This is a genomic window from Bacillus sp. FSL K6-1012 (genome assembly GCF_037964915.1).
Classification (GTDB): domain Bacteria; phylum Bacillota; class Bacilli; order Bacillales; family Bacillaceae; genus Bacillus; species Bacillus halotolerans.
In genome coordinates this window covers 150,344-207,157 of sequence record NZ_CP150175.1, presented here as the reverse complement: position 1 = coordinate 207,157, position 56,814 = coordinate 150,344, and the positions used below count along the sequence as shown (strand labels likewise).

The following is a 56,814-nucleotide window of genomic DNA, read 5'->3' as shown; positions in this document are numbered from 1 at the left end:
TAAGAATGGATCCATCGTCTTTTGTAATTTTGGATAGCTGCGCCCCATTCCATTTACTGCGCTCTTCATTCGTAATATGCCGTTCCTGATCTTGATTGTGTAGATCAAAATCTTTTTTCGCTGCCTGCTGCACGTTATCAACATTACCCAGATCCAGCTGTTCCTTTGTCACCTTGTGAGGGTTGTTCATGTCATATTTATGTGCTGCTAAATCTTTATGCGCGTCTTGAATGCCTTTCTCCCAACGGTTCACATCATCCTCATTGATCGGATCATCCGGAAGCCAGTCTGTTTTTGATTCATATGCCATTTGTTACACCACCTCAAAAGTAAATCTGAAATCCAACGTTCTGTTATTACTGACGTCTAAATCTGTTGTTCTTTCCGTAATCACGTTGTTTTGTTCATCAAGAATCTGCACACTCTCAATGTGTTTGATATCTTCTTCCCGGTGAGTAAGTACCGTGACAACCGCCCCCTGAATGGTGAGTTCCACAATTTCTGTTTCATTCCCATTCAGCAGCACTTTTGATATTCTACTTTTTAGATCTGCAGCTGTACGCTCTCTATAGACTTGTGAAATCATGTTAAAACCACCTCGTTATTATTGAGCGTGACGGAGTAACCCACCTTTAACTCACTTACCTTTCGATATCTTCTGTTATTCAGAATGACAGTATCTTTTATCTGCAGCGGCTCATTCAAAGCAGCTCGCAGAGTATATGCTAAGTGGGCCGGCTTCATATTCTCCAAAGTTTCTATGAGCTCGCTCATGTGCTGCATATCATCTATATCAATATCCACGTTAAAACGGTACTCTCCGGGAAGCAGCCGGACCTGAGCGGACGGATTCTTTAAGAACCGGTTCAATGCCTGTTCAATGGCTTTATATGTTGCCGGCGGTATATTGGACATTTTAGAGATTAGTCGCAGCCTTCGGATTTCATACGTATCACCGGACTCTCGAGGCACGTTCAATATCTTTTCCCATCGTTCAAGCCCCCAGGTTGCTGTTGTAACAAACAGCTGATCTGTTAGATCAAAGATGCTGTTATTTTGCTTCTCAAATTCCGGAGCTTCAGCGTGAAGGAGTTCGGCCATTTCCTTCAACTTGGTAAGGAACGGCGGCAAGTAAGCGGTCATTTCATCGAGTTTGCTCAATGATTGTCACCTTCCCAAGCTTAGGAATTTCTACGTCACTAAGAATCAAATTTTCGGCCACGCCGTTGATTTTAATATCTGCATAATCACTTACTGAGGGTGAATTATAGACAATATTATTGATCTGCGATAAGCGGATGACATTGTCTTCGAACGCCATCTTTTTAAAGAGATTTAGAACTCCTGATTCGATTTCTTTCTTCACCTGATCAATAGAACTGTTGACCTCGGGAAGCACCTCAGCTGATATCTCAATCTCTTTCCAAACCGCACTCTCCACTGTGACAAAGGCGCCAATCGGCGCCTGTCCCTCGCCTTGTCCTGGTTCAGGATCAATATAGTTTTTAACCTTAGAAATCAATATATCGGAAGCAGGTTCCAAGTTAGCATTGGTCACAACAATTTTGACTGTGCCGTCCCCGTTCCAAAGCGGAAAGATTTTTGCCTTTCCGACTCCGTCAACTTCTTCCGCCCATTGTTTATAATGCTCTTTATTTGCACTGACAGCTTCTCGGCGAACGCGGGTAAAATATCTAGCCCTTAAACTGTCATCACCCTCTTTATCACGTCCAGGAATTAGGATTTCTTTCACAATAGCCTTTTGAAGTCCAGGTATAGTGTCTAGTGACAATAGATTCTGGCCGGATATGTTTGCGTTCCCTGCGTCTCCGGCTGTTTCGCATTCCAACGTCCCGTCTGCTGTGTATTGAAAGTAGAGGTTTTCGACAAAAAAGCGGGCACCCACTGGAATGGTTACACCTTCAGTAAACTCCGCCGCCCTGACTGCTTTTGTGGCAGCCGTTCGCTCGATGCCGGCTTCTGTAGCCCGACGATCTAAGAATTCACCTTGTGCTGTGTCCGAGAAGACAAGTTCCAGCACAGTATCGAGCCAAATATAAGACTTGGCCAATTCTGCAGCTGCAGGAGCTAAGGCGTTATAGATAACGCTGCCTTCCCTTGTATCGATGTCCGCGGAAATGCTGTTCAGCATACGGTCCAAAATTTCTTCAAAGGTTTGATCTTCAAACATCCTCACCAAGCACCTCCTCGATCTCCAGTGTTCCCTCGTCAGTTTCGACTGCAAAGGAAACATGGAACGAATCGCCTTGTTTTTCTATTTCAAAATCTGACACAGAGGAAACACGATCGTCATAGATCAGTGCTTCCTCTATCAGCCGCGGAATCTCCATTTTCTTATATGCGTCTGTTGTTTCATTATCTGCCAGGACGTCTTGAAGCTCATTTCCAATGTCATGACTGAAAACAGAATAGGCGTATCGCTCAGTATGAAGGGATAAATATACAAACTGCTTGATCGCTTCAAGGCCTGTGATGATTTCATTTGTGATACGGCCATTTTCAAAATCTATTTTGTACGTTTGCGAGGTCTCTATGACTTCGCTGTCATCTTCAATATCTTCAAATTCAATTTCTGGGGAAAGGGTCATGAAAAAAACACTCCTATAACGTTCTTCCATTTATTGATTGAATGAACCATAATAAAAACCGCTCCTAAAGAGCGGTTTTAAAATATAAGAAGTAATCATTCTAAGAAGAAATCGAAAGGGATTTATTTACTGCTTTTTGAGCATGGATTAAAGTTGTATCAAATAATGGCACTTCTGAATCCTCTACCTTTACTAATAGTCCAATTTCAGTGCATCCAAGAATGATTCCTTCTGCTCCTCTATCCACCAAATTATTTATGATCTTCTTATAAATATTTTTGGAAGACTGTTTAATTTCACCTAGACATAGTTCTTGATAAATAATATTATTTATTAATTCCCTTTCATCATCATTAGGAACAATGACATTAATATCATGAGACGCAATACGTGATTTATAAAAATCTTGTTCCATCGTATATTTAGTACCAAGCAATCCTACTGAGCGAATGTCTTGTCTAATAATTTGTTCTGCAGTTGCATCAGCAATATGCAAAATAGGTATAGTGATCATTTCTTGGATATATCCAAGAACTTTATGCATAGTATTTGTACATATTACAATAAAATCTGCACCTGCTTTTTCTAATGATTTTGCAACTTCCCCTAAAGCTTCACCTGCTTTATCCCAAGCCCCTAAGGATTGATAATGTTCAATTTCCTTAAAATCAACACTGTATAAAAGGCATTTTGCCGAGTGAAGCCCTCCTAACTTCTTTTTTATTTCTTCATTGATAATTCGATAATACTCAGCTGAAGATTCCCAACTCATTCCACCAATTAGACCAATAGTTTTCATAACCCACCTCGGATAAAATTTTCAAAATATTATAGTTATTCTAAAGCATAGATTAGGTCTATACAATTATTTATTTTTTCAGGATTACTATCATTAAATTTTATCGAGAATAAAAAATGATTGACCGCCTTTTAAGGAGACAACCATCACATTCTCGCCCATCTTTAGTTCTTCATCTCCTCCAGCGCGCAGCCGCTTAGGAATAATAATCAAATCAGACGGAATAATTAGCTTTTCATTTTCATTAAGTTTAATTTCAACAGGAGAAACGGAAACCACTTCAGCCGGCAGAATATCCACCGGCGACTCTGAACCAACGGCACCGACAGCCAAATGCTTGATCGCTTCACTTAGTCTCATGAGGAAACACCATCAGGAATAGAGTTTTTCTCCACAACATCAATGGTCATCGTGTGCGTGGATCCTTTAAATTCGTGTTTGTCTGTATCGATCCAGTATGTCTTCTTAACCCCGACTTCCGGAATTAAGATATAGACGGGCAATCCGCTCTGAAGATCCGAAATACCAATCGCTTGAATACTTTTGAGTTCTTTTTTTACACCCTTTTTCTGTGCCTGTTTGACTTTCGCACGCTCCTGAAGCTGCGCCTGGTTAATGTTATCAGAAACCGTTTCGACATACTGAAGCACACCATATTTACTGATGCCTGAGCTGTCGCTTGCGGTGGCTGTGTATGTTTTATTGTCTTTTTGACGCCGCAGCTTTACTTTTGTGGCCGTGTCATTAATTGAAGTGCTGTATTGATATCCGGTGATGTTCACACCCGTCTCCAGCACCCATACTTCTGACGGATCAGGCCAAGCGCGAAGGCCAAGCTTCCCCTTCGCAGAATATAATTGATAATTCCTTCCGGTTTGGCTTTTCGTTTGTTTCAAGGCTTTCAGAATCATGTCATAAAGGCTCGTATCGTCTTTGAACACAAGTGATTTAATTGTATGACCTGTGTTTGCAATGGACGTCGTGGGAATCTGAAAGTCTCTTGCCAGGCGTTTTATGATCTCATCTGCACGCTTATTAGAGAACACATAAACATCCTTGTTTTTGACCAGATATTGCAGCATATCATAAGCCGTAAAGGTCAGCCCGTGTTCTTCCGGATTGCGAGAAAACACAATGCCCCGGAACAGTTCTTTGCCCTTCCACTTAAACAGAACCGTATCCCCTTCAGATACACTGTAATATGAATGGGTTCCTTGTTTCGTTACGATCTTTGCTGTGATCGATCGCGGCGCCTGATACCGTTGTCCCTCGAGTGAAACACTTTCAGTTACCAGCTCAAGCCATTCCGTTTCTTTAATGACGAAAAGTTCTATCATGTCATCACCTGCTTATTGCGGTATCTTTAATTTTTGACCAGGAAAGATCCAGTGTCCTGGCTGTCTAATATTCCGTCTGCTACGCTTAATCATAGCCTTTTTATTTACGTTCCAGATCTTGCGCCATTTTGTACTGTCTCCATAAAACTTGCCGGCAAGGTCCCACAGTGTATCGCCTTTCTTAACGGTGTATGTTTTAGGAGCTGATTTAGATGGCCGTTTCATCTTCGTCTTTTTCTTCTGCTTGATCTTCCGCGGCGAAGCGGTTTTGTATTCCTTCAGCTTTATTTCAAAGTCACGATCACCTATGTCTTTTTGTCCCTCACTATAAGAAAAACCCTCAATGCTGCAGGTGAAATTTATTTTCGTGCCAGTAATCAAAAATTGAACTGGCTTTTTTGCTTTCGCCCATTTCTCAATCTTAGCGATAGCATTTTCAGGAGAAGGAAATCCCTTATACTCAGCAAGCGGGCTGTGTTTCTTCGGAAAAAAAGAAGAGAACGAAATCTCTTTCGCTCCCGGTTTATCTATAAAAGTGATCTCCCCAAAACTGGCCACTTTTACTGATTCATTTTGAATTGTGTTGGATATATCAATTTGTTCAGGAAGGACAGGAAGCCGCAGCTTGTCCTTCCCTTGTGAAATCCAAAATTCATAAACGGATCTAGTCAAACGCAACGACTCCCTTCGTTCCAATGTTGATATCTTGTTCAAGTTCATCGATAAGGGCCTGCTTAATTTTAGAGACAAAGCTGTTCACGTCTTGATCATTATAAAAATGCTGATCACCATTAAACTGAATGACAACCTCTTTACCGCCTGCAGCTGTCACAGTTGTTTGATTGCTTCCTGCGGTAGCAGCTGTGACTTGGCCTGATGGTAGTTCAGTTTGACCGGTTTGAGCCGGGTCTGTGACTTCCATGCCGAGCGCCTTAGCTGCTTGAGCTAACAAATAGCGCCCGCGGATCCCCCGTTCTTCCGGAATGATCCATTCACGTTTATTTCCTTCCCCGACACGAGCAATTTGTTCTTTTGTGATCAGGCCGCCGTTAGCATAACCAACATACGGACCGCCATGTCTCAAGCTTTTAATGCCAGGCACATTGTCAATTGAGCTGTATCTGCTTTTAATGTAGCCGATCGCGGCAGCAGCGTTGTGAATTGGATTTCTGATGTTACCCATGCCCGGCGCTTTATGTGCATTAAAGGTGGTCGGTATTGTCTGCATGAGCCCTTGGGATGGATTGCCTGCCTTCGCGTTACTATCCCACAGGTTAATAGAGTTTGGATTTCCACCAGATTCATACTTTGCAATTGTCATTAACCCTGGAAGCCAGTTTAACGGTGTCTTTGTGGCCATCATCGCAGCCACGAGCCACTGTTTCACATTTCCGCCCATTGCACCCATTCCGGAATAAGCAGCTGCCAGTGAACCGGCTTGCTTCTCAGCGTATTTTTTCACATCGACAGAATCCAGACCTTTTACAACACCAACAGATGCGAAACGCCCCAAGCTCATCATGACACGAGAAGGAGAATGAATGTCTAACTCTTCACGGAATGCCTTCTCAACTTTTTTCGCCAGCTCCTTGGCGGCTTCATGGACTTCACTTGCCTTTGAAGTCATACCTGAAACAAAATTCCCGATCATGCCGCTACCCCAGCCGTTTGATGATTCTTTAGATCGCAAAAACGGCTTATTAACATGAGTATTAACGTACTGATCAGTGCCAGTTTGTGAACTATTTTGACCGGAAGCAAACCCTTTGATTGTACCGGTTCCCCATGAAGAGGATTTATTCACAGTGTTCTGGAATGGTGTTTTGACTTTCGTCTGCAGGAAGCCATCTGTTCCGGTTGCTGTGCCATTCTGACCATTGGCATAACCATTGATCACCTGTTTTCCGTAATTCGGAGAGTAGGTGATCAAATTTTTCATAGGCTGGCCAACGTTTTTCTGTTTCCAAGCCTCCATTGAAACGACATTATCGCCAATACCTTGATCAAAGCCCTGCGTGAACTGTTGACCGAAAGAAGCAGCCTGTTCATTAAGGCTCGATGTGTCAACGGTAGGAGATACTGTAGCGGAAACTGTTGATCCACCGGCTAATGGAGATACAGCAGCTTCTCCACCTGCAGATGAAGCAGAAGCCATGTCGTCAACAACACTCATTCCTAGTTTAGAAGCAGCCTGAGAAAGAAGCATTTTACCGCGGCCCTTGTTGTTATCAACAGGGATCACAAACTCTTTACCCGCTTCGCCAATCCATGAAATGGTCGGTTTCGTAATATAGCCACCCGTCGCATTCCTTTCAAGAACGCTCTTTTGTTTAGGGAAAATACTTGGAGGCGCTGATGACTGCGACTGAACAAGACTAGAAATTCCTCCGCCACCGCTAGTATTTTTACTAGATGAAGACTTACCGGATTTCTTTGGTGTCATTCCAGTAGCTTCCTCACCTCTCCCTATGATATTGCCTATGATCTCCCCTCCGGCGTCAGCTAACCCTTTTAGCTTAATGACCCACCAGAAGGTATCTTCAAATTTCTCCTTAATTCCGTCAGCTATCTTTCCAAGGGGTTCTCCTACATTTTCACTAAACCAATCAGAAATACCATTCCAGGCATCTTTAACAGCTTTTTTAGCTGACTCAAATTTCTCCGAAATTGATTTCTTCGCATCTTCTACCTTTGAAACAATTGGATTCCATACATTTTCACTAAACCAAGCTGAAACTGCACTCCACTTGTCAGATATCCACGTCCATGCTTCGTTAAGCTTTGTCCATATCCAGCTTGCTGCATTAGTAACAGCATCACTTACCGGAGTCCAAACATTATCCATGAACCAAGTTGAAACTGTAGACCATAAATCTGAAATAAAAGTCCATGCTTCGTTGATCTTCGTCCAAATCCAATTTGCTACGTTACTAACTGCTGTACTGATTGGGTTCCAGACGTTGTCATAAAACCAAGTTGCCACCTGAAGCCATTTTAATTGGATCCAGATTCGCGCATAATCAATATGTGCTTGTATCCAGCCGGCAACAGTTGCAACTGCATTACTAATTGGATTCCAGACATTATCCATGAACCAAGTTGAAACAATCTTCCAGAGAGCCTTGATACCATCCCACGCAAATAAAAAAGCACCTACTACTAAATTTATAATTGGAACTGCCGTGTTATAAATAGGTGTCCACACGTTATCCACAAACCAGGATGATACGTCATTCCAAGTATCAGTTAGCCATTTCTTAGCATCCTCGAATTTGTCAGTGATCTTATCAATCTTATCTCCAGCCCAATCACTAACAGGGGTCCAGACATTATCCATAAACCAATCCGAAAAATCAGACCAAGTATCCTCGATCCAATCGACGGCATTTCCTGCACCGTCTACAATTCCATCCCATGCTTTTGAAGCGCCGCCATCATCAAACCATTTGCCAATAGAGGATCCTAAATCAGAACCCCCTATACCGCCTGCGATACTACCGACAACTCCGCCAACCGCAGTGCCGACAACAGGGACAACAGAACCAATGGCTGCTCCTGCGGCTCCACCTGCAGCAGCTCCGCCAAGATTCCCGGCGAAAGAACCAACTTTCTCACCTGCATTTTCTTTGTTCATCCCGAGCAAATCGGTTGCCGCTAATGCAGTTCCCAAAAGAGGGATACCTTTCGCGAATTTGCCGACACTTTTCAGAGGACTTAAAACTCTCCCGAACTTCGAGGCTCCGCCTGTCGCTCGGCCTGCTGCACTAAGTTCTGATCTGGTGGTGTTTACTGAAGCTCTCGAACCTGCGCTTCTAACAGGATCAGTTGCTGTTCTTCCTGAACGCCTTCTTTCTAGCTGTTCGGATGACACAGTAATAGATCTATTAGAAGGGTTCACACTGGTTGGATTCCCGCGCCGCCCTGAAGAACCTCTTCCTCTTCGACTACGACCATTCCCGGCACCTCCACCACAACAGCAACACGTTAAGCCGCCGCTACGTGGTAAACTTGTCGGACCTGAGGAAGATCTGGATCCTCCGCCTCTTGTACTGGCATTACGAGCAGCCCTTCCATTTCTACTGCCGCTTCGTGTGTTAGGATCAGCATCCGGTGTCCGGTTCGGAATTAACCTTCGAATCACTCCCGCTGCGTCACTTCCGACAGTCCCAATTCCTTTTAAGAGCGGGCGAAGGATCTTCAAATATGCAATCAATCCAATTAAAGACGGGATTACAACTTTAAAGGCTGTTTTTAAGTCGTCCCAATGATTCACCGTCCACTCAATGGCCACATTCAGCTTGTCACCTATCGCCTCGCCAAGATCAGTAATATCTTTTTTGATCTCTTTGAGTTTTTCTTGACCTTCCTTGCTGTTTAGGAACGAGTCGATCTTGTCAAAGGCTGGGCCTAAACCGGTAAGCAGTGAGGTTCCCATATCCTTAGATATGCTTTCAAAATCCCGCATGGCGTCATTAATCGGTGTCATCGGGTTATTATCCCTAAGCTTAGAAAAGCTGCGTTCCAGTTCACCGCTTGTTTTTGCACTTGTGCCAATGCCTTCAGCCATATCTAAAATCGGCTGCTTCAGATCTTCATATTGCGTTCCTATTAGCTCTGTGGCGATAGATGCCCGCTTAGTCTTGTCTTTGACTTTTGATAGGGCGTCAGCTACCTTAAATAAGCTTTCTTGACCACTAATTGAGCCGTCTTTAAACCCTTTGAACATCTTCTCTGTTTCTTTGGCACCGAATAGCGAATTAAACGCGTCCACTTGACTATCAGACATTTCAGTACGGCGGATGTTAAATTCACGCATACTGTCAGCGAGGTTGTCAAAGTTCCTAGCCCCGCCCTTTGTCCCTTTAATCATGGCATTAGCGATCTGGCCGCCTGTAAGCTTCATGTCCTTAAAGGTGGAACTGTATTCATTCATCGTGTCCAGCAAATCGTCAGCCTGATCACCGGCGTTCCGGTACACATAAGCGATTAAATCTCCGCTGTCTTTCCCAGACATTTTCAAGTTGTTATACATTGAGCTAAAGGCCCGGTCCACTTCCGCCTGATCAGCATTCATGAGCTGTGCGATCTTGCTAGAAGACTCAGTCAATTCAGCCAAGGCTTTTTTAGATGCTCCAGTCTGTTGTGACAAGGTTCTCAGAGATAAGCTGACTTCTTCCCGGGATCCTCCCGCTTTATTGTCATAATAGATCTGATCTGTCATTCTAGCAGCGTCTTTTTTGCTGACATTCGAAGTCGCTGAAACATAGGCGTCTTGGGACATGGCGCTTTTCCCGCTGCCCATAATTGCACCAGCCGACAGTCCGCCGCCAACTGCCAGGGTGACAGCAGCGTTTTTCAGACCGTCTAATTTTGCTTCAATTGCATCCAGAACCGCTGAAGCCTTGTCCTTAATAGAAACAGTAGGCTCAGCATGTTCGCCGTCTACATCGGACACATGGCGGCGAATCTCGTCTAATTCACTTGATGCATGATCACGGACTGAAACAGTAGGTTCAGCGTGTGAGCGGTTCAAATCTGAAAGGCCTCCTCGAATTAAGCGGAAACGCGGTGTAGCCTGATCATTAACGGAAACTGTCACCTCATGGCTGCCTTCAGTAAGATCCTCTGTTTGTTGGCGTATAGAATGTAAACCATTCGTAACCCGATCATCTAAACCGACTTCAAGCGATCGGGACCGTCCCGTCAAGCGGCTTGCTGATCTGTCAATCCGTCTCATAACCCGCTCAGTTCGATCTTCAGCATCAAAAATAAGAGGGCCATTAGCGGCCCTCTGAAGTCTTTCTGCATTTCCTTGTATCATTCGAAGCTTGCGGGAAATCTTATCATGTAAATCAAATGTAGCTGTTAGTTTAGCCATAGTTAATTACCTCCCTTCTTCGCTTCCTTTTCTAACAGCTCGAGCTTGTAACTGATTAACCCATATAGAAGCGCCTTGAATTCTCTCGGCGCCTCATATAACTCACGTAATTCAGACGGGGAATATTTGAGCTCATGCATAGCGTAATAAAGATAGACGGTCTCTTTATCCCCGCCCTCTATTAGTTTTTTGCTGCTTCTTCGAGATCTTCTGGATCGTCTTCAAACCCGTTGATTTCAATTGCTTTATTTAGCCAGTTCGCATACTCACCACCAACAGAAAGAACACGCTTTGCAACTTCCACCGGATCCTCTGTTTTGTAAGCTTCACGCAGCTCTTTAGATTTAAAGTTTGGATAAACAGTCGATTCAACGGCAATACGAGCATAGAAGCGTTGGCTGTCCAACTCTTTCACGCGGCCGCGGCCTTTTACATTTTTGTAAGTGGTATTTTCTTTCTCCAGCTCGTCAATACGTTCCGTAGTAATGGCTTTGAACACAAAAGGAATAACCTTGCCTGCTTTGTCTACGAATCGTTTAGAAATCGGAACTTCTACCTCTTCCGCTTCGATTGTTTGTCCTGGCATAAAGAATGAAAGATCATATACTTTTTCATTTTGTTTTTCGCTCATGTTTTATTAGCTCCTTTTTGTTTTGATGTATTAGGCAATAAAAAAAGCACATGCTTTTTGAATAAAATTCACAAGGGTGGAATTTTACAAAAAGATGTGCTTACCAGTATAATGAAAATCGTACATAAAGCGTCGTATGGGAGGTCTTGCATCCCCTTTAGAAAGGGGGTGATAGAATGTCAACTGAAGCTTACCAAGCTCTAATGGTATTGATTGCTTTCCAATCATCATTAATTGGTTTGGGTTCTTTAATTGTTGCCTTGTTGACTTATAAAAATAAAAAATAGACCTCCCTTGAGCGTGGAAACTTGAAGGGATAAGTCTATCATGAAAAATATGCGAGCAAGCCCCCTAAGGACAGCTTGTGTACAGGCCGGAGTGTTGGAGCACTCCGGTATTTTTTTATTTTATGCATTTCTCGTGAAAGAAATACATAGAAAATCAAGAATGACGAAATGCATTACATCGGTATTCATGAATACCTTAATGCCTTTAATATTGGTACTAACATTGATACTAATACTAAAGTTAGTACTAAAGTTAACTTGTTAACATCAATATTAATGCTAACAATCAGAGTTATCAAGTGGTAATGTACTAGATTCTCTAGAATTTCCTAAGATTCCACTACTCTCCCCCAGATTCTACTAGTTTTCTCTAGGTTCTACTACTTTTCCTTGGAATTGTTGTTCTAGAATTTTTCAATAAGAATTGTAATGCATTTCATGAAATGCATTACAATTGATTATTAAAATGTGTCCTTCAGCTTTTCAGGAAGATCAAAGTCCTCAAAGGTAAACGGTACCTCTTCCTCTAATGCCTCAGAATCAACGTCAAGCCCTGCAATTTTCGCAGAGTCAAAATTCACATCATACAGCGTGACACGCTCAGTTCCACGGCCGGAAGACGCATCGTCTAAAACCGCTTGAAGCGTGAAATAAGGATCTTCGCCTTTCTTCACATAGTTCAGCATCAGCTGCACAAAGCGGGACGTGACTTTATAGAATGTCGCTGTGCCTGTTCCGTTTGCGCCTGTCGTTTTATGACCGGTCATGCGACGCCCCATAACGTTGACTTCCGATTTATTTTTCTCCACATTCGCTTCAAATGTTTTGATAAACGCCAGTTCCTCACCGTCCAAGAAAAGGCGTCCCTCTTTACCAGATATCGTATTCTGCGCTTTAAAAGCCACCTTACTTCACCTCCACGTTAAAGTAGAATTTCTCAGCTGCATCAACTGGCTGCACAGCAAGATCAATCAGGAAACCGTCACGATCACTATTGAGAGCAATTGTGATGTCATTCTCTGAATCAAAATTGGTGATGCCCCCGTTATCTTGAAGAACACTCAAGTATTGAGTAATCAATGTTTTCACGAATTGAAGGCCGTCATTTGTAGCAGGAACATCGCTGCCGCTCGCTTTACGTGACTTAATCAGTGCTTTCAATTGAGATGTCAGATCATTATTGATTGCATCCAGCACACGGACAATTTTGTTCTTTTGGAACATCTTATTTTTCTCTGCTGTTAGGCTTGTGAGTGAGTTAATATCCTTTTCAACTGAAACAGATTTGTCTCGAGAATCATAAGTAAACAGGAATTCCCCATTCGCCAGCCGCTGAATTACCTGGTCATTATCCAATCGTGTAAGGACGTCCACCGCTCCTGCATACTCTACAAACGTAAGCGACTGATTGAACGTAGCACCCGCACTGGCGCCGGCTACCCAAGCAGTGGCTTTTTCCGGAGTGATCTCTGTTCCATCTTCAAGCAGAACCCCACCTGTGACATTGATAATGCCTTCGTGATCACCTTTGTAATTAGAGAGTACACCTTGAACCTTTAAGCCTTGATTGTCTCTCAGCCGCTTGATGAATGCGACAAACGTCGCTTTCAATTGCTCGTTATCCTCAACAGGCAGCGCGATTGTGTCAAAGTATTCAGTTTCAGCCGCTTCCAAGAAAGCTGTGTAATCAGCATTTGTCGGTGTCTTGTCTGTTCCACCGGACAAGCGGATTCCGGAAGATGCCGGAAGATCCCCGCTGACGTCCTCCGGAGCTGTGCCTGTTAGTGGAATCGAAACTGTTAGATCCCCTTTGCCTGTGAACTCGACAAACTTATTTGCTTTCAGCTCCTCAGCTTTCGATACTGTTTGCTTATCGACTTCTGACTGATCAAGATAGGTTGTGACATCCACTTTTGAAGAATCAATAACGTTTTCTGTAATTCTGATAATGATGTCATTTCCTTTAGTCCCGCCATAAAGAGCGGTTGCCTTTACGCCTTCGCTAATATCTGCTTGAGCACGCAGCCCCTCCGTCAAACGGTAAAGCAAGACTGTACTCGCCTTCTTCATTGCCTCACGCAAAAGCAAAAGTGATGGATCATCGATGTTAAGCCCCACTTTTTTATTCAAGTCCTCGATGGAAGAGATAGAAATGAATTTTTTAACCTCTCCCCAGCTGGACGCTATCGGCAGTGCAACTGTTCCGCGTTCGCCTACTGATACCCGATCCTCTGCGGTCGTTTTAAAGTTAAAATAAATACCGACACGCTCTTTTTCCTTGCCGACTGTAAATGTTCCGCCGTTCATCTATTTGACCTCCTTCTGAAGAAACTGAGTGATCAGCTTCTTCGCTTCTGATTTAGTGATGCTGTTTTTTTCTGCATGAAAAAGAGCACCGTCAAACACCTCGGGCTTCACCCCAAAGAGCTCTCGACTGTGCTCTCGCAAATCCTTAATATAAAAAGCGTTTTCCGCTTTCTCTTTTTTAGTGGCCATCATTTCACCCCGCTTGTAAAATCAAAGTTTTCAAGAGAAGGATGCTGTTCTCGTTCATACCAATAGCGACTCGTCCAATTTAGAACAATGCTCGCATAATCATCTGAGATTCGGGTTTCTATACGTGATAAGCGAATAAAATCCCCCGTATCTTCACCAGATTCCCGTATGAGCGGAATTAATCCTCTCTTACTTCTAAGTGTATCCGCAATCCTTTCCGCTTCGTTATGAGCCTCCTGCGCGTTTTTGTGAAAGAGTTTCACGTTTAAAACATAGGATTTTTGAAACGTAGATACTGTGTCCACCCCATCGACTGTGGAAGCCGGTGGAATGTAAAGAGATGGGACAACAAAGTCCTGCGGTATTTCTTTTTCATACACTTGCACAGGATACAGTTTGTATAGGTAGCCCATAATTGAGCCCACTTCTTGATTCATGGCAGCACCGCCTTAAAATTCTTCATCGATCCACTGCTGCAGCTTCCGCTCAAGACTTCTCTCAAACATTAGTTCAAAGATGGCCATAGCATTATCCCAAAAGCCGGACCCGTCCACCCATTGAAATTTCAGCAGCATTCCGGTTTTGGCAGCGGGATCATATTCGAACCGTTCACCCTTCCAGCGGCCGGGGATCCACCGTCTATCCTGATTTTTAGATGGATCAATTGTAAAGTGCCCGTCATTCACGTATGAGGCGTATTCCAGATTTGTTCCGACATCCAGTTTTAAGCTGCCTGATGCCATTGAAAAGATATTATCCTGGTCACCTTTCTGAAAGGAATTGAGCAAGCGGCGTATGTCTACCGTCTTCGTTCTAATAACTTCATCCTGGATGATGTCTAGGAACTCAAAACCCATAGCTTCAAGCCACTGCTCATATTTCCTTTGTAGCCCTCCTCGAGAGGCCCGGTTTAATGATTGTATGAACTGATCAAGGCCCTTTATCTTCACAAGTATTCCACCTCCCGGACTGCCGTCACTTCCCAATGATGATTCTTGATCTTCCGCGGCTTCTGCAATTTATAAGCTGTACCTTCCCAAATAATCCTGTCGTTCAATCGAATATCTACAGAAGCTGGGAAATGGACCAGAAATGATTGATATATGGCCGTGTTCGGTTCCTGCTGCACAATGGATTGGTTCTTTTCTGTGAAGTAACACGGCTGTCCCGCTATATCTGGAACTTCAGGATATGAAAAAGCCGGTTGAACATTTTCAACCGGCACCCCAAAGGATTGTTTTTTGTTTTCTGCTTTATTCTGCAGGTGATAAACGTCGCATCGATGAGTTAACAAAGATCGATAGCTCATATGGACCTCATCCGCATTTTTACTTCCGTACCTTCCAAACTTGGCTCAGATGGTACCACATAATCTTTAATGAGTGTGTAGACGTCTGGTTTTTGAATAGAGCTGCCGTTTCCAAGAGAATATGAATAGTCACCGATCTTCTCGGTTGTATATCCTTTGGTGATTGACTCATCGGAATTTGTTAACGCGAAATACTGCGCCATTTTCAATAAAGCGAGCCGAACAGTATCGGGAAGCGGATCGTATTCTGGGCCAGAAAAATCATGGCCAACTTGATAGGTGATATCAGCTATAGCTTCTATGATGTCCTGAGTAAGAAGGGAATCAGACCGATCCTTTACAGAATCAAAAACAGTGTAATTCTTAAGGTCAGCAGGAGTGATTAACACGCCGCTCACTCCCCACTGTTTTCTTGCTGATTAAGGATGAAGGCAGTTCTTTCGTCTGCGTTTTTGAAGTCAGACGGATTGCCGCCAAGATCAGTAACAATGGCTTCTTGTTCAGTTTTATTCATGCCCCTCAATTCTGTTTCTGTGTACTTCTTCTTTGATGCCGTGTCATCATCGCTTTTTGGTTTTTCCGTTTCTTTCGGCTCTTCTTTAATTAAATGACATTCAAATTGGTCATTATTCTTCAAATAAGAATAAACGGTCTTTTCCACCTCGCGCTTTTGATTAAGCAGGAAGACGTACCCCATAACATCGTATGTCTGGCCTGCTATCAACTCCGCTGTATATTTGTCGGCCATCTTTTATTCACCTACTCTTTCACTTTCACGATTTTAGCCACAGCATCTTCCTCTTCGAATGTGCTGTCCAGCTTAGCTGTCAGGACGATAACAAACATACGGCGGCGGATATCCTTATCAACTTCGATTCTAATATTACGAGAGAAACCAAGAATGATATTTTTCGGATGGGTTAGGATGATGTCAGAAACATCAGTTGTCGCATCCGCTTCACCAATCGTGTAAGGCTGCATATTCGAAATCCCTTTAACCGGAATACCAAAAGCAGAAGAAAGGCCACCTTGAACAGCTGCATCCCCTAGATTTGTTTGACGATCAGCCACACGATCTTTCCACTCGACCTCAAGACCCGGTGAAGTATAGAAACGGAAATCCTGCGGAATCCGCAAATATTTAGAAGGCACAGCTTTTACACCTTTCTTGAAGGTTGCTCTTGTTAGCTCTTCGCCATTTACGTCAACGATATGAGAAATCGCTTGTTTACGAAGGCCATCCAGCTGTGCAAGGTACGGATCAGAGGAAGTTTTATCACCATTAACGATCAATTCCTCAATATCAACTGCCGCCCGCTCCGCTAGAATTTGCATAATTGTATTTTGCAGGCCTTCTTTTTCAATGTTGTTTTCAAGTGTGTCATAGGTAATGTTAACCTCTGCAATGACTTCTTTTGTGCTTAGGTTAACTGTGCTGGTTGACGGAACTGCCTTTTGATCCTTAGTCAGCCCAACTCCTTCTTGTGCAGCCCGCAAAATACGCTGGCCAAACCCGATTTTTTCGATTTTCTGAGTATCATGATCCATAGGAATGACACGTGCATCCTTTAAAATAGTTGGCGCATCTTGAACCATGCGAATAAATGCACCTGCTTGGGTAGGGTTCATTAAGCCGCCTGTGTTTAAACTGGACAGCGTCATTTCTGCTTTTCTAATTGCCTCTTGGTTTGTCACTTCATTTCCTCCTTATAAAAAGAGTCAGGGTTTAAAGGAGCCCTGACCAGATTGATTTATTAACTTGTGTTTCAGTTTCGGAAGTTGTTTCATCTTGCTTAGAAATTCCGCGGCTTTTTTCAATCGCTTCAATACGATCAGCAAGCGGTTGAACAGCATCAGTAATAGCTTTTTTTAACTTCTCTTCCTCTTTTTCCTCTTCTGCTTTTTTCTCATCTTTCTTTTTAAGATCCTCATCTTTTTCTAATTCTGCGAGCTGCTTCTTAATTGGCTCTAATGCTTCTTCGATGGATTTTGCTACATCCTCTGCGTTCATTTCTTCTTCCTCTCCTTCCGTCTCTACCTGACTCAGCAAATTGCCGAGAGCGGTATGAGCGCTTTTAATTTCTTGTAGGTTTGAAGCCGAGAACTTACGGCCTGCCTTTTCAACTGGCTCTTCATATGATTGATGTTGTTTTCCAACAAAAAAGTTTTTGAGCAAATTAAAAAGCCCTTTCTCGTCATGTTTTTCTTGAGAAACAGGCTTTTCTTCTTGTTTTGCAATATCCGCGATGCCAGCCATAGAATAACCGGTGATCTCGCCTTTTTTGATTGCCTCCCATATTTCCTCGGAGGCCTTTGTCACAAGGACCCAGGATCCCTTTTTGATGAGTTCCCCATTAATTACAAAGTCAGCGGGTGCGACATAGGACTCTACCACCGCGCCAACGCCGCCCTGAAAATCATGTTGCTTGTCAATTTCACGGGCATCTTTCAGAAATCCATGAGCGGCTTTTTCTATTTCTGCAGCTGTCATGAAATCCCCGTGGGCGTCCACTGTATCAGGCTCATATACGATACCGTACACAAGTTTTTGCTCGTCTGCTTCTTTCGTAAGGACCTTGACTTCCTTTTGAAAGTCCGGCTGTTTTTCTGATTTCATAAAAAAGAACTGCTTTTGATTAGCAGCCTTGTCTACATAAGAAACGTGTGTGATCTTTGCGTTCACCAATTCTCTTGGCATAATTTCACCTCCTTTCAGTAAATCCTTCAATACTGGAACTAAGGATGTCTTCTATTCCTTCTCTCACGCCTTCTTTCAATCCTCTTCTCTATTTTTTTCCAAAAATTTTCATTTATCCATTTTCCTAATTTCGTTTTTTCTAACCATTCTTGTATTAGAGATATTTCATCTTTTCTTTGCATTGTATCTTTTAAAACCATGGTATGGAACATCCAAAAAATATATAAAGCAGCCGCTGAGGATGTAAGAATATACAGGTTTGGTACTAACCAAGTTTTAAAGATACCTTCTCCCAAATACCTGTCATGTAAAATCACTAATAAGCTAATAGCAGAAGCCCCAACTACAAAAGAAAGAGTTTCTTTAACCCACCTAATTAAGATGAATACAACGCTTAAAAGATAATTGGTTTTAAAAATTATTTTATACCAATTATAATTTTTATTAAGAGAGACAAAAACACTTTTATATTCTTTAAAAACTTCTTGCTGTAATAATCTCATTTTAAATAATAATTGTTTTTTATTTTCCTCATTCTTATCTTTACTGTATTTTTTAAAGCATTCTTCTGTCTCTGTAATTTGATCTATCAATACCAAATTTCTTAATTTTGATAACTCGCCCTTCCTCCCATTGTACTTCTCAAAGAAATCTGCTATAAGATCTAATTTTGAGTCTTCATTATCAGTTTCTTTAATATCTTTCAAAAAGTAATTCATAGGTTCGAGTATTACTTCTAAGGTTTCATCTGATTGTGAATAAAACCTATCAATATTTTTTTGCCTTTGATTAAATAGAATTGCTATTACTCCAGTTATGACAGCAGCAAGAATACCGTTTTCTTGTATCCAATTCCAAACATTAGTTAATACCATCAGCTTCCCCTTCCAATAAAAAACTTATATTCTTATACGAGCGAGGAATACAACTGTTTCAAATAATATCTATTTTCTCTCTAATTTTTTCTTTTTCTTCAGCTGACAATCCTAAAATATCGTTATCTACCACAGGCGATAGAACACAATGGCAGTGAATCCGCTCTCCTGCCGATAGCTTAGGATCCCTCGGAAACATACAGGTTTCGCTACTCCCTGGTATCTGAAATTCTTCATCTACTCCTATGACAGTACCGTCAAGATCGATATGATTCTCACGCGGATTGTTCTTCTTCCCTCCGCTGTGCCGCCATTTCTTTTTCTTTACTGCCGGCGATTGTGCATAAGATTCATGCTGCGCAGCAGAGGAAGCGGCAAGCACTTCAGTTATGGCCGTTGTCCGGGCCCGATCCCTATCAAATTGCGGCATGTCTTTGAGAGTCAACTCAATGTCCTGGATGGAGGCCCCGTTCTCGATAGCATCTGTCAGTACGTTTTCCACTACTTCATGAGTATTCAGCTTCATGATCTTGGCCAACTTTTCGGACCAACCTTTGATCCAATCCGCTGCCCTGGTAGATAAAGCTTTGAACGGCACTTCCGGATCCAATGAATCCATGATTACTCCGGCCAGCTCTTCAACGGTCTGCTGCAGAAATCCCTCGGTAAGCTCCTGAAATTCTTCCTCGAAGTCATCTTCTGCAAATAGGTTCTGCGTAAAAAACACCAGAAGGGCTTCCAGCGTCTCTTTTGAGTCTTTGCCTATAAAACCATTCAGACCTTCTAAAAACTTCTTACGCTGGCGTCTGAGCAATCTGGCGATGCCTTTTTCATATTCTTCTACAAAGCCGGGTATCTTAGAAAGGCCGGGGAAGTCAGGTATAGCCTCCATAAGATCTTTCTTCTCATCTTCCTCGGCTTTTTGAATAAAGACATTTAAACTCTCCAGCAGCTTATCCGTTTTGTTCATCGCTTTAGATCCTCCAGAACATCCCGCATGTCTTTTAGTATGCCGATTACATTAGGAGTGCCGCTTTTAGACTTAAAGAACGCAGCCAATGGATCAGAAGCGGGCGCAGCATTATTTTTACCTATCGGCCTGCTGTACTCTTCCTCTGGCCATTCTTCAAGCGTCTTACCAAGAATACGTCCAGCAAGATCACGCAGATCATTTGGCGAGACTGCGCCAGCATTAATAAATGGAGTCAGAACCTTTGCGATCTCAATAGGATCCCGGAAATCCGGTCCTTTCAACTGCAGCTCGACCTTATGGATTTCAAGATCATTCAAAAATAAGGCGTTCAGCTTACCTGTGATCAATTTTCTTTCCGGCTGAAATACTTGTTCCTCAGTGATCTTTCTGGCAGTGTCAGCTGTCGCCTTGTTATAGTCCTGGGCTTCGCCCGTATAGAGCGGCGGCAGACGAAAGGCTGAGCGGAGCTTGTCCCTGCTCTTTTGGTCATATTCTAGAAATAAAGCATCTTGCTGAAGGATTTCAGCCAGTGACTTGATTTCCACTTTAACCGGCGTGATTTCCTCATCGCCTTGAATGTTTTTGCCCTTGGCTATCCCTTCCGCTTCAAGCAAAAGAAATTTATGGGCGTTTTCCACACCTTCAAGACCGTTCATATAGTCCTGCAGCTGCGTGTATGAATCCTCGGATAACATCCCGTTTTCGATGGTTATAGCAGCGGGAACGTGCCGGCCCTGTTTGAAGTACATGAAGTTCAACTCTTCAGCCTTACGAGCACCGTATAAATTGACGATGTGGCCAATCCACCGCGGCTTCCCATATGCTCCGCTCCCTATTTTGAAATGTACAACTTCATTGGCCTGCTTTTCAAAAGGAGTCTTTTCATCATATTCTCCTGTTTCAGAATTCAAGATTCGGGGATCTCCGTATTCTTTGAAAAACACCCTTTTTCCATTGATGATCTGCACATATTTCCGGAAGCGTTTTTGGCGCTGGATCTTCTTTAATTTACCTGACTCAAAATAATTGTATGGAACCTCTATAGGTTCTGATAATGAGCAAACTCGGACATACTCAGAAGCCATATGTTCAATGCCAGCCGGTTTCCCGGCTCCGTCTCGGATCACTTCTATATATCCATTGCCGGTCTTTTCCCGGTCTTCTATGCTAAAGCCGAGTAATGTTTCAGCTGATTCATCAAAATGAATATACTTGATGAATTCTTCGAGTTGCTGCCATTCTTTATCCGCTGCCGTTTTTTCTGCAGAATCCACTTCATCAGAATTGATATCCTTGGAGTATTTCATCTCGAAGCCGAAGCCCACTACATTGGTCTTGTACGCATCCACACACTGTTGTAAGATCGTCGAATACTCTGCGATGTGTTTAAGCTCTTTAAGGTTATACGGCGGGGGTATGATATTCTCTCCGTACATTTCCGCAAATTCATCTTCATAAATCTGCTTTGTCGTGTCAGTAGGTGGAGCCGCTTTAAAAACTCGCGCTTTAACTGTAGACTTACCCATTCACTTACCCCCTCTCTCTGCTTCTTGGTCTTGACCGTTTAGGTCTTCCTTTTGATTCTTCTTTCAGATCGGTTACCTCGTAATCATCAAGGGCGTACCAGATCGCTGAAAGTGTATGCGGGTCTATGGTGAACTCGTCCTCAATGATGTGTCCTAGCTTATCTTTTGCGTAGGTGAGCGGCTTCAGCTCGTATATCGTGTTCTCACATCGATCAGAACAAATGATTTTCTTAAACCGCTTGATCTTCTTTGTATATTGCAGGCGAGATCCTTTATATTTGTGGGCGCCCACCATGTTGAATCCTTGCTGCTGAAAATAGCGGATTGTCTTGGGCTCCGCTGAATCAGCCTTAATTAATTCCTTAGTCTCAGCAAATTCACTGAGTTCTTCGGCCGTTTGGTCGTCCGTCATTCCATTTTTGTAATACTCCCAATAGATATAGAGGTATTTCTTTTCGTGATCCACAGCGAGCCGGACAACGGCGTTATACGACTCCTCAAAACCAAAGTCCATGCCAACTCGTTTAAGTGGTCGGTTAATATTAGCAATTGCTGTCATAACATCTTCATGTGGCCGTTCTTCAAACTGCGGCAGCACACGAACCCCATTCACACCAAAATGACCTTTCCGCGCAATTCGGTAAAGGTCTGGATCGTATTCTTTCATTTCATCAAGCTGCTTCACATAGCTTTCCGGAAGAAATAGATTATCGTCCGCTGTTGAGTGATGATAATAGGTATCGTTAATTACGACAGTCCGCTTTTCGTATAGCTCTTTATCATCGAGCACAAACCGTTTTTGGCGGTCATCTTTGAAGAAATGCTTATATGTCCAGTTATCTTCTCCGACCGGGTTTGTTGAAAGAATCATATGAAGCGGCAATGTCGGGTGACGCAGACGTCCAAGCAGCTCCTTGAACCCCTCATACTTCACCTCAGAACATTCCTCAATCCATATCAGAGAAACGTTATTGATCGATTTCAGCTTGGCCGGCTTATCCAGCCCTTTAAATATGATCCGGCCTCCGTTTGGAAAGCGGATCTGCATCGGTGAAGATACACACCTGACAATATGATCGATCTCAAGGTCATTGATAATTTCATCAAAGAGGGAAAAGGTTGAATCCCTATGCGTGTCGTATACTTCCCTCACGACAAGAACGATCCGCTTCTCTTCAAGCAATTTAAGAACAATCTTGAGCGCCACATGATAACTCTTCGAGGATCCATAACCGCCGACTAGAAACTGAAACTTTTGATTCCAATCAAAAAGAAAATCCTCAAAGTGTGGATTTACTGGCTTAACCTTTTCAATCATTTGTCCTCATCCTTACGCTTGCGCTTTATCGTAATGTGAACTGAATTATCAACCGGGCGGGCTGTGAGCCTTTCAAGTTCTGCCCGCTTGGTCTCATTTGTAAGATAAATGCCGCGCAGCTTTAATTCATGTTCATCCATGGATCGAATCATTTCGTATTTCTGGCGGATTGCTTTTAACCGCTTATCAGTGACACGGGTCATCGCTTCTTCCAAACGAAGAATCTTATCTACACTCGGCTCAGATACCTCTTCAATTTCGGTAACGACAAGGCGCTCATTCATAAGTGCCTGGTGCTTTACTAAACCGGTTTTCTGGTCCTTGGTCGGAACGATGTCTTTTACCTTTCGTAATCGCTGAAGGACGCGGCGTTGCGTTTCATTCAAGCCATTCTCTATGCGGCTTATTCTCTGCATCATCCGCCGCTCCCGTAGGCTCAGCTCCCTTATTGTTAGATCAATTTGATAGAGCGGGTCTGTTTCGATCTGGCCAAACAGCTCTTTTTCTGTATCATCCATGAAATCAAATAAGATTGATTCATACTCACCAGTACGCACAGAGTTTTTATTTCCTTTAGGAGCTGCGCCGCCTCTATTCCCTTTGGCGTTTTGATTGCCAGGCGGCGCTTTTCCTCCCCTGTTTCCTTTGGCGTTTTGATTACCTTTCGGAGCACCTTGACGAAAAGGAGCGCTCCCTTTTGATTTAGGAGCGCTCCCATTCATTTTTTCTTCCCATCTATCGTTTGCTTTCCATTTGCGGACAGTGCTATTTGTGACGCCTAATTCCTCTGCAATGTCTTTTAACTTCTTGCTTCCGCCACTCTCTTCCCACAAACGAAAAGCTTCATCTCTGCGTGGATCACGTGGTCTTGGCATTACATCTCACCCACCTCCGTATTTCATAATTGAGTTTGAGTTTGTTTTTATAATTTCCTCATCTTGCTAAACTTTTTGAGCTCTAGATTGTGTAAAAAAACAAATACTTGTTTGACAATCATTTTTTTCACTTGTTTTTTCTCTTTTATGGTAAGATTTTCATGAAAACAAAAAGGAGGCTTTAATTTTGAGATTAAGAGAATTAAGAGCTGTATTGGGTCAATATAAAGACAAAATAAAATATGAAACTAAGTCTATATCAAACAGTAGTCAAACTTATGTTTATGGACTTCAAAAAACATTTAATACAATTAATGAAGTGGCTAAACTTGGTTTTTTAGATGAAGATATAGAAAGATTATTACGTTATGAATCTATTTATACCTTTAGGTCCCAGAATGATGTAATGAGAGTAGACCTAGTAGATTATAAAGAAATTGACAAGATTATATCTATAATTAAAGAGAAAATAAATGGTTATCAAAAAATCCTTTCAATATCAATACCTGAAAATGAAAAAAATGTATTAAGTGTTAAATTACCTCAATACAAAGAAATAAGCGACCTAAAAGAGTTTTTCGATAAACTCGAAAAAGCTTTGCACAACGGTTTAAAGATAGAAGAAAACACCAGTGATGGTCCAAAATATCAGCTGCAAAATTTTGATACCGGTTCTCTATGGATTGATATCTTATTCAATAAAGAATCGCTGCTATTGTTTGGACAATTGATTAGGCTGGCCTTCAACTACCAAAAAGCTTCTTTAACGCAAAGAAAAATGGAGCTAGAACTGGAACATTTGGAACTAGAATTAGATCAAAAAAAGATGTATAAGGAAGCCGTACAAAAAAGGTTGAAATTAATCCTGGATGCTGAAACAAAGAATCTAGAAGGTTCCGGTAACTACTCAGAAGAATCTATTAATAGCATGAGAAAGTCAATACAGACTATAGGAAATCTAATGAATGAAGGTACTCAATTTCACATTCCATCAAATGCTCCTGAGGAAGTTAAACAAGCCATACCAGAACCACCAGAAACAAAAGCAATCGATACAATTCAAAATTTATTAGAAAGTATACCTGATCAAGGAGGAGACGAATAATTTAACACCGCCTTACGCTAATCGCTTTTATTTATCTGTGGCCCGCCGATTTTCCCCAGGAGGTAAGCAAAGAAAATCGCGAGCCTGTTTAAGGCTTTCCTTGCAAGCGGGATCTCACCGCTTGCGTTCCCCGTGACTATCGCGCGCAATACTGCATAGACTCCAGCCGCTCCTCCCGTGAAGCTAACGACCTTCATAGTCATTCGATACATCCGAGTGCACACTTGATAAAGGAAAGGTGCGTCTCCTGGTTTGGCCATAAAAAAAACGGCCACCAATCAGCTGTACAAATTCCCATGTACAAAAGATCAGCGTCCGTAGGTATCTCCTTTTTGGACTGTTATTCACGTTCGTTTTCTTGTCTCTATCGTATGACAAAACACAATTGAAAAAAGTACCCATTTAATCCCCCATTTTGTCGGCTTTTTGTCGACAATTTATCGGTTTTTTATCGCCAAACAAAAAAGAGCACTCATTAAACAGAATGCTCCTCGGTAGGCTTTGTTGTGACTATCATCCTTCTTTCTAGATCTTGAATACTTTCAAATTGCACAATACAATCTCTTAAATCACCTAGCTCAATTGTTTTGCTTTCTAGCCCTAATGGATTCGCCAAAATGATTCTATATTCTTTTTGGTGTTCATAGTATTTCCTTTTGTAAAAGAGCGCCAAGATAGGATCTTTTTCTAGTTGGTCCTTCGATAATGGATAATTCGCGTATTCATCAAAATATTGAACCAATCCTCTTCTAAAATGATTTTTTTCTACTAATGATTCAAATCGTTTAAAGAAAAGTTCAATATTAATTAAAACCGGTATACGACCTTCAAATTCTTTTTCCAATCCTTCTATTACTGTTGGTTTGAGTTTATAGACATATTCTTCATCCTTACAACCATCTAGATAATAATTTTCAGAATTAAATTTGATAAATGTAAAGCAACTTAAAAGTAATTGGTGTACTGATGTATTATTTCGAGTCGCAAACCCTCTATTATAGGGAATTTCGTGGTACTTACCATCAATTTCAATACTCAACACATCTTTCTTATTATCCAGTATCCTAAAGTGGGCCCCTTCGTATTGGTCTCCAATTCCTTTATTTTTTGTATCGTTCTTTTCTAAATCTATAAAATAACCAGTATTCATAAAGAAAAGAGAACCGTCTAAAAAAGCTGATACATGTTCTGGCCTTAGAAATTTTATCAACATAGCGCACACCCCCTTTTCCATATTTATACTACAATTAAACATAAAAAAACAGCGCTCAGATTATTCCGAGCGCTGTTGCGATATTGTATATAGCTTGTCTTTTCACCTGATAGAACTTATCTCTTTTTATACCCAGTTCAATCATGATTTCAAGATCCTTTATTTTTTCTGGAGACAAATATTTCTTTTCTATTATGCTGTATTCATCTTGATCAAGGCAGTGCTTTAGCGCCCTATCCATCTGCTTGACCTTCAGCTCATTATATTCGGTGCTTTTCCGCAGCTGCGGGAATAACCCAATGACTCCCTTTTCCTTTCGCTCTTTTCTATTTTCAGCTTGAATTTTTAGTGATCTATACGTTTTCAGTTCTTTAATGACAATATTCCGAACCTCTTTTTCATTAACATCAGCCAAAATTGACAATTGCTCTACTGCAGTCATAGTACCTCCTTTTTCAAATAGAAACGGACACCTAATTTATAGCTATCGCTTAAACTAGTGTCCGTAATGTGTTATTTTTTTAAAAGAATTTTACATCTGTTATATATAGGTTTTGCATTTAAATGATCATCAAAAAAGTCATATTTCACAATAAACTTTTTAAAATTCTCTCCTCTGATACTTAAAGAATTGTAAAAGATAATTACTAGTTCATCTATAGTAAGCTGTGCTCTTAAAATACCAATATAATTCTTTTTTTCTTCATCAGACAACCTAGATTCATGAATAAACTTAACTATTCTATACAAGTTACGAAGATAGTGACCTAATATATTTTCATGTTGCTTATAAGCAGGCTCATAATATGATAATAAAATTTCCTTTACACGCTCATCATCAAGTGAGTCTATATCTTTATCCTCAATCCAATAACTGATTTCATTTTCAATTCTACCAAGAAGTTCTTTTCCTGAGACGTTGTGTTCATTTAAAGTTCTAACAATTTCATTATGAAGATTTATCATATTAAAAAACGTATTATCGAATTGTTGTTTAATTAGTGTTTTATTTGTTTGGACAAACTCATTTCGAGTTTGTTCTAATTCTTTCCTTTGCATTATCACAGCAGTTAAGACTAAAAGGATACTAGATAGATTAAACAATCCTACTGTGGTACCTCCAAAGAAGTCTCCAAACGTCCCTAAACTATTGATTCCTTTTAGAGAAAATTTATTTGTGCATAATAAAATTGCAAAAGGAATTATAAGTGCCAAACCACATGCTGTTACCCCTACCCACATCCAAAAATTTTCGTTACCATACCACTTATCCTTTTTCTCATTCTCGCTCAATTGAACTCCCCCATTTTTTCTCTTTTAAGTTTGATTATATCCTTTTTATGGGGTTTCTAATAGAAGTAATGAGATTGTGACTTTTACACTTCAGATAACAAACAAACCATGATACAAGGCATCACAGAAGTGAATTTTTCCGTTCTCGATGATGGTGATCCTTTCAACGCCGCAGCTACTTTTTCCACCTCTTCCTCTTGGCGATCCGATGCCAAAATGATGGTGCTAACTTCAAACAGGTCTTTATCATGGTGAGTCAATTTAGACCAGGCTGCAGCCAGGTTATTAAACTGCGAATCACCTGTTTCATAAATTCGTATCAACTATTCTCACCTTCTAATTCATTTTTAGCAGCTCTTATTGTGAATTGCAGATTCTTGATAATTTGCTGTAAAGCCATTCTATATCTGCTACTTTCCCCGCTCAAGCGCCTGATATCTTGCTGTGCCTGCTTGAACTGATTAACTGCTATTTCTTCCTGCCGTTTGTTTTCCTCGATAACGGCCAGCTGTTGTTGCTTAACTGTTTCAATCAGCCACTCCGTTGAAGCCAGAGATAGCCCCATATGCTGTCTGCATTCATTTTTGATTCTCTTAATCTTATCTTTCATATTGGCTCCTCCCAATAACAGCAGAGGGCGTCCCCTTCCGCTTTACTTCTTAAATCCATAGTCAAAATGGATTCTTGTATATTCATTGTCTCTGGTATGCACATTTGTAATGCCGTACTCAGGTGTATCTGCTAAATATGCACAGCCATCCTTGCCGTCAAGAATAACTAACTTTATTTTGTTTCGTTCAATCAAGTCTCCAACGGAAAGTTGGTGTAAGTTTTCAAGTTCGATAGGTCGGTTCATTTTGCAGCACTCCCCGTGTTATAATTAATTGTCGAGATTAACTAAACCGGGGCCTTGTGCTTCGGTTTTTTATATATCCTCGTCCTCGTACTCTTCATCTTCTTCCCAAGCCATCTTGAAAGCAGATTCTAAAAATCTCAATCGTTTTTCAAGTTCTTCATCTGTCATCTTAGAAAGATCCGGTCCGTGTCCTGGAACCATCCTGAAATCTTCCGTAAGACGTTTTATAAGATACCCTCTCCTTGAGGCCACCAATAACCCTCCATCCATTTTTTAAGCCGCTGGAGCAGCTCGTATTTTCTTAAAGGCTCATTGAGGTGGACTACTCGTCCATCCTCCATGCGAAACAGCAAATACCAACACCGCTGCCTTTTACCCATTAAGCCGCTCCGTGTTCACCCTCATCCTGGTTGTTTTCCTCTTTTTCATCCTTGGATGATGTATCAGCTTCTTCACTTTCATCGAGAGGGACAGGTGGTGCATCTTTCTCCATTGGCTCAGCCTCAGCTTCTTGATCTTGCTTCCAATCCCACCAGGCTACAGCAAGCGGAGCAACCTCTTTTCTGTACTCATTAATGAGGTCCACAATGACACCAGATGACATTTCAAGCTCATTCGCCAGTTTGCTGTATGATTCACCTTCAATCCGGCGTTTCGCAATTTCAGTAATATTTTCAGGGAATCCATCAAGAGTGGGAGCCATACCCTCAGTGATGAAAGAATCAACGATTTCTCGCTCAATTTCCATTGATTTTTCTTCGATTTTAGGCTTTTCTTTAGGAAGTCCGAGATCCGCCTCAAGTTGTTCCGGTTCTGGATCAGAGACATTTACGATGCCATTTTGATCCACTGTGTAATTTGTAATCGGTCGATCTGTTTTAGTATTAATTTCTACTGTGTATTGAATTACTTCAGATTCAAGTTGTGTTTCTACTTCTCTATCAATCATTTCAGCTAAATTTTGAATGTTGTTTCCAAGTTCTTTAGTTGAAACCTCTACAACAACTTCAGTGATACCTTTTGGTTTATGATTCACCTTTTTTACTAATCCTTTGAAATCAACGAAAGACATAACTGTTCCTCCTCTTGTGATAGTGGCTTTACCTTTATTTCAATTCTTGGTTTTTGGCTATAAAACTTGCTGACATGAAGGTCAACAATTTGGCTGTCATCATGCCAGATGACCTTATTTAAACCGTCCTTGATGCCCTTTATATAGTTATCAACATCTGGCTTTTTGCTCGGCCTCAACAGCCCTTGTTCTGCTTCTGCAGCTTTTTTCTTACTGAAACTTTTCAAAGTGGATTTATAAACCTTTACAGATAATTCAAGTGGTCCTTCTAACAATTTAGCTGGACGATAATCTGAAGCGGCCAGCTTCACATATTGCTTAAAGTCTCTTGATTTCTTTGGATCATATAGCCTGGTCATACCATTAATCGTAGTGGCTCTCGGTCTCCCTTGCGCTACCGGCTCGCCGTAAATTGTAAAACTGATCAATGCTGTTACCTCCCGTCAGCTGCTTCCAGCTGCTCTATTTCAGTCATTATTAAATCCGCGTTCATGATTATGAATGTTAAGGAGCGGAGCGTGCCGAGCATCACTCTCCCTCCTCGAAGGACATTTCACGGCCAAACTTACATTTAACGTTAATATGTAGCCACTCCAGATCCGGTAAAGGTAATTCGTCCAGCTCTCGTCCGTCCTCCGATTCATATTGGCCATACTTGATAAGTTCATTCATTACGTAATCCCGCCGCTCGTCTGCAGCTGGCTGCGTTATTTCTGAAGACATAATATGTGCTCCTTTCTTTTAAGCGAGCTTCGCTTCCATTTGATAATTCAGATTGATAAATCGCCCATACTCTTTTATAAAAGCGGCCGTTATAGTTCCTGTAGAACCATTTCGATGTTTAGCGAAAATGATCTCTATAATGTTTTTTTGTTCACTTTGTTTGTCGTAGTAGTCATCCCTATATAAGAACGCCACAATGTCGGCATCTTGTTCGATGCTTCCGGAATCTCTTAGATCGGACATCATCGGCCGCTTATCCTGGCGCTGTTCAACGCCCCTCGAAAGCTGAGAAAGTAAAATGATAGGCACATCAAAAGTCCGAGCAATATTTTTCAGCTCCCCAGTGATGGCGGCTACCTCCAAGTTTTTTGTTTCAAATTTTCCAATGGGTGTGATGAGCTGTAGGTAGTCAATCACCACTAAGTGCTTTTTGTCCGGATGATCTTTTTTTGTTTTACGTATGGCCGACCGTATATCCGCAACCGACTGGGAAGGGTTGTCATGAATGTTAATTGCTAATTTTTCATACTGTCCGATGGCTCGTGTTGCATTTTCATAATCTTTTTCACTAAAGAATCTGTGGGGATTTCTCCATTTAGTGCTCTCGATGGACCCCATATCACTAAGCATTCTATGAACCAATTGTCTATCAGGCATTTCCAAGGAAAATACATCAGAAACTCCGCCTCTTTCAGCATTGGCTCTGGCTAAATTTAAAGCAAATGCTGTTTTTCCCATTGATGGCCGAGCAGCGACTATGATTAAGTCACTATTCTGCCAACCGCCAGTCATATCATCCAAATCCTTCAAACCAGTTTCGACGCCAGTTATTTCAGCCTTTTCCTGGTGCATATCGTTATAGATATCAGTTAAGATATCCATTTTTGTTCGTTTATTTTTAATTCCTAACTCCTGAAGCTCGACAGTTTTTTTATAAACAGCCACAATCCCTTCATCAGTTGGACTGTTCGCAAAATCCAAAGCAGCTTTCTGCATGTCTCGAAGTTTGAAAGCATCATATATTAAAGTTTGATATGTTTCGAAGCTGATGACTGAAGGAACAGAACTTGCAAGTTCTGTAAGATAACCTGTTCCACCAATTTGTTCAGTGGCTTCGCCTAACACTGTAACGATCGTCACTATGTCAACACGGCTGCCCTTAGCATCTACCTCTCGCATCGCCTGAAAAATTCGTTTATGCCGCTCTTCTGAGAAATGCTTAGGCTCTAAAGTCGTTTCTTTAATCAAGTCGCTCTCGACCAAAATACAGCCCAGTAGCCCTTGTTCAGCCTCAATGTTTTTTGTACTTTGCATTCCGTTCCCACTCTTTCTGTTGCTCTAAAAACTTATTTTTTTCTGGTTGTTTGACGCTAATCTCCGCAATAGTCGGAGGGAATGGTTTACTTGAAATATGTTCATTAATCTTTGTTTTTGCGGGTTCGAACGGCATTTTTTGAAGGTGGTCCATCCACAATTCAATTCGCTCTTTCCCAACATCGCCACTTAAATCAAAACGCGGATATGCTGCGGAAAGCCGCAACAACAATTTCATTGCTTCTGCTTTTTCCAAACTAATCACCTTCCTAATTCACCTTAATGCCGTTCTCTTTTGCATAATCCTCGAGAGCGGCAAAGCTTTTTTCTTGTATCGATCCGCGCGGCCTAAATTCTGAGACATTAGAAGGCTGTTTTTCGCTTTGTTTAGCTGCCCATCTATCACGAATAATTGGTTCACAGTAAGAAAAAGAATTTATCTTGTCTCCTGGATATTTTGGTTTATATTGATCAAAAATTTCATCTATCCAAGTCAAAACATCGTCGATAGGTATCTCTGCCTCTATGACTCTTTTGATTGCCGCTGTATCTACAGCAGATAAAAATAGAGAGCCTTTTCTCGAAGTGAATTTTTCTTCGATTTTTTGGAAAGAAGTCGCGCCCTCGTCCTTCGGCTGAGGTGCTTTTGGCTTTTCTTTAGCCTTATTTTCATATGCAGGTTCTTCAGCAGCACCTTGGAATTTTGAATAATTTAATACAGTCCAAAGCATTCCGTATTCAGTTTCCTCTGCAGTAATCATTCCTTTTGCCTGAAGCCTTTCAGCTGCAGCCTTTACTGCTGCTCTTGTGAATTTGGTTAAACCTCTGCCCTTTTTAATCGCTAAGTCATCACATAGTTTTGAATATGAGCGGATATACTGGCCTTTTTTCAACTCATAATCATTAATCTTCATACCGTCCTGAAACGCAGCTTTGGCAATTAAGAAAGTGAACAACCTAAAGCCGACATTATCTGTAAAGATCTCATGATCGACCATTGACTTATATAGTCTCACCCATCCAGCCAAGGGCCTCGCCTCCTTTCCATCGCTATTTCTTTCTGCAGATAGCTTTTAACCCTTTGATTGTCACAAGAGTAAGGTTGGGTTCATATTTTCGAAAATAGGTTGAAACGTACATTAATAGAGTGTCCTTACGCATATCTGGAGCCACTGTCTTGGCCAATGACACATAACAATAAGGGTAAGGAACCGCAATTAAGTCATTGTCAGTCATGGTATATAAACAACCTTTCCAGTCAATTTCATGATGTCTTCTTTAAAAAGCTTCTCGTCGCTGTTTGATTCAGAAAGATGCAGCAGCCAAATTTCCTGAACCCTGCTCAAGTCATTTGCCATCAAAAACTCTTTTACGTTTTCTAAACTGAAGTGCGACTGTAAGAGTCGTCTTTTCATAAATGGCGGTGTACGGCCGCTTTCGATGTTTTCGTTCAGTATTTCATTCGAGTAATTGCATTCCACCATAATGTGAGTGAGTCCTGGAAACTTGTATTTGATGTAATAGGTATCAGTGGCAAACAGAAGCTTGTCACCGTCCTCATTAGCCAACAGGAAGCCATACGGCTCCGCCACATCGTGCTGCACGTCAAAGGGCATAATAGACCAAGAACCAACTTTAAACGGCTGTTTAGCGCGCACAGGCTTTATTCTGTGATGAGAAATGCCAATTGCTCCGGCCGTCCCAGGAGACATGTAACAATCAATGCCGGCTTTCAGAACATCCTTAATTGCTTTGCAGTGATCCCCATGCTCATGAGAAACAAGGCAGCCAGCGAATTGAGAAATTTTATACTGAAACCCCTTCTGCATTTGTTTAAAGTTGATGCCGCATTCCAAAAGAAGTGGGGTCTTACCATCGGTGACCCGATAGCAATTCCCCTTACTGCTCGATGACAGGGCTGTAATTTCAATCAAAAATCTGGTCCGTCCGATTCAAAGACTGAGGGCTTCTCATCTTTTTTTGTTGGTTGGGGCTCCGGCTGTTCTGTTTGTGGATCCGGAATTGGTTCGATATCGATAACCTCTGTATTCGCGTTTTCCTCAATTTGCTTCTGTACTTCGGCTGGAGTTACATCTACACGTTCGTTGTCATATTCATTTTCTGTTGAATTATTAATCGCCTGAACAAGTAAATCGCTGTCATCACTTGTGTTTATAAAAGATTTTGCGGCACGATTGATAACAGTTCTTTTGGCCATTTCCTGAGGAAACTTGTTTTGAACGCTCTTTGTTTTCGCTTGAGTCCATGAAGTTTCAATTTCTTTACGCGTCATAACAGTTAATATTTCTTCATCTTCTATTGTTTTTATAACTGCATAAGCCCCTAAAATATCGTTGTCTCTGTTCTGAAATTTGGTTTCATGCTTAAGTAGCTTTTCGCGCCCGCCCACAATCTCGTAATCGAATACATCACCATCAAAAATTACGTTTGACCAAATATCCTTGACATTGGTCAGCCGTTTAAGCACAGCTTGTGTTCCAAAATAAGAACGGTTAAGTTGTAGTTGATTTCCATAAACTATGAAGTAGCACTGTGTCTTTGCTGGACTTAAACCTTGAACAACCATATCTAACAAAGAGTTAGCTATTGATTCCCTAGAACACACTTCCAATGCTGGCTTTCCGTTTTTATCTCTTACTTCTTGCAGTTTAAAAAAAGCACTTTTTAAAGCATTACTTGCGTTGTAGTTAGAAGGCAGAACTAAACCATCGTCCTGCAATCTGGTTAAACTTTTGTTCACATCATCAGTTATATCTTTTTGAATAATTGCCAATTGATTCTGGCTATTCATTTGAATCCCCCTCTTGTGGCGCAGTCAATAATAGTTGCTTCTCCCTTGGAGTACATGCTTCTTTGACACTTACATAAGTTTCAACTTTGATTTCACTGTCAAACTCGTCATAATAGCCACGTTCAAGACATTTGTAAGCATCCTGTGCGCTGTCAGCAACAATTAACGATTTAGTAGTTTTGGTCTCAACATGTTCGATAATGTAATAGGCTCCCATTAGATTGCCTCCTGAACGAGTTCGTCTTGAAACTCAACACGAAGCTGTTTATCTTTCTCGGAAACAATCAGACTGAGGATCTGTGAATTTGTGTTGATCAATTTCGTCACCGCTTCAGAGTTATCAACGAAAATAGGAGCAGTGATTCCGTAGTAATCATTAAGGGTATTAATGATGTCTAACCCAACGTTAATACGTGCAGCATTGTTTAAGCCGGACGAATACGGCACACCTTCATAAAGGGTTTCACATGTCTCTTCCAGTCCCCCGTTGATCTGGTCCTTGAAGAGCTTGAAACGAGCATATTTAAACTTACTGTTTATCTTCTCTTCGAGGAGATGCACCTTAGTGCGAACAAATTCTTCAGTCAAAAAGAGTTGATGTTGTAGCTGTTCATATTGTTCTGCTAACTCTTTTTGTTCTTGCTCAAGCTGTCTTACTCGATCATTAACGTGCTTTGCGTGATCAATTTTCGCTTGATCTTTTTGAAGCAGCAAAATCTCTTGTTTTCTACTGTTGATATCATCCTTAATCAATTGAACGGCTTGATCTGTGGAAGATTCTAATTGCTGAATTTCCTTCTGGATGTCCTCGATCTCAGCTTGTTTATTTTGATAAATTGGATCCACTGAAATATCTGATCTATTGTTTTGCGCGCCCTCTAATTCTTTTTCAATTGATAATAAAGTCTCTTCTTCACTCTTATAGGCATCCTGCAAATTAGATATTGCAGCTTCTAATTCCTGAATAGCATCCTCAGACTTTTCTTTTTGACTCTTAACCGACTTGCCTTTTTCATTGATTTCAGCTAAAGCTTGGCTTTTATGAAAATTGAATTTTTCAATGGCTTGATCAATTTTTTCTTTCGGTAATTCTTGGCCGCATGTAGGGCATTCAGTTTGATGTTGATCAAACGTCTCCTCATTCTTGTCGCACCAACTCTGGCGCAGCGACTCGATTTCCGTATTTAATCGATCCAAATTGTCTTTTTCAAGTGATAACTGCCGCTGATTCGATTTAATCTCCATTGAAATTTCATCAATCTTGCTTTTCACAGGGTATAGCTGCTCTTTAATCTCATTGATCTTTTTGTATTCTTTTTCCTGATGACCATTTTTGATTTCCTGAAGATCATTCTGCAGCTGGAGAATTACTTTCCTCTTCTGAGAAATAGCTTCACCATTACGAGCTGAACGAAGTTTCTCGTCCAATGACTCAACTTCTTTTTGAAGAAAATTTATCTCGTCATGTAATTCTTGTTCATCTAGACCAGATGTATCTTCGACTGTGCGCTGGACTTCATCGATTCTTACCGGTATTGCATCGAGCTGTTTATTTATTTCACGCTGTTTTCCCGCGATCACCTTTCTATGCTCTTCAAGCGACCGTTTCTTTAAGATGCTTTCCAGGGCAGCCACAGAAGGGTTTTTACTGAATACTTCCTCGGCTGTTACATCGCCACTGATCTCAAGTAAAATCTTCCGTCTGTCTTGCCATTTCAATTGCTCATTGAAGAATGATGGAGAAGTAATGAGTTTGAATTTATCTTCTTCAATAATTGAGCTGACTCGATCATTAAACTCTTTTTTCTTTGATGGTACTTCGTTAATAAAATAATCAGTGGTATGGCCAGAGAATACGGCTTCAGCACTACTCCGCTTTTTTGTCCACTTCTCGGAGTACACCTTTTTCAAAGACAATTCAGCACCATCTACCAAAAACAAGCCGCTGACTTCATGATTCAGTCCACTAATAGGCTTGTTTTCTTTTGTGAGAGTTTTAATCTGAAAATCTTTTTTGTTTTGGCTGTCCTTATCGAATAAGAGCCAAATAAAAGCATCAAACAAAGTTGTTTTTCCTGTTGCATTATCACCGTAGACCTTGACGTTCTCGCCTTGAGTATCGAGAATAAAATGTTTAATCCCCTTAAAATTACGAAGTTCTAATTTGAGCAGTTTAATTTCCTTCTTCATTTGGCATCACGTCCTTTCTCTTTAGACTTGAGAGAAAGATACTCATTTCGGGCCTCAGCTGTCGGGAAGTGAAAGCATGTATTCCCCTTAAGATCAAAGGAAATTGATCCGCCTACAGTAACAAGATTAATCTGATCACGCCGACGATCACTAAATGGTTCAGTGTAAATAACATCATTCATTTGTCAAAGACCTCCAAAGATTGATTTTTGGAAGGTGATACAGTAAACTATGAATACCAAAGTTTGTAACACCTTCTACGGCTCGCTCTGCAAAGCGAGCTTTTTTTATTTCACTTTTTGAAATAGTTCCTGAACACTATCAGGAATTTTGTGTTCACATTTGCTGCAATAAATTTTGTAAGATTGTTCTTCAATCTTTCCGCAATTAGGGCACTTTCTTGACGGAATAACCAGGTAAAACACTGAAATCCTCCTTTCTGATGCTTGTACGCATCGTCAGACCAGAGAGAGTGTGGTGGTAAGTTAAAAGGGGGAATGTATGGATAAAAAAGTTCTCCCCCTGGCCTGACGACAAGAACAAGCTTGCCGTGCTCATAAAAGAGCGCTATAATACTTCCGTAACGTTTTATTTGCTTAAGCAGTGAGTGTAGGAGCTTGCTGCTTTTTTATATTTTCAATAGCCTTCTTCGCCTCGGCATTCACCAGAAGAATCTGTGCTGGATTCCTCTTTACTTCCCGACAATGACTCACAACCTCAGAAGCTTTCATTAAACGGCTTGCAGATAATACAAATTTCATTCAAATCATCCCCTCTAACTTTTTTTCAAAGAAATCTTTTGACGGAATCACTTCAACAATACGATCGAAGTCTCGCTTGGATTTTATGTAGTGATCTAGTTGTTTTACAGATTTGCGAAGTTCATTAACCGTTTCATTCGCCTTTTTCATATCTCCGTTGGCAACAGCTTTGATTAAACGCTTTGAGTATTCCTCAATAAAAATTTGTTCTCGCCTTACTGAATCAGAGTGTATTTTTAAAACCATGTCTTCAAGAAGCACCTTTGATTAACCCCCTCGTTAAAAGCTTCATTTTATGCTTGCCCCACATCTTCACCCATGAAATCGAGTATTCCTTACAGAGAACAACGATTAGTTGAGTTAAAGCTGTTATGACGTCTAAACATTCCTGAATCGATTTCTCAATCATTTTTGTATCTGACAATGTTTTGGGATTGACTGAAATATGTTCGACTGAATTTTGTAGGACGTCCATGGCTTCTGTCATTTGTATCTTGGATTGAACAAGAAGATTCACCCTATGCAAATCCGCTGTTTCCCCATCCAAGATTAAAGGTCCCCAGCCTGTATAATCAGAAGCAGCTTCAAGGGCAGCCCGTGGATCATTATGTTTCTCAGCAAAATACTGGGCCACCTCCGGCTGAACTTTGTGGCGGCCGCATTCCTGATGAGATACAGATTCACGTGAAAGAAATAATTCATCGTCCATAGATAGCTGCTGTTGTGTAAGTTCAGCCTCTTTACGAGCGCTTTTTAGCGCCTTCGGTGCTCTACCAAATTTCACTTTTAACCTCTCCTTTTTCTACCAAACTTTTTTCATTGAATTGGTAAACTTTAGTTAGAAGATTTTAAGCAGAATCATCAACACTGTTCTGTTCTAGTTGACTTATCCAAGCATTTAGGGTTTCTGGTCGGAAAAATATTTTCTTTCCAATTCTGAAATGCGGAATTTCCTTATTTCTGACCATGGAATAAATGGTTTCTTTATGAACCCTCAGTACACTAGCAGCTTCCTGAGGGTTTAATGGTTTGTTGCTCATTATGAAATCCTCCTAAGCACTACTTGTTTCTAATTCAGAAACGTTTTCAGCAAAAAAATCCGTTATTTTGCATTTTAAATGTTGCGCTAAGGTTGGCAATTGTTCTGCTTTGAATGCGTAAACACCTTGCTCATACTTTAGATAACTTGAACCAGTTTTAAATCCTAACTTTGTTGCCATATCTCGCTGTGAAATTTTCAATTCGATCCGTCTATTCTTGATAAAAACTAAATCAAGTTTCTGCATATCTTTCACTCCTTTCGTTTCTGTTTTAGAAACTTTGTAACCACATAATACAGTTCTGAAATAGAAATGTCAATAAGTTTTGTTTACAATTTAGAAACTTTTTTTATTTCCATAACGGAAACATGTTATCATTTGTCTTACTTAGAAAGTGGTGAAAACAATGAATATAGGTGATCGGATAGTTTTATTAAGAGAAAGAAAAGGTTGGTCCCAAAGGGAACTAGCCCGCCGTGTAGACCTAAATTATGCTGTTATGAACCGTATAGAAAAAGGCACTCGACCTATTACTGATTCAGAAATAATCAAGTTAGCTGAGGTCTTGGATGTCACAACAGACTATCTGTTAAAGGGAACTTCAAACGACTCTCAAATAGATGAACTTTTAAATGATCCCGAAACACTAATTGCTGGTCGTGATGGAAAAATCACTAAAGAACAAGCAAAAGAACTTTTGGATTATCTTTTGAAAAAAGGGTTCGATGAACAGTAGCAGCTATTCTTAATTCTTAATTCTTTAATTCTTCTTCTGGTAAAACATTCGTTAAACATTTGTTTAATAAAAAGAAGTCTAAGTGTTAAATAAAACTTTTTGCACCCCCTAAAAACATAGATATATCAAGGGGTTATGATGGATGCACACTGTAAAATAAACTGTTTAACATTAATTGAGTTAAATGAAAGATAAAGAAAACTTAACTGGAGTAAAAAGGGGAACTTAAATTGTTTAAAAAATTGGGGACTTTACTATTAATCACTTCACTGATATTGCTCGCAGCATGCAAAAATAGTGAAGAGTCTTCTACATCATCAGAAGACACAAACAATGCAACTGATACCAACACATCAGAAAGCCAAGACATCTCTACTAATGGACCTGAAAAAGTTGGGGATGTATATGAAATTGAGAGCGGTACAGCCAAAGTAATGGCCATCAGCAATAAAGAAGCCACTGCGAAAACTGGCCCGATGCAAGTAACTGTAAAAAAAGTAATTGCCGCTGTGGCCAACGAACAAACACCTTATATTGAGGTTCAACTTGAAGCGGAAAATACATCAGATAAAGTAGTTTATTTCGGCCTAGATGATGCAAAATTAGCAACAAGTACTGGGGTACAAATCAATGAGGCATCTACTGTCGAAAATGAAGATTTTCTTGGAGAGTATGTGGGGAAAGTAAACGATAGTGGATCTGTATTTTATATTTTTGAAAACGAAGAGGATATAAAAGATTTAGATTCAATTCGGCTGAGATTCAATCTTCCGGTTGATGAGGACGCACATGCTTTAGATGACGATCTTGATTTAAAAATTAACTTAGAGCATTAAAAAGAAGCCCTATTTTGGGGCTTTTCTTTAGAAATCAAAATCGAACATATGTTTGCATTTCGTTAGTAGGAGGCTTCACCTTGTATCATTTATCACTTCTAGAGGAAAGAATACAAACAATTTACACCGGCATCGGTATTACAGATCCTGGTTCATGGGACTTGGAACTAATTGCAGATAGGTTAAAAATAATAGTCCATTACAAAAATCGTTCATCTGTAGCAGTAAAACTGCTGGGAATGGCTTGCATTATTCTTGATTCACGATTATCCAAAAAAAAGCAATGGGAAGATTTTTCCCATGAACTGTGCCATCACATAAATCATGTGGGTGTTCAATACAAATTACCCCCACTTTTTAGAGAATTACAGGAGAATCAAGCAAATGCATTTATGTATCATTTTGCTGTACCTAGCTTTATGCTGAAAAACATTAAATTACCGGCAACCAAGCGGGAATCTATAAGTCTCATATCTGATCTTTTTCAGGTTACTCATCCTTTTGCGGAAAAAAGAATGGATATGTATTTCCGTAAGTTATTCAGCTTTAAGTACCAATCATTTATGATTCAAAAGAATAAAGAAAGGGAGAAAATTTTATATGCCAACAATTGAAAAAAGAGGCGAAAAGTCATTTCGATTAGTTGTTGATATCGGTACAAAGAGCAAGCGTAAAAGAAAGGTCAAAACAATTAGAATAGAGGATCCGGCTTTATTAAAAACCACTAAAAAGCTGCGCAATTACTTGGAGAGTGAATGGTATAAATTCAAAACAGAAGTTGAAGCCGGCGCTTATATCACACCACACAAGCGAACATTCAATATGTTCATAGAGGACTGGGAGAAAAAATACGCCCTGGATCATCTCGATGATAAAACTCGTGAAACTTATGAATATATTATGGGGAAAGAAATACAACCCTATTTTGGAGACATGTACTTAGACGAGATTCAGCCGATTCACATATTAAATTTCTTAGAAGAATATCAACGGGAAAATGATGTCTCAACGTCAAGCATTCATGCAAGATATCGAATCATTAGAGATATCTTAGGAAGAGCAGCTGAGTGGAAAATTATAAAAGAAAACCCTGCTGAAAACGTAAAGCGGCCAAAACAAAAATACAATGAATATGAAATTTATACTGAAGAAGAAATAAAGGAAATCTTTATGCTATTAGATGAACACGCTCCATTGAGGAACAGAGTTATGATTAAATTTGCTTTTACTGGTGGATTTCGTAGAGGTGAACTATTGGCAATCGATGAAACAGATTTATTTTTTGATACTAATGAAGTCAGAATTGATGAGTCTTTACAATATACAAAGAAGAAAGGTTATCGGTTTAAAGATCCTAAAAGTAACTCTTTCCGTAAAGTTACGATGCCGCCTGATATAATGCAAGAAGCAGCTATTTTGCTACGAGAGATCAAGAAGAATAAATTACTGTTGGGTGAACTGTGGAGAGGAACAGATAAGCTTTTGTTATTTGGTGGGGATATGGGGCAACCCCAGTATCCAACCTCACCTAATACTTGGTGGCAGAGATTCACTAAGAGGCACAATATCAAGCCAGGACGTCTTCATGATATGAGACACTCACACGCAACAATGTTAATAAATCAAATTGGGAAAGTACCTGGATTAAACATTAAAGCTATTTCTCAGAGGCTTGGCCATGCTAACGTCCAAACCACATTAAATATTTACACTCACGCTAACCGTGAGTCAGATATTTTAGTTGCTGATGCAATCAATAATATATTAAAAACGGGGACATTTTAGAGAAATACTCTAATTTGCCACCCGTATGACACCCACATATTTTAGACAAAAAAAATAACAGTTCCATATCTCGCGGAAACTGCATAAGATCAACGTATTTTAGATAAGCTTCCAAGCGGGCTCGAACCGCTGACCTCTTCCTTACCATGGAAGTGCTCTACCTGCTGAGCTATGGAAGCAATGGCTCCGCAGGTAGGATTCGAACCTACGACCGATCGGTTAACAGCCGATAGCTCTACCACTGAGCTACTGCGGAATGATATAAGCTTCATAAACAAACATGGTAGAAATAGATAAAACTGCTTGGCGGCGTCCTACTCTCACAGGGGGAAACCCCCGACTACCATCGGCGCTGAAGAGCTTAACTTCCGTGTTCGGTATGGGAACGGGTGTGACCTCTTCGCTATCGCCACCAAACAATTTGAGAGTGTTCTCTCAAAACTAGATAACAGGTGTGACATCATTAGAAATTAGGTTAAGTCCTCGATCGATTAGTATCTGTCAGCTCCATGTGTCGCCACACTTCCACCTCAGACCTATCAACCTGATCATCTTTCAGGGATCTTACTTCCTTGCGGAATGGGAAATCTCATCTTGAGGGGGGCTTCATGCTTAGATGCTTTCAGCACTTATCCCGTCCGCACATAGCTACCCAGCGATGCCCTTGGCAGAACAACTGGTACACCAGCGGTGCGTCCATCCCGGTCCTCTCGTACTAAGGACAGCTCCTCTCAAATTTCCTGCGCCCGCGACGGATAGGGACCGAACTGTCTCACGACGTTCTGAACCCAGCTCGCGTACCGCTTTAATGGGCGAACAGCCCAACCCTTGGGACCGACTACAGCCCCAGGATGCGATGAGCCGACATCGAGGTGCCAAACCTCCCCGTCGATGTGGACTCTTGGGGGAGATAAGCCTGTTATCCCCGGGGTAGCTTTTATCCGTTGAGCGATGGCCCTTCCATGCGGAACCACCGGATCACTAAGCCCGACTTTCGTCCCTGCTCGACTTGTAGGTCTCGCAGTCAAGCTCCCTTGTGCCTTTACACTCTGCGAATGATTTCCAACCATTCTGAGGGAACCTTTGGGCGCCTCCGTTACCTTTTAGGAGGCGACCGCCCCAGTCAAACTGCCCACCTGACACTGTCTCCCCGCCCGATAAGGGCGGCGGGTTAGAAGGTCAATACAGCCAGGGTAGTATCCCACCGATGCCTCCACCGAAGCTAGCGCTCCGGTTTCCAAGGCTCCTACCTATCCTGTACAAGCTGTACCAACATTCAATATCAGGCTGCAGTAAAGCTCCACGGGGTCTTTCCGTCCTGTCGCGGGTAACCTGCATCTTCACAGGTACTATAATTTCACCGAGTCTCTCGTTGAGACAGTGCCCAGATCGTTGCGCCTTTCGTGCGGGTCGGAACTTACCCGACAAGGAATTTCGCTACCTTAGGACCGTTATAGTTACGGCCGCCGTTTACTGGGGCTTCAATTCGCACCTTCGCTTACGCTAAGCGCTCCTCTTAACCTTCCAGCACCGGGCAGGCGTCAGCCCCTATACTTCGCCTTACGGCTTCGCAGAGACCTGTGTTTTTGCTAAACAGTCGCCTGGGCCTATTCACTGCGGCTCTCTCGGGCTTGCACCCTAACAGAGCACCCCTTCTCCCGAAGTTACGGGGTCATTTTGCCGAGTTCCTTAACGAGAGTTCTCTCGATCACCTTAGGATTCTCTCCTCGCCTACCTGTGTCGGTTTGCGGTACGGGCACCTCTCACCTCGCTAGAGGCTTTTCTTGGCAGTGTGGAATCAGGAACTTCGCTACTATATTTCGCTCGCCATCACAGCTCAGCCTTATGGGAAACGGATTTGCCTATTTCCCAGCCTAACTGCTTGGACGCGGATATCCAATACCGCGCTTACCCTATCCTCCTGCGTCCCCCCATTGCTCAAATGGTGAGGAGGTGGTACAGGAATATCAACCTGTTGTCCATCGCCTACGCCTTTCGGCCTCGGCTTAGGTCCCGACTAACCCTGAGCGGACGAGCCTTCCTCAGGAAACCTTAGGCATTCGGTGGAGGGGATTCTCACCCCTCTTTCGCTACTCATACCGGCATTCTCACTTCTAAGCGCTCCACCAGTCCTTCCGGTCTGGCTTCACAGCCCTTAGAACGCTCTCCTACCACTGTTCGAAGAACAGTCCGCAGCTTCGGTGATACGTTTAGCCCCGGTACATTTTCGGCGCAGAGTCACTCGACCAGTGAGCTATTACGCACTCTTTAAATGGTGGCTGCTTCTAAGCCAACATCCTGGTTGTCTAAGCAACTCCACATCCTTTTCCACTTAACGTATACTTTGGGACCTTAGCTGGCGGTCTGGGCTGTTTCCCTTTCGACTACGGATCTTATCACTCGCAGTCTGACTCCCAAGGATAAGTCATTGGCATTCGGAGTTTGACTGAATTCGGTAACCCGGTAGGGGCCCCTAGTCCAATCAGTGCTCTACCTCCAAGACTCTTACCTTGAGGCTAGCCCTAAAGCTATTTCGGAGAGAACCAGCTATCTCCAGGTTCGATTGGCATTTCACCCCTACCCACACCTCATCCCCGCACTTTTCAACGTGCGTGGGTTCGGGCCTCCATTCAGTGTTACCTGAACTTCACCCTGGACATGGGTAGATCACCTGGTTTCGGGTCTACGACCACGTACTCATGCGCCCTATTCAGACTCGCTTTCGCTGCGGCTCCGCATCTTCTGCTTAACCTTGCACGGGATCGTAACTCGCCGGTTCATTCTACAAAAGGCACGCCATCACCCGTTAACGGGCTCTGACTACTTGTAGGCACACGGTTTCAGGATCTCTTTCACTCCCCTTCCGGGGTGCTTTTCACCTTTCCCTCACGGTACTGGTTCACTATCGGTCACTAGGGAGTATTTAGCCTTGGGAGATGGTCCTCCCGGATTCCGACGGAATTTCACGTGTTCCGCCGTACTCAGGATCCACTCTGGAGAGAACGAAGTTTTGACTACAGGGCTGTTACCTTCTATGGCGGGCCTTTCCAGACCTCTTCATCTACCTCGTTCCTTTGTAACTCCGTATAGAGTGTCCTACAACCCCAAGAGGCAAGCCTCTTGGTTTGGGCTAATCCCGTTTCGCTCGCCGCTACTCAGGGAATCGCATTTGCTTTCTCTTCCTCCGGGTACTTAGATGTTTCAGTTCCCCGGGTCTGCCTTCTCATATCCTATGAATTCAGATATGGATACCACTCCATTACGAGTGGTGGGTTTCCCCATTCGGAAATCTCCGGATCAAAGCTTGCTTACAGCTCCCCGAAGCATATCGGTGTTCGTCCCGTCCTTCATCGGCTCCTAGTGCCAAGGCATCCACCGTGCGCCCTTTCTAACTTAACCGTTAAAAAGAATCACTATGTGATATCTTGTGTTACTAATTGAATGTGATGTCTACTGTTATCTAGTTTTCAAAGAACACGTTTCGAAGGAATGATCCTTCAAAACTAAACAAGACAGGGAACGTTCTGTTTATAAGACCCAAGGTCTTATATTCCGTAAATATCCTTAGAAAGGAGGTGATCCAGCCGCACCTTCCGATACGGCTACCTTGTTACGACTTCACCCCAATCATCTGTCCCACCTTCGGCGGCTGGCTCCATAAAGGTTACCTCACCGACTTCGGGTGTTACAAACTCTCGTGGTGTGACGGGCGGTGTGTACAAGGCCCGGGAACGTATTCACCGCGGCATGCTGATCCGCGATTACTAGCGATTCCAGCTTCACGCAGTCGAGTTGCAGACTGCGATCCGAACTGAGAACAGATTTGTGGGATTGGCTTAACCTCGCGGTTTCGCTGCCCTTTGTTCTGTCCATTGTAGCACGTGTGTAGCCCAGGTCATAAGGGGCATGATGATTTGACGTCATCCCCACCTTCCTCCGGTTTGTCACCGGCAGTCACCTTAGAGTGCCCAACTGAATGCTGGCAACTAAGATCAAGGGTTGCGCTCGTTGCGGGACTTAACCCAACATCTCACGACACGAGCTGACGACAACCATGCACCACCTGTCACTCTGCCCCCGAAGGGGACGTCCTATCTCTAGGATTGTCAGAGGATGTCAAGACCTGGTAAGGTTCTTCGCGTTGCTTCGAATTAAACCACATGCTCCACCGCTTGTGCGGGCCCCCGTCAATTCCTTTGAGTTTCAGTCTTGCGACCGTACTCCCCAGGCGGAGTGCTTAATGCGTTAGCTGCAGCACTAAGGGGCGGAAACCCCCTAACACTTAGCACTCATCGTTTACGGCGTGGACTACCAGGGTATCTAATCCTGTTCGCTCCCCACGCTTTCGCTCCTCAGCGTCAGTTACAGACCAGAGAGTCGCCTTCGCCACTGGTGTTCCTCCACATCTCTACGCATTTCACCGCTACACGTGGAATTCCACTCTCCTCTTCTGCACTCAAGTTCCCCAGTTTCCAATGACCCTCCCCGGTTGAGCCGGGGGCTTTCACATCAGACTTAAGGAACCGCCTGCGAGCCCTTTACGCCCAATAATTCCGGACAACGCTTGCCACCTACGTATTACCGCGGCTGCTGGCACGTAGTTAGCCGTGGCTTTCTGGTTAGGTACCGTCAAGGTACCGCCCTATTCGAACGGTACTTGTTCTTCCCTAACAACAGAGCTTTACGATCCGAAAACCTTCATCACTCACGCGGCGTTGCTCCGTCAGACTTTCGTCCATTGCGGAAGATTCCCTACTGCTGCCTCCCGTAGGAGTCTGGGCCGTGTCTCAGTCCCAGTGTGGCCGATCACCCTCTCAGGTCGGCTACGCATCGTTGCCTTGGTGAGCCGTTACCTCACCAACTAGCTAATGCGCCGCGGGTCCATCTGTAAGTGGTAGCCGAAGCCACCTTTTATGTTTGAACCATGCGGTTCAAACAAGCATCCGGTATTAGCCCCGGTTTCCCGGAGTTATCCCAGTCTTACAGGCAGGTTACCCACGTGTTACTCACCCGTCCGCCGCTAACATCAGGGAGCAAGCTCCCATCTGTCCGCTCGACTTGCATGTATTAGGCACGCCGCCAGCGTTCGTCCTGAGCCAGGATCAAACTCTCCGATAAAGTAGTTTGACTGACTACGCACATCGCTGTGCGATTTATATTAAAACTTGAATTAACAGGTACGTTTTGTCTTGTTTAGTTTTCAAAGATCATTTATGCCGCTTAACGAAGCAGCTTTATTACTATAACATTCAGCTTCTTTTAAGTCAACACTTTTTTTAAAGGGTTAATGAAGCTTTTATTTGTTGTCAGCTGTTCATCAGCGACGAATAATAATATAACACGGATATTATCAAATGGTCAATAACTAATTTAATCTGTTTTAAAGAGACTTTTTATCAGTTATATTCGTTTGGCCAGGCACATAAGATGTAACACAAGAATGATGGACAAGATAAGGAGGCATCATCAGTGAATCACTTCTATGTGTGGCACATAAAACGCGTTAAACAATTTATCATTATACTTATCGCCGCATTTGCTGCAGCCAGCTTTTTTTATATCCAAAGAGCTGTCCCGCTCCCTGTGTTTTCGACTGACAGCGGACCGAAAGCCATTTATAAAGGAGAAACAGATTCAAAAGACATTGCTCTTACCTTTGATATCAGCTGGGGCGATGAGAAAGCCGAGCCTATTCTTAATACCCTGAAAACCAACGGCATCAAAAACGCGACGTTTTTTCTTTCCGCTTCTTGGGCCGAGCGCCACCCGGACACGGTGGCTCGCATTGTAAAGGACGGCCATCAAATAGGAAGTATGGGTTATGCGTATAAAAACTATGCCAATCTAGAGGATAGTGAAATAAAAAAGGACATTAACCGTGCGCGGACTGCCTTTGAAAAATTAGGAATCAAAGACATACGGCTCCTAAGACCTCCTACCGGTCAGTTCAATAAAAATGTCCTATCAATCGCAAAGCAGTATAACTATACAGTCGTTCACTATAGTGTGAACTCCCATGACTGGACGAATCCAGGCGTTGAAAAAATCGTCGATAATGTAAACCGTCAAGTTTCAGGAGGAGACATTATTCTTTTACACGCCTCAGACTCAGCTAAACAAACAGAAGAGGCCCTGCCTGAGATTATCCATCATATGAGAGAAAAAGGTTTAAAAAATGTCAACGTGGGAGATCTCATTGCAAACACAGATGCTAAATCCGCCGAAGTAAAATAAATTATTTCGCTGCAAACTTCGGCAGCATCAGCAATTGAAAAGCATTACACGCCATTAACGGAAAGAGCATTAAGTAAAGCCAGTCCTCATCATTTACTCTGAGCGCAGGAAACCATTCCAATGCAGTGATCACAACCATTAAAAATAAAGATGACACAAACGTTTTCTTTGAGGACTGCTTTTGTTTTATATACGCGGTAAGCAAACCGAAGATCAATAAAAATAACGGCAGCCAAGCATAGCCAGCCATTGACTCTCCTCTATCTCCGAAAAATAAAAACCGCACGTACATTAAATCAAAAGCGACAAACAGGATGAAAAACAGCTGCAGTAAATTCCATAAAGATGAAGATCTTAATATTTCGAGTGCAAATCGGTGAACTGTTAAAAACACGAAAAAGCCCATTTGACTGATGACACTAAAAATCATGCCGACACCGATAAACCAAAATAAAACAGAGAAAATCTGGCCCGCTTCAAAATTCAGAAACAGCTCCTTATATCCCCCCCATTTTAAAGCAAAACCCACAACACTTGTGACAACCGCTCCGACAGCTAAAATAGAAAAGAAAAAACGAACTAAGCCACGGCTTTTCATTTCTTTATTCAACCCCTCAAAAATCGCAGATCGCGATATTTTGTTATGTATAATTCCAACCGGATGAATCATATTAAAAGTAAGATAAGTATGTGAAAGGAGCTTAAGCATGTCAAAAGCCAAAACGCTATTGATGGGCTGTTTTTTGATATTATCTGTAACAGCTTGCGCTCCAAAAGACCAAGCAGCGGATATGGATTATGATCAGACCAAAAAAATGGTTGTTGATATATTAAAAACAGATGATGGAAAGAAAGCAATTAAGGAATTATTAAACGATGATGCGATGAATGAAGCACTGGTGATTGATCAGGATGCCATTAAAGGAACAATAGAAAAAACACTCACCTCTAAAAAAGGTGCGGATTTTTGGAAAAACATCTTTGAAGACACTGAATTTGCGGAAAGCTTTGCTAAAACCCTTCAAACAGAGCATGAAAAAGTAATTAAAAAGCTGATGAAGGATCCGGATTACCAGAAAATGCTGATGAGTGTTATGCAGGACCCGGGAATGAATAAAAAATACAGCGAACTGGCAAAAAGCCAAGAATTCCGCAGTTATTTAGAACAAGTAATTACCGAGACACTTTCTAGTCCGCTTTACAAAAAACAGTTCGAAGATGAACTGAAAAAAGCAGCAGCAGAAACCGCTAAAGAAGGTGAGTAAAGGGAAGCCGGGATCAAAAATCCCGGTTCGCCTTTTTTATATTTGCACTTCCATTTTTTCAACGACTTTTTTTGCAATGTCATGATATATTTCACCGATTGGATGGCTTTCGTCATAAACAGACGGAGCAAATTGATCTTTATCCCAATCAGGCTGTTTCAACGGTATTCTGCCGAGCAAAGGCACTTTAAGCTCCTCAGCAAGTTTATCTCCGCCGCCTTTGCCAAAGACATATTCTCTTTCCCCAGTCTTTGCACTTTCATAATAAGCCATGTTCTCTATGACGCCAACGACCTCATGATCTGTTTTAATAGCCATAGACCCCGCTCTGGCCGCAACAAAGGCTGCAGTCGGGTGCGGCGTTGATACGATAATTTCTTTACTGCTCGGAAGCATCGTATGTACATCAAGTGCGACGTCCCCTGTTCCAGGCGGAAGATCGAGAACGATATAGTCTACTTCTCCCCATTCTACTTCGTGGAAAAAGTTGTTGAGCATCTTGCCCAGCATTGGCCCTCTCCAGACGACAGGAGCATTTTCTTCAACGAAGAAACCCATCGACATGACCTTTACACCGAAGCGTTCAACAGGAAGCAGTTTGTCTCCTTCAATTGTTGGACGCACTGTAATGCCCATCATATCCGGCACACTAAAGCCGTAGATATCCGCGTCAATTAAACCGACCTTTTTCCCAAGCCGAGCCAGAGAAATAGCAAGGTTCACTGACACAGTTGATTTGCCTACTCCGCCTTTTCCGCTCGCTACAGCAAGGAAAACCGGCGGGTTATCCATATTTAACAATGTTTTGTTCTCTGTTGACGGCGCCCGAAATTTCGCAACTGTTTCTTCAGGCAGCTCTTCAAATCGAAGGCCTACCGTCTCAGCGCCTACCCCTTTTAAGACATTTACGATTTCTTGCTGAACCTGCATTTGTTCTGCTGTTCCGGTTTTTGCAAGAGCCACTTTTACACTGACATGCCGTTTTTCAGGCTTTATTTTTACTTCCTTAACGGCATCCAATTCTCCCAGAGGTCTTTGAAGAAAAGGTTCGCGCATTTCACCGACTAGTTTTCTTACTTCATCTTCTCTTATCATCGAACCTCACCCTTTTGTGTATTCGTTTACAAACATTATTATATCATACATAAACAGCAGGTGTCTTTTGCTTAGAACCATGAGAAAACCCTCCTTTACTCCGGAGGGTCGCCTTTTTCTGTAAAGTATCTCAATATTCCTTTATATATGGAAGATGCCACTTTGTCCTGATATTTCGGTTTCCCCAGCATCTTTGCTTCTCCAGGATTGGATAAAAAACCGACTTCCACAAGCGCACCTGGTTTTGTGACGTTTTGCATTAAGTAAATACCATGAATTCTCTTTGCTTTTCGGGTTGTATTCTCCAGGTTTGTTCTCAACTCATCCTGAATATATTTTGCAATTTTCTCGTTTTCCTCGTATTTTCCGTAATAAAAGCTTTGGGCTCCGCTCCATTTTTGTGACGGGATCGCATTAAGATGAATGCTAAGGTAGAGCTCAGCCTCTGAATTGTTAATTAAGTTCACTCGCTGTCTTAAGTCTTCCGCTTTTCGTTTACTATAGCCTCTTGTCCCTTCAGGAGCTAGATCGGTGTCACTTTCTCTAGTCATAATCACTAAGGCCCCTTGTTCCTGAAGATAATCCCTGACTCTGAAAGCCACTTCCAGGGTTATATCCTTCTCTAACAGCTTGCCGCCCACTGCCCCTCCATCAGGCCCGCCATGACCTGGATCAAGATAAATAATTTTTCCGCTCAAAGGCAGACTCCACGGATTCCAAGAATCGTTATTGCTGAATTGATACTTGAATAGAAACAGTAATACGATGAAGCCTAGCATAAAACTGAGCCATTTAAGCTTTTTCCTCATCCCTTCCCCTCCCGCTTGTCCGTTATTACATAAGTATGGGACAGGGTCGGGAAATATGATTAACGCATGCGAAGCTTACATTGTTTTTCTCTTTGGACAAACCCTTCTGTCCACCAGTCTTTGATGAATTTTCGTGCAGCTTCATAAACTGTGTTTTTATCAAACGTTGCGTATTGCTCATGTGTCCAATGATAAAGGTATTCAAAAAACTCCATACGAAGCTCTTCTTCTTCCCTTGCAGAGCGGGCACTAACACTTTGCATAGATTCTCCATAATACCCGAAAACCCCGAAACGCCCGCCTAACAAATAAGCTTCTATCGCAAAATCAATACAGCCTTCACTAATAACGTCCCTTTCATCCTGCAAAAATGGAAATAATGGAGTAAGACATGCCTTTACAGACTGAATGATTTGTCTAAGTGAGAGTTCTTTGAGCAAGTTTTTTTCTAATTCAAAATCCTTTTGGCGTTTCACATCCATAAAAGACAGTACCTCTGCCATACAAATTCACTCTCCTTTTACCGGTTATTTTGAGGTTTGGGAGGTGAAACCATGCCCAAATTCGGTTGGAAATTCGCCCAAATGAAGGTGTCGATAACTTGAACATATTAAAAAGAGTGTAAAAAAAGCAGCTTTCTGCGGGGAAGGGAACGTATGTTTGTTCACAAAAGCAGAGGCAGCACAATAATAAAAGGCAGCTCCCTCTAATAGGTCGCTGCCTTCATACTTTAATGCTTCTTGTTGCAGAATATGTATTAATGTATTGATCCAATACAAAACCGCCTTTATCTTCATAAAAACCAGTGACAATAAAACCGGCATCGAGCTGTCCCTTAATTTGGTCTTCTAAGGAATGCCCGAATTCCAGAGCTTCATTATTTTCAATCAGCTTTTTCACCTTATGTTTTGGAAGATCTTCTGAGTCGGCGTATGGAATAGAGTGCTTTACTTTTAAAACGCCCTGCTCTTCTAATTCAATGTCAAACAGAAAAACAACTGGATTAACAAATCCTGAAATTAAAACGCCATTTCTTTTCAGCACGCGGTGCGCTTCTTTCCAAACCGGCAGGATATCTTCAACAAAAACATTGGCAACTGGATGTACGATGAAATCAAATGATTCATCTTCAAATTGACTGAGATCATCCATACTTCCTTTCACGGTGCGTATGGTCAAGCCGTCGCGATCAGCAACCATTCTGTCCTGTCCAAGCTGCTGTTCTGAGTTATCTAAGACGGTGACATCCGCTCCGGCTGCCGCTAAAACCGGGGCCTGCTGTCCGCCTCCTGAAGCCAAACAAAGCACCTTCAAGCCTTTTACAGGAGGAAACCAATCCTTTGGCACATTTTTAATAGGTGTTAACCTTATATCCCAATTCCCTTTTTTCGCTTGTTCAATGACATGCCGCTCTACAGCAACAGTCCATTCATTGCCTGTCTCTACTTTTTGATCCCAGGCTTTGCTATTATGATCTACTAACGCATTCATGAATCGTTCTCCTTACTTTAATGTTTAGAGTATAACAAATATTTCTAGATTGATACCGCTTTCCCTTTGCATATTCGGAAAAAAATTCATAAAACCGCAATAAATTAACAAAGGAGATATGTGATTTTATTGCTAGTGATTATAATATCACTTTTTCAAATCAAATTAATGACAAAGCACTTGATGCCGGCATTAAGCTTTTCATTGCCCTATGGCATTTGAACACTTATGTAAGACTCACTTCAGCACTAGACGTTTCTTTCTGCGATGCGAATTGGTATTTGAACGGTTCCGTGTTTCCAAAAACGAGTTGAAAATCCTTCAATTTGTGATAACAAACCATTTTAGCGAATAAATGCGTATGCCATTTGCAAAGGACGTTTGAATGGAGCACGCAGATGCGCTCTATTTATCTAGATGCAGATACACCAACCATAGCGTTTGAATTCATCGTTCGTTTACAGGGGCTCAAGATAGATCATTGAAGCATTGAATTGAAAGGTGACATATTTTGTGCTGGAGCTGAGGTTAAACTATTCGAAACCTTGTGAGAAAGACCGGCATTTAAAGACGATCGTTTTATAAAGCAAAAAAAGGATGCCTGTTTAATCGCTTCTGTTTTAATTCTTAAAAGAAAATAAAAAAAGCCCCCAACCCATGGTTGAGAGCTTTGAAACGTAAAATTAACGTTTTGAGAACTGAGGTGCACGACGAGCGCCTTTAAGACCGTATTTTTTACGTTCTTTCATACGAGCGTCACGAGTCAGAAGACCTGCACGTTTAAGTGTTGCACGGTATTCTGGATCTGCTTCAAGCAAAGCACGAGCAATACCATGACGGATTGCTCCAGCTTGACCAGATAAGCCGCCTCCATGTACGTTTACTAAAACATCATAAGTTCCAGCTGTTTCAGTCAAAGTTAATGGTTGTTTGATATCTTCGATTAGAGCTGGAGATGGGATGTGCTCGCTGATTTCACGATTATTAACGACGATACGACCTTCTCCTGGAACTAAGCGCACACGCGCTACAGAGCTTTTACGACGGCCAGTACCGTAATATTGAACCTGTGCCAAATTGGTAACCTCCTTTTTAATTAACCGCGAAGTTCGTAAACTTCAGGTTTTTGTGCTTCATGTGGATGCTCAGAACCACGGTATACGTTCAATTTTTTGAACATTTGACGACCTAGAGAACCTTTTGGAAGCATGCCTTTGATAGCAAGCTCAAGCATTTTCTCAGGGTAGTTTGTACGCATTTCAAGAGCAGTTCTTGATTTTAATCCGCCTGGATGTTGAGTGTGACGGTAGTAGATTTTGTCAGTTAACTTTTTACCAGTTAACTCGATTTTTTCAGCGTTGATGATGATCACATGATCTCCAGTATCAACGTGTGGTGTGTAAGTTGGTTTGTGTTTTCCGCGAAGGATAGCTGCAACTTCTGAAGAAAGACGACCTAAAGTCTTGCCAGCAGCATCAACAACTAACCACTTGCGTTCAATAGTACTTGCGTTAGCCATAGGTGTTGTACGCATTGAATTTCCCTCCTAAATGATCTGTCATTTTCAATAAACTTCGATTACGTTCTATTTCACAACACAATAAGTTCCGGGGCTTATCGTGGGGTTGAAATACATACCATATGATATCTTATAACTTTATGCAGACTCTGTCAAGAAAATATTATACACCTGGTTTAGTTGTCATAGTAAACGTTCCATAAGTACAGTCCGTGTCCCGGTGCTGTGCGCCCTGCTGCTTCGCGGTCCTTCGCTTCCAGCATGGATTTCACATCATCAGGAGAAATTTTTCCAATACCTGCATCCAGCAAAGTACCTGCAATAATTCTGACCATATTATATAGGAAACCGCTGCCTGTGATCCTCATTTGCAGGCCGTCATCAGTCTCAGTCCAATCGAGTTCGTAAATCGTTCTCACTTTGTCCTGCACTTCCGTTTTAGCCGCACAAAAGCTTGTAAAATCATGTGTTCCTAAAAGATGCTTTGCCGCTTCTCTCATGTTCTGCACATTGAGGCGATATGAAAAATGGTAAGCGTAATGCCGTTTAAATACGTCCGGGTGTTTCTCCGTGTATACAAAGTAGCGATATTCCTTTTTAACTGCGCTAAATCGTGCATGGAACCCATCATCCGCAATTTCTGCCGTTTTGACTGCAATATCATCCGGAAGCAGTGCATTTAAAGCATATGGCCATCTCTCAGCCGGAATAGAGAGCGGTGTATCAAAATGAATCACCTGTCCGGCTGCATGAACCCCGCTGTCCGTCCTTCCAGAGGAAACGACAGGGATTCTGTCTTGTGACTTATGCAGGACAGCCAGCGCCTTCTCCAGCTCATCCTGAACCGTTCTCTTCCCCGGCTGTACTTGATATCCTTTAAACAAATGTCCGTCATAAGAAATTGTGCATTTCAGTCTCATAAAGCACCTCTAAGCCCTTAAGAAAAATAACAGAGCAGCCAATATGAACAAGCTGACGATGACAGAAGTATCCTTTGCCGTCCATACAAGCTTTCTGTATTTAGTGCGTCCCTCTCCGCCTTGATAGCCTCTTGCTTCCATTGCAACCGCAAGCTCTTCAGCACGCTTAAACGCACTGACAAAGAGTGGGACTAGCAGCGGCACAATTGCCTTCACTCTGTCTTTAAGCGGTCCGCTTGTAAAATCAACGCCTCTCGCCATCTGAGCCTTCATAATCTTATCTGTCTCCTCCATCAAGGTTGGGATAAACCGTAAAGAGATCGACATCATAAGAGCCAGCTCATGAACAGGAAGCTTCAATTTTTTAAATGGGTTGAGCAGCTGTTCCATCCCATCGGTAATCTCAATAGGTGTTGTTGTCAGCGTTAATAGAGTTGTCATTAAAATCAGATAGACGAACCTAAGGGAAATGAAGATCCCTTGTACCAAACCGCCCTCATAGATCTTGAAAAAGCCAAGTTCAAAAATGATCGGCCCTTCATGTGTCATGATAATATGAAGCAGGAACGTAAAAAGAACAATCCAAATGATCGGCTTTAGCCCTTTCATCAAAAAGGAAAAAGGAACTCTTGTTAAGGAAACAACGCCTGCTGTAAATAAACCAAGCAGCGCATATGTCTGCACATTATTGGCCAGGAAAACGATACAGACAAACAAAAAGATCGTAACCAATTTTGTTCTTGGGTCAAGCCGGTGCACAAGTGAAGAACCCGGCACATACTTGCCGATAATCATGCTGTCCATCATAAGGTTTTCCCCCCCTGAAAGAGAGCACGGATTTCAGCAGCGGCATCTTCTATCGTGAGCAGAGGTTCTTTAAATTTGATACCAAGTGCGGCTTCCAGCTGTCTTTGGAATTTAATCGTTTCCGGAAGGTCCAGCCCCCAGCCGGCCATTTCTTCCCCTTTTAAGAACAAGTCTCGCGGACTGCCTGATGCCTGGATAGTTCCTTTATGCATCACGATCATTTCATCAGCATAGGCAGCCGCATCCTCCATGCTGTGGGTAACAAGAATTGTCGTCAGGTTTCCCCGTTGGTGGAGCTCATAAAACATGTCCATGATCTCTTTTCGCCCTCTTGGATCCAGCCCTGCTGTCGGCTCATCGAGAACAAGCACTTCAGGATCCATCGCAAGCACCCCGGCAATTGCAACCCTGCGCATTTGTCCTCCGCTTAATTCAAAAGGTGATCTGTCCAGAAGCTCTTCAGATAAACCTACAAGCTTCAGCATCTCTCTCGCTTTTTGTTCAGCGTCTTCCTTTTTCACACCAAAGTTCATCGGTCCAAATGAAATATCTTTGAGAACTGTTTCTTCGAATAATTGATGTTCGGGGAATTGGAAAACGATTCCGACTTTTTTTCGGAGGGATTTAAGCTCTTTATTCTTTTTTCCTGCCTGTATAACGGTACTGCCTAATGAAATATGCCCCTTTGTAGGCTTCAGGAGACCATTCAGGTGCTGAAGAAGAGTGGATTTACCGGAGCCTGTATGCCCTATTACGGCCACATAGCTGCCTTCCTTAATCGATGCATTGATATCATACAGGGCAAGGCGCTCAAACGGCGTCTTTATCTGATAGCGATGCTCTACATCTTTGATTGTAATGTCCATAGCTCGTTCACCAGCCCTTCCTGAGTCAAATGATTTTCTTCCAAAGCCAGTCCATTTTCTCTTAAGAGCTGGCTGAGCTGGAATGAGAAGGGTAAATCAAGCCCGATTCGAACAAGTTCCTTATTCAATTTAAAAATTTCTTCAGGCGTACCCTCGGCATATTTCTTACCGCCATTCATGACAATGATTCTGTCAGCTTTTGCTGCCTCATTCAGATCATGTGTAATCGAGATGACAGTTGCCATGCCTTGCTCTTTTAAAAGTCTTACCGTTTCAAGCACTTCTTCTCGCCCGATCGGGTCAAGCATGGATGTTGCTTCATCTAAGATAATAATATCAGGACGTGCGGCAATAATCCCTGCTATCGCAACTCTCTGCTTTTGGCCTCCGGAGAGATGGTGCGGCTCTTGATCAAGAAAATCCAGCATGTTGACCTGTTTGACAGCCCAATCTACTCTCTC

Annotated in this window: 66 protein-coding genes, 2 tRNA genes, 3 rRNA genes and 1 pseudogene (1 of these 72 running past the window's edge); 7 read left to right on the top strand and 65 right to left on the bottom strand. The window is 42.0% G+C overall.

Going from position 1 to position 56,814, the window contains the following annotated elements; translation table 11 throughout:
- Window positions 1-46: 46 nt before the first annotated feature.
- The 27 genes and pseudogenes from NSS75_RS01230 to terS all read right to left on the bottom strand — a co-directional run.
- Window positions 47-310: pseudogene (locus NSS75_RS01230) on the bottom strand (terminase); the annotation flags it as partial.
- A 3-nt stretch (window positions 311-313) separates the two neighbouring features.
- Window positions 314-586 (bottom strand): hypothetical protein, encoded by a 273-nt coding sequence (locus NSS75_RS01225; protein WP_101861088.1) that lies wholly within the window; start codon window positions 584-586, stop codon window positions 314-316.
- The gene (locus NSS75_RS01220) at window positions 583-1,161 is read right to left on the bottom strand and encodes a YmfQ family protein (protein ID WP_339235460.1); all 579 of its coding nucleotides are present in this window, start codon (window positions 1,159-1,161) and stop codon (window positions 583-585) included. Before NSS75_RS01220 ends, NSS75_RS01225 begins: the two co-directional genes overlap by 4 nt.
- Window positions 1,145-2,191 carry a baseplate J/gp47 family protein gene (locus NSS75_RS01215; RefSeq protein ID WP_339237527.1) on the bottom strand — a complete coding sequence of 349 codons (1,047 nt, stop codon included), beginning with the start codon at window positions 2,189-2,191 and terminating at the stop codon, window positions 1,145-1,147. The genes NSS75_RS01220 and NSS75_RS01215 overlap by 17 nt, the downstream gene beginning before the upstream one ends.
- Complete coding sequence (locus tag NSS75_RS01210) at window positions 2,184-2,609, bottom strand: DUF2634 domain-containing protein (protein WP_101861091.1); 426 nt, start codon at window positions 2,607-2,609, stop codon at window positions 2,184-2,186. Before NSS75_RS01210 ends, NSS75_RS01215 begins: the two co-directional genes overlap by 8 nt.
- Window positions 2,610-2,709: 100 nt before the next feature.
- Window positions 2,710-3,408: an aspartate/glutamate racemase family protein gene (locus NSS75_RS01205; protein WP_339235456.1), complete on the bottom strand. Its 699-nt coding sequence runs from the start codon at window positions 3,406-3,408 to the stop codon at window positions 2,710-2,712.
- 93 nt (window positions 3,409-3,501) lie between these two features.
- Window positions 3,502-3,768, bottom strand: a complete 267-nt coding sequence (locus tag NSS75_RS01200) for a DUF2577 family protein (protein ID WP_095843431.1) — start codon at window positions 3,766-3,768, stop codon at window positions 3,502-3,504.
- Window positions 3,765-4,745: a phage portal protein gene (locus tag NSS75_RS01195; protein WP_339235452.1), complete on the bottom strand. Its 981-nt coding sequence runs from the start codon at window positions 4,743-4,745 to the stop codon at window positions 3,765-3,767. Before NSS75_RS01195 ends, NSS75_RS01200 begins: the two co-directional genes overlap by 4 nt.
- Window positions 4,746-4,757: 12 nt before the next feature.
- Entirely contained in the window at window positions 4,758-5,417 is a 660-nt protein-coding gene (locus NSS75_RS01190; RefSeq protein WP_339235450.1) for a LysM peptidoglycan-binding domain-containing protein, read from the bottom strand.
- Window positions 5,410-10,623, bottom strand: coding sequence for a phage tail tape measure protein (locus NSS75_RS01185; protein WP_339235447.1), 5,214 nt, complete (start codon window positions 10,621-10,623; stop codon window positions 5,410-5,412). The genes NSS75_RS01190 and NSS75_RS01185 overlap by 8 nt, the downstream gene beginning before the upstream one ends.
- 2 nt (window positions 10,624-10,625) lie before the next feature.
- Window positions 10,626-10,763 (bottom strand): hypothetical protein, encoded by a 138-nt coding sequence (locus NSS75_RS01180; RefSeq protein WP_019713118.1) that lies wholly within the window; start codon window positions 10,761-10,763, stop codon window positions 10,626-10,628.
- Between the two features lie 41 nt (window positions 10,764-10,804).
- Complete coding sequence (locus tag NSS75_RS01175; RefSeq protein WP_339235443.1) at window positions 10,805-11,254, bottom strand: phage portal protein; 450 nt, start codon at window positions 11,252-11,254, stop codon at window positions 10,805-10,807.
- A gap of 748 nt (window positions 11,255-12,002) precedes the next feature.
- Window positions 12,003-12,446, bottom strand: coding sequence for a phage tail tube protein (locus NSS75_RS01170; RefSeq protein WP_014112406.1), 444 nt, complete (start codon window positions 12,444-12,446; stop codon window positions 12,003-12,005).
- A 1-nt stretch (window position 12,447) separates the two neighbouring features.
- A complete protein-coding gene (locus NSS75_RS01165) occupies window positions 12,448-13,848 on the bottom strand; it encodes a phage tail sheath family protein (RefSeq protein WP_339235439.1) in 1,401 nt (466 codons plus the stop codon).
- On the bottom strand, window positions 13,849-14,040 hold the full coding sequence (locus NSS75_RS01160; RefSeq protein ID WP_326211711.1) for a hypothetical protein: 192 nt from the start codon (window positions 14,038-14,040) through the stop codon (window positions 13,849-13,851).
- Window positions 14,037-14,474, bottom strand: coding sequence for a DUF6838 family protein (locus NSS75_RS01155; protein WP_087991976.1), 438 nt, complete (start codon window positions 14,472-14,474; stop codon window positions 14,037-14,039). The genes NSS75_RS01160 and NSS75_RS01155 overlap by 4 nt, the downstream gene beginning before the upstream one ends.
- 12 nt (window positions 14,475-14,486) lie before the next feature.
- Complete coding sequence (locus tag NSS75_RS01150) at window positions 14,487-14,987, bottom strand: HK97 gp10 family phage protein (RefSeq protein WP_339235436.1); 501 nt, start codon at window positions 14,985-14,987, stop codon at window positions 14,487-14,489.
- Entirely contained in the window at window positions 14,984-15,346 is a 363-nt protein-coding gene (locus tag NSS75_RS01145) for a YqbH/XkdH family protein (protein WP_339235434.1), read from the bottom strand. Before NSS75_RS01145 ends, NSS75_RS01150 begins: the two co-directional genes overlap by 4 nt.
- On the bottom strand, window positions 15,343-15,735 hold the full coding sequence (locus NSS75_RS01140; protein ID WP_339235431.1) for a DUF3199 family protein: 393 nt from the start codon (window positions 15,733-15,735) through the stop codon (window positions 15,343-15,345). The genes NSS75_RS01145 and NSS75_RS01140 overlap by 4 nt, the downstream gene beginning before the upstream one ends.
- Window positions 15,736-15,740: 5 nt before the next feature.
- A complete protein-coding gene (locus NSS75_RS01135) occupies window positions 15,741-16,094 on the bottom strand; it encodes a YqbF domain-containing protein (RefSeq protein WP_339235428.1) in 354 nt (117 codons plus the stop codon).
- An 11-nt stretch (window positions 16,095-16,105) separates the two neighbouring features.
- Entirely contained in the window at window positions 16,106-17,041 is a 936-nt protein-coding gene (locus NSS75_RS01130; protein WP_188323461.1) for a phage major capsid protein, read from the bottom strand.
- A 31-nt stretch (window positions 17,042-17,072) separates the two neighbouring features.
- Complete coding sequence (locus tag NSS75_RS01125; RefSeq protein WP_339235426.1) at window positions 17,073-18,044, bottom strand: XkdF-like putative serine protease domain-containing protein; 972 nt, start codon at window positions 18,042-18,044, stop codon at window positions 17,073-17,075.
- A gap of 38 nt (window positions 18,045-18,082) precedes the next feature.
- Window positions 18,083-18,919: a hypothetical protein gene (locus tag NSS75_RS01120; protein ID WP_339235423.1), complete on the bottom strand. Its 837-nt coding sequence runs from the start codon at window positions 18,917-18,919 to the stop codon at window positions 18,083-18,085.
- Window positions 18,920-18,977: 58 nt separating this feature from the next.
- Window positions 18,978-19,889: a phage head morphogenesis protein gene (locus tag NSS75_RS01115; protein WP_339235420.1), complete on the bottom strand. Its 912-nt coding sequence runs from the start codon at window positions 19,887-19,889 to the stop codon at window positions 18,978-18,980.
- The gene (locus NSS75_RS01110; protein ID WP_339235416.1) at window positions 19,886-21,418 is read right to left on the bottom strand and encodes a phage portal protein; all 1,533 of its coding nucleotides are present in this window, start codon (window positions 21,416-21,418) and stop codon (window positions 19,886-19,888) included. The genes NSS75_RS01115 and NSS75_RS01110 overlap by 4 nt, the downstream gene beginning before the upstream one ends.
- A gap of 4 nt (window positions 21,419-21,422) precedes the next feature.
- Window positions 21,423-22,736, bottom strand: a complete 1,314-nt coding sequence (locus NSS75_RS01105; protein ID WP_339235413.1) for a PBSX family phage terminase large subunit — start codon at window positions 22,734-22,736, stop codon at window positions 21,423-21,425.
- The gene (terS, locus tag NSS75_RS01100) at window positions 22,733-23,611 is read right to left on the bottom strand and encodes a phage terminase small subunit (protein ID WP_339235409.1); all 879 of its coding nucleotides are present in this window, start codon (window positions 23,609-23,611) and stop codon (window positions 22,733-22,735) included. The genes NSS75_RS01105 and terS overlap by 4 nt, the downstream gene beginning before the upstream one ends.
- Before the next feature lie 187 nt (window positions 23,612-23,798).
- Between terS and NSS75_RS01095 the strand changes: the two genes are divergently transcribed.
- The gene (locus tag NSS75_RS01095) at window positions 23,799-24,716 is read left to right on the top strand and encodes a hypothetical protein (RefSeq protein WP_339235407.1); all 918 of its coding nucleotides are present in this window, start codon (window positions 23,799-23,801) and stop codon (window positions 24,714-24,716) included.
- A gap of 475 nt (window positions 24,717-25,191) precedes the next feature.
- Here NSS75_RS01095 and NSS75_RS01090 read toward each other — a convergent pair whose 3' ends face one another.
- The 22 genes from NSS75_RS01090 to NSS75_RS00985 all read right to left on the bottom strand — a co-directional run bounded on the left by NSS75_RS01090 (window position 25,192) and on the right by NSS75_RS00985 (window position 38,236).
- On the bottom strand, window positions 25,192-25,929 hold the full coding sequence (locus NSS75_RS01090; RefSeq protein ID WP_339235404.1) for a hypothetical protein: 738 nt from the start codon (window positions 25,927-25,929) through the stop codon (window positions 25,192-25,194).
- A 55-nt stretch (window positions 25,930-25,984) separates the two neighbouring features.
- Window positions 25,985-26,371 carry an ArpU family phage packaging/lysis transcriptional regulator gene (locus NSS75_RS01085; RefSeq protein ID WP_339235401.1) on the bottom strand — a complete coding sequence of 129 codons (387 nt, stop codon included), beginning with the start codon at window positions 26,369-26,371 and terminating at the stop codon, window positions 25,985-25,987.
- A 71-nt stretch (window positions 26,372-26,442) separates the two neighbouring features.
- Entirely contained in the window at window positions 26,443-27,222 is a 780-nt protein-coding gene (locus NSS75_RS01080) for a putative phage abortive infection protein (RefSeq protein WP_339235399.1), read from the bottom strand.
- A gap of 83 nt (window positions 27,223-27,305) precedes the next feature.
- Window positions 27,306-27,545, bottom strand: a complete 240-nt coding sequence (locus NSS75_RS01075; protein ID WP_268557375.1) for a hypothetical protein — start codon at window positions 27,543-27,545, stop codon at window positions 27,306-27,308.
- On the bottom strand, window positions 27,542-27,832 hold the full coding sequence (locus NSS75_RS01070; protein ID WP_339235391.1) for a hypothetical protein: 291 nt from the start codon (window positions 27,830-27,832) through the stop codon (window positions 27,542-27,544). Before NSS75_RS01070 ends, NSS75_RS01075 begins: the two co-directional genes overlap by 4 nt.
- A gap of 42 nt (window positions 27,833-27,874) precedes the next feature.
- A complete protein-coding gene (locus tag NSS75_RS01065) occupies window positions 27,875-28,078 on the bottom strand; it encodes an XtrA/YqaO family protein (protein WP_014112378.1) in 204 nt (67 codons plus the stop codon).
- A gap of 69 nt (window positions 28,079-28,147) precedes the next feature.
- Window positions 28,148-28,330, bottom strand: coding sequence for a hypothetical protein (locus NSS75_RS01060; protein WP_339235386.1), 183 nt, complete (start codon window positions 28,328-28,330; stop codon window positions 28,148-28,150).
- A gap of 127 nt (window positions 28,331-28,457) precedes the next feature.
- Window positions 28,458-29,150, bottom strand: a complete 693-nt coding sequence (locus NSS75_RS01055) for a hypothetical protein (protein WP_339235384.1) — start codon at window positions 29,148-29,150, stop codon at window positions 28,458-28,460.
- Complete coding sequence (locus NSS75_RS01050) at window positions 29,123-29,578, bottom strand: RusA family crossover junction endodeoxyribonuclease (protein WP_326214736.1); 456 nt, start codon at window positions 29,576-29,578, stop codon at window positions 29,123-29,125. The genes NSS75_RS01055 and NSS75_RS01050 overlap by 28 nt, the downstream gene beginning before the upstream one ends.
- Window positions 29,579-29,678: 100 nt before the next feature.
- On the bottom strand, window positions 29,679-29,873 hold the full coding sequence (locus NSS75_RS01045; RefSeq protein WP_339235379.1) for a Fur-regulated basic protein FbpA: 195 nt from the start codon (window positions 29,871-29,873) through the stop codon (window positions 29,679-29,681).
- Between the two features lie 18 nt (window positions 29,874-29,891).
- Window positions 29,892-31,187 carry a replicative DNA helicase gene (gene dnaB / locus NSS75_RS01040; protein ID WP_339235377.1) on the bottom strand — a complete coding sequence of 432 codons (1,296 nt, stop codon included), beginning with the start codon at window positions 31,185-31,187 and terminating at the stop codon, window positions 29,892-29,894.
- Window positions 31,165-31,443 (bottom strand): replicative helicase loader/inhibitor, encoded by a 279-nt coding sequence (locus tag NSS75_RS01035; protein ID WP_339235374.1) that lies wholly within the window; start codon window positions 31,441-31,443, stop codon window positions 31,165-31,167. Before NSS75_RS01035 ends, dnaB begins: the two co-directional genes overlap by 23 nt.
- A 13-nt stretch (window positions 31,444-31,456) precedes the next feature.
- Window positions 31,457-32,215: a hypothetical protein gene (locus NSS75_RS01030; protein WP_339235370.1), complete on the bottom strand. Its 759-nt coding sequence runs from the start codon at window positions 32,213-32,215 to the stop codon at window positions 31,457-31,459.
- A 204-nt stretch (window positions 32,216-32,419) separates the two neighbouring features.
- The gene (locus tag NSS75_RS01025; RefSeq protein ID WP_339235367.1) at window positions 32,420-33,121 is read right to left on the bottom strand and encodes an MBL fold metallo-hydrolase; all 702 of its coding nucleotides are present in this window, start codon (window positions 33,119-33,121) and stop codon (window positions 32,420-32,422) included.
- Window positions 33,118-33,999, bottom strand: a complete 882-nt coding sequence (locus NSS75_RS01020) for a RecT family recombinase (RefSeq protein ID WP_213408476.1) — start codon at window positions 33,997-33,999, stop codon at window positions 33,118-33,120. Before NSS75_RS01020 ends, NSS75_RS01025 begins: the two co-directional genes overlap by 4 nt.
- Window positions 33,992-34,216, bottom strand: coding sequence for a hypothetical protein (locus NSS75_RS01015; RefSeq protein WP_339235364.1), 225 nt, complete (start codon window positions 34,214-34,216; stop codon window positions 33,992-33,994). The genes NSS75_RS01020 and NSS75_RS01015 overlap by 8 nt, the downstream gene beginning before the upstream one ends.
- Window positions 34,216-36,189: a hypothetical protein gene (locus NSS75_RS01010; RefSeq protein ID WP_339235361.1), complete on the bottom strand. Its 1,974-nt coding sequence runs from the start codon at window positions 36,187-36,189 to the stop codon at window positions 34,216-34,218. Before NSS75_RS01010 ends, NSS75_RS01015 begins: the two co-directional genes overlap by 1 nt.
- Before the next feature lie 596 nt (window positions 36,190-36,785).
- Window positions 36,786-36,950: a hypothetical protein gene (locus tag NSS75_RS01005; RefSeq protein ID WP_164998438.1), complete on the bottom strand. Its 165-nt coding sequence runs from the start codon at window positions 36,948-36,950 to the stop codon at window positions 36,786-36,788.
- The gene (locus NSS75_RS01000; RefSeq protein WP_213408484.1) at window positions 36,951-37,211 is read right to left on the bottom strand and encodes a hypothetical protein; all 261 of its coding nucleotides are present in this window, start codon (window positions 37,209-37,211) and stop codon (window positions 36,951-36,953) included.
- On the bottom strand, window positions 37,201-37,734 hold the full coding sequence (locus tag NSS75_RS00995) for a helix-turn-helix transcriptional regulator (RefSeq protein WP_339235355.1): 534 nt from the start codon (window positions 37,732-37,734) through the stop codon (window positions 37,201-37,203). Before NSS75_RS00995 ends, NSS75_RS01000 begins: the two co-directional genes overlap by 11 nt.
- A gap of 64 nt (window positions 37,735-37,798) precedes the next feature.
- The gene (locus tag NSS75_RS00990; RefSeq protein WP_268397138.1) at window positions 37,799-37,990 is read right to left on the bottom strand and encodes a helix-turn-helix domain-containing protein; all 192 of its coding nucleotides are present in this window, start codon (window positions 37,988-37,990) and stop codon (window positions 37,799-37,801) included.
- Between the two features lie 12 nt (window positions 37,991-38,002).
- Complete coding sequence (locus tag NSS75_RS00985) at window positions 38,003-38,236, bottom strand: helix-turn-helix transcriptional regulator (RefSeq protein ID WP_019712780.1); 234 nt, start codon at window positions 38,234-38,236, stop codon at window positions 38,003-38,005.
- A 160-nt stretch (window positions 38,237-38,396) separates the two neighbouring features.
- Here NSS75_RS00985 and NSS75_RS00980 point away from each other — a divergent pair, with 160 nt between their 5' ends.
- The 4 genes from NSS75_RS00980 to NSS75_RS00965 all read left to right on the top strand — a co-directional run bounded on the left by NSS75_RS00980 (window position 38,397) and on the right by NSS75_RS00965 (window position 41,347).
- Entirely contained in the window at window positions 38,397-38,726 is a 330-nt protein-coding gene (locus tag NSS75_RS00980; protein ID WP_268397136.1) for a helix-turn-helix transcriptional regulator, read from the top strand.
- Window positions 38,727-38,956: 230 nt separating this feature from the next.
- Complete coding sequence (locus tag NSS75_RS00975) at window positions 38,957-39,562, top strand: hypothetical protein (protein ID WP_106019960.1); 606 nt, start codon at window positions 38,957-38,959, stop codon at window positions 39,560-39,562.
- Between the two features lie 80 nt (window positions 39,563-39,642).
- On the top strand, window positions 39,643-40,176 hold the full coding sequence (locus NSS75_RS00970; protein ID WP_268426667.1) for an ImmA/IrrE family metallo-endopeptidase: 534 nt from the start codon (window positions 39,643-39,645) through the stop codon (window positions 40,174-40,176).
- The gene (locus NSS75_RS00965; RefSeq protein ID WP_014112362.1) at window positions 40,163-41,347 is read left to right on the top strand and encodes a tyrosine-type recombinase/integrase; all 1,185 of its coding nucleotides are present in this window, start codon (window positions 40,163-40,165) and stop codon (window positions 41,345-41,347) included. Before NSS75_RS00970 ends, NSS75_RS00965 begins: the two co-directional genes overlap by 14 nt.
- Before the next feature lie 106 nt (window positions 41,348-41,453).
- Here the strand turns inward: NSS75_RS00965 and NSS75_RS00960 are convergent.
- The 5 genes from NSS75_RS00960 to NSS75_RS00940 all read right to left on the bottom strand — a co-directional run bounded on the left by NSS75_RS00960 (window position 41,454) and on the right by NSS75_RS00940 (window position 46,465).
- Window positions 41,454-41,526, bottom strand: a tRNA-Thr gene (locus NSS75_RS00960).
- A gap of 2 nt (window positions 41,527-41,528) precedes the next feature.
- A tRNA-Asn gene (locus NSS75_RS00955) sits at window positions 41,529-41,603 on the bottom strand.
- 45 nt (window positions 41,604-41,648) lie between these two features.
- Window positions 41,649-41,764, bottom strand: a 5S ribosomal RNA gene (gene rrf, locus NSS75_RS00950).
- Window positions 41,765-41,818: 54 nt separating this feature from the next.
- Window positions 41,819-44,746 (bottom strand): 23S ribosomal RNA (locus tag NSS75_RS00945).
- A 169-nt stretch (window positions 44,747-44,915) separates the two neighbouring features.
- Window positions 44,916-46,465: ribosomal RNA gene (locus NSS75_RS00940) — 16S ribosomal RNA — on the bottom strand.
- Together the 16S, 23S and 5S rRNA genes with 2 tRNA genes alongside form the textbook arrangement of a ribosomal RNA operon.
- 351 nt (window positions 46,466-46,816) lie before the next feature.
- On the opposite strand from NSS75_RS00940, the gene pdaB reads away from it, so the two are divergent.
- Window positions 46,817-47,581: a polysaccharide deacetylase family sporulation protein PdaB gene (pdaB, locus tag NSS75_RS00935; RefSeq protein WP_101861377.1), complete on the top strand. Its 765-nt coding sequence runs from the start codon at window positions 46,817-46,819 to the stop codon at window positions 47,579-47,581.
- Between the two features lies 1 nt (window position 47,582).
- On the opposite strand, the gene kbaA is transcribed toward pdaB, so the two are convergent.
- On the bottom strand, window positions 47,583-48,179 hold the full coding sequence (kbaA, locus tag NSS75_RS00930) for a KinB-signaling pathway activation protein (protein ID WP_044153392.1): 597 nt from the start codon (window positions 48,177-48,179) through the stop codon (window positions 47,583-47,585).
- A 109-nt stretch (window positions 48,180-48,288) separates the two neighbouring features.
- Between kbaA and gerD the strand changes: the two genes are divergently transcribed.
- The gene (gene gerD, locus NSS75_RS00925; protein WP_010332792.1) at window positions 48,289-48,846 is read left to right on the top strand and encodes a spore germination lipoprotein GerD; all 558 of its coding nucleotides are present in this window, start codon (window positions 48,289-48,291) and stop codon (window positions 48,844-48,846) included.
- A 36-nt stretch (window positions 48,847-48,882) separates the two neighbouring features.
- On the opposite strand, the gene salA is transcribed toward gerD, so the two are convergent.
- From salA to NSS75_RS00875, 10 genes are all read right to left on the bottom strand, one after another.
- Window positions 48,883-49,941, bottom strand: a complete 1,059-nt coding sequence (salA, locus tag NSS75_RS00920; protein WP_103672513.1) for an iron-sulfur carrier protein/transcriptional regulator SalA — start codon at window positions 49,939-49,941, stop codon at window positions 48,883-48,885.
- Between the two features lie 95 nt (window positions 49,942-50,036).
- Window positions 50,037-50,750, bottom strand: a complete 714-nt coding sequence (cwlD, locus tag NSS75_RS00915) for an N-acetylmuramoyl-L-alanine amidase CwlD (protein WP_044153395.1) — start codon at window positions 50,748-50,750, stop codon at window positions 50,037-50,039.
- Window positions 50,751-50,809: 59 nt separating this feature from the next.
- A complete protein-coding gene (locus NSS75_RS00910; protein ID WP_044153396.1) occupies window positions 50,810-51,253 on the bottom strand; it encodes a YbaK family protein in 444 nt (147 codons plus the stop codon).
- 220 nt (window positions 51,254-51,473) lie between these two features.
- Window positions 51,474-52,241, bottom strand: coding sequence for a class I SAM-dependent methyltransferase (locus NSS75_RS00905; RefSeq protein ID WP_095714778.1), 768 nt, complete (start codon window positions 52,239-52,241; stop codon window positions 51,474-51,476).
- 683 nt (window positions 52,242-52,924) lie between these two features.
- On the bottom strand, window positions 52,925-53,317 hold the full coding sequence (rpsI, locus tag NSS75_RS00900) for a 30S ribosomal protein S9 (protein ID WP_003225846.1): 393 nt from the start codon (window positions 53,315-53,317) through the stop codon (window positions 52,925-52,927).
- 20 nt (window positions 53,318-53,337) lie between these two features.
- Entirely contained in the window at window positions 53,338-53,775 is a 438-nt protein-coding gene (gene rplM, locus NSS75_RS00895; protein WP_003241966.1) for a 50S ribosomal protein L13, read from the bottom strand.
- Between the two features lie 161 nt (window positions 53,776-53,936).
- Window positions 53,937-54,680: a tRNA pseudouridine(38-40) synthase TruA gene (gene truA / locus NSS75_RS00890; protein WP_105955678.1), complete on the bottom strand. Its 744-nt coding sequence runs from the start codon at window positions 54,678-54,680 to the stop codon at window positions 53,937-53,939.
- 9 nt (window positions 54,681-54,689) lie between these two features.
- Window positions 54,690-55,487 carry an energy-coupling factor transporter transmembrane protein EcfT gene (locus tag NSS75_RS00885; RefSeq protein WP_339235335.1) on the bottom strand — a complete coding sequence of 266 codons (798 nt, stop codon included), beginning with the start codon at window positions 55,485-55,487 and terminating at the stop codon, window positions 54,690-54,692.
- Window positions 55,484-56,353, bottom strand: a complete 870-nt coding sequence (locus NSS75_RS00880; RefSeq protein ID WP_095714782.1) for an energy-coupling factor ABC transporter ATP-binding protein — start codon at window positions 56,351-56,353, stop codon at window positions 55,484-55,486. The genes NSS75_RS00885 and NSS75_RS00880 overlap by 4 nt, the downstream gene beginning before the upstream one ends.
- A protein-coding gene (locus tag NSS75_RS00875) for an energy-coupling factor ABC transporter ATP-binding protein (protein WP_339235331.1) crosses the window boundary here: on the bottom strand, window positions 56,329-56,814 show its 3' portion. Its footprint extends 360 nt past the window's final position; the window shows 486 of its 846 coding nt (coding positions 361-846); the start codon falls outside the window, past its right edge; the stop codon is at window positions 56,329-56,331. Before NSS75_RS00875 ends, NSS75_RS00880 begins: the two co-directional genes overlap by 25 nt.

Coding starts and splice junctions, on each gene's coding strand:
- gerD (WP_010332792.1), top strand. CDS start 48,289: ATGTCAAAAGCCAAAACGCTATTGATGGGCTGTTTTTTGATATTATCT.
- NSS75_RS01155 (WP_087991976.1), bottom strand. CDS start 14,474: ATGAATCAAGAAGTGGGCTCAATTATGGGCTACCTATACAAACTGTAT.
- NSS75_RS01135 (WP_339235428.1), bottom strand. CDS start 16,094: ATGGCCGACAAATATACAGCGGAGTTGATAGCAGGCCAGACATACGAT.
- NSS75_RS01015 (WP_339235364.1), bottom strand. CDS start 34,216: ATGGGAGCCTATTACATTATCGAACATGTTGAGACCAAAACTACTAAA.
- NSS75_RS01210 (WP_101861091.1), bottom strand. CDS start 2,609: ATGACCCTTTCCCCAGAAATTGAATTTGAAGATATTGAAGATGACAGC.
- NSS75_RS00905 (WP_095714778.1), bottom strand. CDS start 52,241: ATGAATGCGTTAGTAGATCATAATAGCAAAGCCTGGGATCAAAAAGTA.
- NSS75_RS00965 (WP_014112362.1), top strand. CDS start 40,163: ATGCCAACAATTGAAAAAAGAGGCGAAAAGTCATTTCGATTAGTTGTT.
- NSS75_RS01010 (WP_339235361.1), bottom strand. CDS start 36,189: ATGAAGAAGGAAATTAAACTGCTCAAATTAGAACTTCGTAATTTTAAG.
- NSS75_RS00990 (WP_268397138.1), bottom strand. CDS start 37,990: ATGAGCAACAAACCATTAAACCCTCAGGAAGCTGCTAGTGTACTGAGG.
- NSS75_RS01065 (WP_014112378.1), bottom strand. CDS start 28,078: ATGAACCGACCTATCGAACTTGAAAACTTACACCAACTTTCCGTTGGA.
- NSS75_RS01200 (WP_095843431.1), bottom strand. CDS start 3,768: ATGAGACTAAGTGAAGCGATCAAGCATTTGGCTGTCGGTGCCGTTGGT.
- rplM (WP_003241966.1), bottom strand. CDS start 53,775: ATGCGTACAACACCTATGGCTAACGCAAGTACTATTGAACGCAAGTGG.
- dnaB (WP_339235377.1), bottom strand. CDS start 31,187: ATGCAAAGTACAAAAAACATTGAGGCTGAACAAGGGCTACTGGGCTGT.
- NSS75_RS00980 (WP_268397136.1), top strand. CDS start 38,397: ATGAATATAGGTGATCGGATAGTTTTATTAAGAGAAAGAAAAGGTTGG.
- NSS75_RS00910 (WP_044153396.1), bottom strand. CDS start 51,253: ATGGCAGAGGTACTGTCTTTTATGGATGTGAAACGCCAAAAGGATTTT.
- NSS75_RS01090 (WP_339235404.1), bottom strand. CDS start 25,929: ATGTTGATAAAATTTCTAAGGCCAGAACATGTATCAGCTTTTTTAGAC.
- NSS75_RS01005 (WP_164998438.1), bottom strand. CDS start 36,950: ATGAAATTTGTATTATCTGCAAGCCGTTTAATGAAAGCTTCTGAGGTT.
- NSS75_RS01185 (WP_339235447.1), bottom strand. CDS start 10,623: ATGGCTAAACTAACAGCTACATTTGATTTACATGATAAGATTTCCCGC.
- NSS75_RS01105 (WP_339235413.1), bottom strand. CDS start 22,736: ATGATTGAAAAGGTTAAGCCAGTAAATCCACACTTTGAGGATTTTCTT.
- cwlD (WP_044153395.1), bottom strand. CDS start 50,750: ATGAGGAAAAAGCTTAAATGGCTCAGTTTTATGCTAGGCTTCATCGTA.
- NSS75_RS01070 (WP_339235391.1), bottom strand. CDS start 27,832: ATGAAAGATAAGATTAAGAGAATCAAAAATGAATGCAGACAGCATATG.
- NSS75_RS01205 (WP_339235456.1), bottom strand. CDS start 3,408: ATGAAAACTATTGGTCTAATTGGTGGAATGAGTTGGGAATCTTCAGCT.
- NSS75_RS00985 (WP_019712780.1), bottom strand. CDS start 38,236: ATGCAGAAACTTGATTTAGTTTTTATCAAGAATAGACGGATCGAATTG.
- NSS75_RS01085 (WP_339235401.1), bottom strand. CDS start 26,371: ATGACTGCAGTAGAGCAATTGTCAATTTTGGCTGATGTTAATGAAAAA.
- NSS75_RS01045 (WP_339235379.1), bottom strand. CDS start 29,873: ATGTCTTCAGAAATAACGCAGCCAGCTGCAGACGAGCGGCGGGATTAC.
- NSS75_RS01115 (WP_339235420.1), bottom strand. CDS start 19,889: ATGAACAAAACGGATAAGCTGCTGGAGAGTTTAAATGTCTTTATTCAA.
- salA (WP_103672513.1), bottom strand. CDS start 49,941: ATGATAAGAGAAGATGAAGTAAGAAAACTAGTCGGTGAAATGCGCGAA.
- NSS75_RS01020 (WP_213408476.1), bottom strand. CDS start 33,999: ATGAATAGCCAGAATCAATTGGCAATTATTCAAAAAGATATAACTGAT.
- NSS75_RS00880 (WP_095714782.1), bottom strand. CDS start 56,353: ATGGACATTACAATCAAAGATGTAGAGCATCGCTATCAGATAAAGACG.
- NSS75_RS01110 (WP_339235416.1), bottom strand. CDS start 21,418: ATGGGTAAGTCTACAGTTAAAGCGCGAGTTTTTAAAGCGGCTCCACCT.
- NSS75_RS01215 (WP_339237527.1), bottom strand. CDS start 2,191: ATGTTTGAAGATCAAACCTTTGAAGAAATTTTGGACCGTATGCTGAAC.
- NSS75_RS01145 (WP_339235434.1), bottom strand. CDS start 15,346: ATGAGCTATCGATCTTTGTTAACTCATCGATGCGACGTTTATCACCTG.
- terS (WP_339235409.1), bottom strand. CDS start 23,611: ATGCCAAGACCACGTGATCCACGCAGAGATGAAGCTTTTCGTTTGTGG.
- NSS75_RS01180 (WP_019713118.1), bottom strand. CDS start 10,763: ATGCATGAGCTCAAATATTCCCCGTCTGAATTACGTGAGTTATATGAG.
- NSS75_RS01120 (WP_339235423.1), bottom strand. CDS start 18,919: ATGGTATTAACTAATGTTTGGAATTGGATACAAGAAAACGGTATTCTT.
- kbaA (WP_044153392.1), bottom strand. CDS start 48,179: ATGAAAAGCCGTGGCTTAGTTCGTTTTTTCTTTTCTATTTTAGCTGTC.
- NSS75_RS01160 (WP_326211711.1), bottom strand. CDS start 14,040: ATGATGGCCACTAAAAAAGAGAAAGCGGAAAACGCTTTTTATATTAAG.
- NSS75_RS01125 (WP_339235426.1), bottom strand. CDS start 18,044: ATGCCAAGAGAATTGGTGAACGCAAAGATCACACACGTTTCTTATGTA.
- NSS75_RS01165 (WP_339235439.1), bottom strand. CDS start 13,848: ATGAACGGCGGAACATTTACAGTCGGCAAGGAAAAAGAGCGTGTCGGT.
- NSS75_RS01175 (WP_339235443.1), bottom strand. CDS start 11,254: ATGAGCGAAAAACAAAATGAAAAAGTATATGATCTTTCATTCTTTATG.
- NSS75_RS00885 (WP_339235335.1), bottom strand. CDS start 55,487: ATGATGGACAGCATGATTATCGGCAAGTATGTGCCGGGTTCTTCACTT.
- truA (WP_105955678.1), bottom strand. CDS start 54,680: ATGAGACTGAAATGCACAATTTCTTATGACGGACATTTGTTTAAAGGA.
- NSS75_RS01225 (WP_101861088.1), bottom strand. CDS start 586: ATGATTTCACAAGTCTATAGAGAGCGTACAGCTGCAGATCTAAAAAGT.
- NSS75_RS01055 (WP_339235384.1), bottom strand. CDS start 29,150: ATGTCTTTCGTTGATTTCAAAGGATTAGTAAAAAAGGTGAATCATAAA.
- NSS75_RS01195 (WP_339235452.1), bottom strand. CDS start 4,745: ATGATAGAACTTTTCGTCATTAAAGAAACGGAATGGCTTGAGCTGGTA.